Below are 57,671 nucleotides of genomic sequence, written 5' to 3' on the forward strand. Positions count from 1 at the left end.
TAATGAATGCTCTTTTACCAAAAGGCGAAATTAATAGCGAATGGACCGGTGGTTTCTGGGAAGAAAGATGGAATTTTTGTCGGGACAAAATGGTCCCGCATATGTGGAGCATTCTGGACAACAGGGAAGTCAGCCACTGCTGGGAAAACTTCCAGCTGGCGGTGGGTGAATCAGACAATGAAGGCGGACACTCTGGCCCTCCTTTCTGGGATGGTGATCTGTTCAAATGGTTGGAAGCGGCGATCAGGGTCTATGCCAATTCAGACAATGAAGAATGGCTGAAGCGCCTCGACTACATTATCGATACCATCGCCAAAGTACAGCGCGACGATGGCTATATCTTTACCATGGAAGCCATTGAACGCGCCAGAACCGGGGAAACCAATCCGCTGGAAGATATCAATAACTTTGAAGTGTTTAACATGGGGCATTTAATGAGTGCCGGGGTTATACACTACAGAATGACCGGCCAGACTAAACTGCTGGACCTTGCCAAAAAGGCGGCTGGCTGGCTGAAGACCCAATTTGACAACCTTGAAGAAGCGACTCCGCGTACAGCGGTTTGTCCGTCTCATTACATGGGCCTTGCAGAGCTGTATCAGGCAACCGCCGACGAGCAGTATCTCAACCTGCTGGAAAAACTGATTTTGTTAAGAGATATGGTGCCTGACGGTACCGATGATAATCAGGACAGGCACCCGCTCAAAGAACATCGTGAAATCTTGGGTCATGGCGTGCGCGCCACGTATCTTTATGCCGGACTGACCGACCTGTATTTGGGCAAAGGCGACGAAGATTATCGCGCCGTTTTGGAGGCAGTGTGGCAGGACATGGTGTCCAAAAAAACCTATATCACCGGGGGTTGCGCACCACTATATGATGGTGTGTCGCCGTACGGCGGTGATGACTATGACGCTATCCAGCGCACCCATCAGTCTTTTGGTCGGGCGTATGAGCTGCCAAACATCAACGGTTACAACGAAACCTGTGCCAGCATAGGTAGTTATTTATGGGCCTATCGTATGGTGAATGCGTTTCAACACGGCAAATACGCAGATCAGATGGAACGGGCACTGTACAACAGTACCATTTCCGGAATTAATCTGGATGGCGACAAGTATTTCTATACCAATGCCCTGCGTTGTGTTCACGACCACGATTTGCCCTATGATCTGAAATGGAGCCGTCATCGCGAGGACTTCCTGTCGTCTTTTTGCTGTCCCCCGAACGTTGTGCGCACCATTGCGGAAACACAAGATAAGGCCGCGGTAGTGTGGGAAAATGGCATTGCATTTCTGATGTACGGTGACAGCAGAACGGCTGTGACCCTGGCTGATGGCGGCAAAGTTACAATGAAAGTCAGCAGCGATTACCCCTGGCATGGCGATATCGCATTTGAAATTGAATCCATTGACGCTGACGCTCCCTTTTCTGTGTACCTGCGTATCCCGGGCTGGGCAGAGTCCTATCAGGTGCAGATTAATGGGCAGCCTGCCACGCACCTGGAACAGGCTCACAATGGCTTTATCGAAATTAACCGACAATGGCAGGCGGGTGACAAAATAGCACTGTCTTTGCCAATGGAGGTGATACTCAACGAATGCCATAACCTGGTAGAAGAGAATCGCAACCACCTTGCGATAACGCGCGGACCACTTGTCTATTGTCTGGAAAGTGCCGACATTCCTGAAGGTTGCAGCGTTGCCGACCTGCATATTGATCCCAATTCAGCATTCAGTTTCGAAAAGTCCCGCATCAGCGGTGTCGATTTAGGGGTATTGAAAGGCACACTCTATACCCGCAACCCCAGAAACGACTCGCCAGAGGTGCTTTATAAAAAGTACCAGGCACCAACGTTTAAACAGGTAGATGTTACCCTTGTGCCCTATTTTGCGTGGGATAACAGAGACAAGGGCGAAATGACCGTGTGGCTGCCAATCTTGCCGGTGCAAAACTGAGCACCGGGCTGAACAAGTCAGAACAGCGTTGTTAGTACTATGACTAAATTACAGGTACCAAGATGAAAACTGAATGGGTAAATGGCTGGCGTGTTGTGTTAGCCGGATCAGTGGGCATGGGTACGGGTCTCGGCCTGTACTCGATGCTGAACAGTATTTTTATTATTCCACTGCAGGCGGAATTTGGCTGGGAGCGCGCCGACATGGCGCTGAGCAATATCATTGGTGTGCTTTCATTGTTCACCTTGCCAATACTCGGCATGATCGTTGACAAGTATGACAGTCGGCGGGTGGCCTGCATTGGTATGGGCTTCCTGGGGTTAAGTTATATTGCCTTGAGTCTGCAGCCCGGCTCAATATGGGTTTATTACGCCACGCTACTGGCAATGACCTTCCTGGGCCAGACCACCGGACCAATGATTTTTAGTAAAGTCGTAAACACCTGGTTTAACTCCTCCAGAGGATTGGCGCTGGGGGTAACTATGTCGGGTATCACCCTGTTTAGCATGGTGCTGTTCCCCCTGCTCAATTATGTTAACGAGACCTGGGGATGGCGTGTCGGCTTCATGTGTTTTGCCCTGGTTCCTTTGGTAATTGGTTTACCTATTGTGGCCTGGGCACTTAAACCGGCACCTGCTGGGTACCTGTCCAGCATCTCGCAAGACACCAGCGGCAATGATATTCAGACCGGCGGAATGGCCATGAAAGCCGCGTTGCGCAGTGCCAAATTCTGGCTATTGGCCGCCGCTTTAGTGACCTCAAATGTGGCAGTCGGCGGAATGATGCACCAATTGCAACCCCTGCTAATCGATCAGGGATTCACCTCCACTGAAGGCGCCAGTCTTGCGGTGTTCTTTTTTGTCGGCATTTTTGTTGGCCGACTGAGTTCCGGCTGGCTGCTGGATCGCTTCTGGCCGGCGGCAGTCGCGGCCCTGTTTCTGCTTACCCCTTTAGTGGGCATATTCATTTTCCTGTCTGATGCACCGGCAGTCTTTTGGTTAGGTGTGCCGGCAGTGTTTTGTTTCGGCCTGGCTCAGGGTGCAGAGGTAGACTTTATGGCTTATCTGGTACCCAAGTACTTTGGTCTGGTTAACTATGGAAAACTGTTCGGCATTTTGCTGTTCATTCTTGCAGCATCGCTGGCTTCCGGTAGTTATATCTACGGCTATATTTTTGATTACTTTGGCAATTATCACTTTGCGTTGTTGCTGGGGGCTGCCTGCTTTATCAGTAGTTCGGGGCTTTTCCTGATTGGTGGCATCATAGGTGAGGATTTTGATCACACTAAAGTTGCCACTGCCGCCTGACTGGCGTTTAATGTCTGCACAGTTGTTTCCGGCAAGCGGGAAACGGCTGATAACCCTTTAATGGCCCCTGCCCGTCATTGTTCTGATGGGTGGGGTTGGCACTAACAGGCTGACAGTAGCCACATCGAGATTGATATGAAACCGATATCCCTGAGTCTGGTGCTTTTCACGCTGCTGCTGAGCAGTTGTCAATCGCACTCACCCCGTTCATCCCTGCCCAAAGTCAGTGTCCAGCTGTGGTCTGTCAGAACACCACTGACAGAAGATTTTGACAACACCATAGCTCAGTTGGCAAAGCTGGGGTTTCAGGGGGTGGAACTGGCGGGGTACTTTGGACCTTATAAAGATGATCCGTCGGGTTTTTTGGCCTTACTGGCGAAACACAAGCTGGTTATCAGTTCGGCACACGTCAGCACCACCGATCTCAGTACACAAAACATAAACGCCACGATCGAAAAATATCGGCGCTTAGGTGTAGATACCCTCATTTTGCCATCTGACAAGCGTTCTGACGATGCAGAGAATATAACGCGCTTTATCGATGAACTTAACCGAATTCACGGTCAGCTAACAGATGCCGGTATGCGCTTTGGCTTTCACAATCACGACCGGGAATTTACCCAATATAAGCAACACACCTTTTGGGATGAGATCGCACAAAATACCGACCCCGCGTTTATCCTGCAACTGGATATCGGCTGGGTCAATCGCGCCGGATTGCAACCCTCAGAGATGATCAAAAAATATTCCGGGCGTATGCAACTGGCGCATTTTAAGGCAAAACTCAATGCCCCCTCAAGTGACAAGCGCCCCATTATCGGGGAAGACGATCTCAACTGGAATTCGATCCTGCGGGATAGTATTCGCTACGGCGGCATAGAATGGCTCGTTGTTGAGCAGGAAGAATATCCGGACAATTTAACGCCGCTGGCGAGTTTGGCCCTGTCAAAGCGCGGCGTGGATAACGCAATAGCGGCAATTCGCCAGAACGGGCACCATAGTAGAGATTAAGCGCCCGTGTCGGTGTTTTTTCTGGCTATTTTGCTGTGCAGGGATCGCCGTGAGGAATAAATTCAACCACTTCCAACCCGAATCCCGACAGCGCCATAAAACGCACCGGCGCACTGAGCAGGCGCAGCTTGTTAACCCCCAGATCCCGCAAAATTTGCGAACCGGTACCCACCAGTTTGTAGCCTGCTTCCTGATTTGGTCGGCGTTTTTGGCCACTCACTAACCGCTCTATTTCACCTTCCAGATCAGAGCTGGTTTGGGCATGATCTATGTAAACCAGTACACCCGAACCTTCTTCACTGATGCGGGCCAGGGCCGCCCGGCAATCCCAGGCCGTGCCATCGTCATCAACGCCTTGCAGGGCGAAAATATCCCGGGTTGCATTGCTGACATGCACCCGCACTAACGTCACGTCCTGTGCACTGATGTCACCTTTTACAAAGGCAAAATGGCGTTCATTGGTGGCGTTATTCAGGTAGGTTTTCAGTAAAAACTCCCCATACGCCGTCTGCACTGTTCGCTCGCGTACACATTCTATCGTGCGCTCCGTATGTATGCGGTGTTGAATAAGATCTGCGATGGTGCCGATTTTGATATCATGGGTTTTAGCGAACACTTCAAGGTCGGCGCGGCGGGCCATAGAGCCATCATCGTTCATCACTTCAACAATTACCGCTGCCGGTTCAAGGCCAGCAAGTTGTGCCAGGTCGCAACCCGCTTCCGTGTGACCAGCCCGGCTAAGTACGCCCCCTGCACGGGCCATAACAGGAAAGATATGCCCGGGTTGCACAAGGTCCTGCGCCGTTGCATCTGGTGCAATGGCGGCCTGAACAGTGCGGGCCCTATCCACGGCGGAAATCCCGGTATCAATGCCCTCTGCCGCCTCAATGCTGACGGTAAAATTTGTGCTGTGCTGACTTTTGTTATTTTGCACCATTAACGGCAATGCCAGATGGCGACAACGCGCTTCAGTCAAGGTTAAACAGATCAAGCCACGGCCATATTTTGCCATAAAATTAATCTGTTCGGCTGTGACAAAAGAAGCGGCGACTAATATATCGCCTTCGTTTTCACGGTCTTCATCGTCCATCAGTATGACCATCTTTCCCTGGCGAAAGTCATCAATGATTTCGGCATAACTATTGAGTTGCATAAGTATCCTGTTGAGAAATAATACCCGTTACCAGAAGCCCAAACGCAAAACGACTTCGGTGCACACACCGGAGTCGCTTCGATTCGCTTTGTTGCTGAGTCGATAAACTGTGGTTGCTATTAGTAAGAACGAAACAGAGCGTCTCTGGCAATATTGGTAGCAGTGACGGCGTCCTGGCGCTTTTGTGCGTCCTTCATGGCTTCGAAATCCAGGTTGTCGAGTGCCTGCTCGATGTGTTTTAAGAAGCTGATGGCACTGTTTGCAGTCGCAACCGGGTCTTCGCGAAACGGAAATTGATCCAATTGCCAGACACCTTCCCAATTGTTCTTTCTCAGGGTGTAGAAAAACTCAAACAATTCCATCGGATGCACAGAACCGGCAATCATATCATCGTCCCAGGCACGGAAATTATCGTTCACGTCCATACCAAACAGGCGACCGTGATCAATGGCCAACTGGGCTGCATCTGCAGGTGACTCACCACCGTATAAGGAATGACCGAAATCCAGCAAGATACCCACGTTCGGCAAGCCCATTTTCTCAATGCCCAACAATGTTCTGGCAACACTGTCATAGCTCATATGCGCGCGCGGTTCACGCGGCTTATACTCAATGACAAACTTGAGATCCGGGTTGTCACTGGCAACGGCAGCGATGCCCTCGACACTGAGCTGCCAAATTTCTTTGTGATCCACCTGAAAAGGATAATCCCAGCCGTCCTGTCCCGGCCAGAGTTTGACATAATCCGCACCAAAACGTCTGACCACATCCGCGGCCTCGTTAACCATGTCACTTGCAAGACGACGGATGCCTGCATCAGGGTTGGTAAAAGCCCCTTTGGCAAACTGGCGGGTGTATATTTCCGGGGTAATGCCCACCACTGATAAGTGATTTTTCTTTAAAGCCGCTTCAACCTTGTCTAAGGACAAAGACTTATCAACAAACGGGAAATTGATATCCACAACGGATAAATCATCCACCTGCCCCGCCAAATCAATCATTTCAAGCAGGCCCCGTGCCGGGCCATAGCCATCAGTTGCATAGCGGTCAACATAGGTTGCAAAGTGCCAGATACCGGCACCGAATTTTTGCTTCGTCTTCATTTTTGTATCCTTATACATATCAAGTTGTAACCGGGTCAGGATGCAATAATGACTTCCACCCCGATGTCTTCAATTTGTTGTTGCTGCTCCCGGGTAATGCCGCTGTCAGTTACCAGCATGTCGACCTGTTCCAGCCCCCCGAGTACGCAAAATGAACGCAAACCGATTTTGCTTGAATCCGCCACCAGACAAATGGATTCAGCGGATTTCATCATGGCCTGTTTCACCGCAATATCCGACAACGAGGGATACGACAGACCGTGTTTTATATCCAGCGCGGCCGTAGCCAAAAATAAACGCCTGGCATACAAGCCATTAAAATAATCAGCCGAGCGTTCACCACTTAACGACAAGGTAGGCGCTTTAAAATGCCCGCCTGTCATGTGCACATCAAAGTTGCGGTCGCCACCCAACATCAGAGCAATATTGAGTGCATTAGTGATCACCGTGATCTCTTTTCGTCCAAATAAATTAGCCGCAACTTCCGTTGTGGTTGAGCCGGAGTCCAGAATGATGGTTTCACCATCCTGCACTAACGCTGCGGCAGCCAGGCCAATTTTGTGTTTGGCTTCGCGGTTTTCCTGGTGTTCCAGGGTCATCGCCCGCACCTGTTCAGGAACTGATTTCAGGTAAGCGCCACCGTGTTCCCGCACCACGTGGTTTTCCGCTTCCAGCTTTTCCAGGTCCTGCCTGATGGTTACCTCTGAAACCCCGAAGGCTTTCGCCAGTACCTGCACCCGACCACTGCCCTCTTCCCGCAGCCATTCCAGCATTTTCTTGCGCCGGGTTTCGCCTAAACCCCTGCTCTTTGTTTTTTTATCTTTCATGAACGTCAGTTCCCATTTTTTACTCGCTCTTATTGCATCGCTTCCGAAGCATTCATCGCCGCTTCAGCAGAGCACAGCCCTGACAGCGCGTATTGATTTTGGTTTGGATAATCCTGCGAGCCTAAATGTAAACCTGTTTACGCGTCATGCCTACATCTAAACACCCATTTACGAAAAACGCAAGTATTCGAAAGTTATTTATTTACGATACATCTGGATCAAAGGTTATTTTCGGAATATATTGAATATAGAACAGTAACTGTAAATCAAAGTTTGAAAGGGTATTTTATGTACACAAACGAACAGCTAACCCTTAAGTCACTGCAGTATCGGCACAGTATTTTGCGCTGGATTAAAAGTGCGGGTGCCGGGCATACAGGGGGGAGTCTTTCCTGCATAGACATATTAAACGTCTTGTATAACCGCATTCTCAATGTGTCACCGGACACCTTCACATCACCGGATCGCGACCGATTTGTGCAAAGTAAAGGACATTCGGTTGAGGCACTATTTGTGGTACTTGCAGACCAGGGTTTTTACGATGAGAAAGAACTCGAAAGCTTGTGCGCCTATCAATCGCATTTTGTCGGTCATCCCACCAGAAAGGTACCAGGTGTGGAGCAAAACACCGGCGCCCTGGGTCATGGATTGCCCATTGCAACGGGAATGGCCATAGGAGCGCGCAAAGACAATCGTAACTTTCGGGTATTTACGCTATTGGGAGATGGCGAAATGGCGGAAGGCTCTAATTGGGAAGCCGCCATGGCAGCGTCTCACTATCAGCTTGATAATTTAACCGCCATTATTGACTGCAATAGTCTGCAGATCTCCGGTCGCACCTCTGAGGTGATGAACAACGAGCCACTGGCCGAAAAGTTTGCCGCCTTCGGATGGGCGGTCAGCACAGTCGATGGTCATAACTTAACGCAACTCAGTGCAGCATTGGCCGCACCACTGCAGGCCGGTAAGCCCAGCATGATTATTGCGAAGACAATCAAAGGAAAAGGTGTGAGCTTTATGGAAGACATTCCCAAGTGGCACCATGGCGTGCCATCGGACGAAGAACAAATCATGGCACTGAAAGAAATTGAAACCGCGATAGCAAAACTCACGGAGGGTTCTTTATGAGTGCACCAGCGCCGTCAATGTATTCCCCAAAAGCGAAACAAACCGCCGAAAATCTCGGCCTGTCGATGGGCAAAGCCAACCTGGAAATCTTTGCCGCCACACTACAGGATCTGGCTACACAGGACAGGCATATCCTGGCCGTCACCAGTGACTCCCGGGGCTCAGGTAAACTGGCTCCCTACGGGCAGGCACTGCCAGAACAAATTGTGGAAGTGGGCATTGCCGAGCAAAATCTGGTGGGTGTGTCTGCCGGTCTTGCATCAGTAGGCAAAAAAGTCTTTGCCGTCTCTCCTGCCTGCTTTTTAACCGCGCGCTCATTTGAACAGGTTAAAAATGATATTGCCTACTCGGATAATCCGGTTACTCTGGTGGGTATCAGTGCCGGCGTCAGCTATGGTGCGTTGGGCTCAACGCATCATTCGCTACACGACATTGCAGCATTGCGGGCAGTTAACAATATAACCATTATGTCGCCTGCAGATAACTATGAAATGCAGGAAGCCGTTAAAGCGGCGGCGCAACTGGCATCCCCGGTGTATATCCGGGCAGGAAAAGCACCGTTGTTTAATTTGCCCGGAAATGACCCCTTTGTGCCTGGTCGCTGTCGGGTGGTGAAAGACGGCCAGGACGCTGCATTTATCGCTACAGGAGAAACTGTCATTCACGCTTTACTGGCAGCTGAGCATTTACAACAAACCGCAGGCATATCATGCCGGGTGATCAGCGTACCGACGATAAAACCGCTGGACTCAGCCGGTATTCTGCGTTGTGCCCAGGAGTGTGGCGCGATACTCACTGTTGAAGAGCATATGGTCAATGGTGGATTGGGCGAAGCCTGCGCCGCAATCATTGCCCAGTCCAGCTATAAGCCACGCTTTAAAATCATGGGTATTCCGGATGAATACACGGTAACAGGAAGCCAGGCTGATATTTTTCGCCACTATGGCATGTCGATGGAAGGCCTTGCCGAATCCATGCTAAGACTCGTGAACAATTAACTATGTCGATGATAATTACACTGGACCAAAGCACCTCTGCCACCAAAGCACTGCTGTTTGACAGTTCAGGCGCGGTGTTAGATAAAGCGGTACGGGAGCACAAACAGCACTACCCGCAACCGGGTTGGGTTGAGCATGATGCCGAAGAAATTTGGTTAAACACCCTGGCCACCGTAAAACAGTTGCTGCAGCGCCATCACAACAGCCTCGACCAACTTGTTGGCGTGAGTATCACCAATCAACGTGAGACGGTGGTGATATTTGAGCGCAGCTCCGGCAAGCCACTATACCCAGCCATTGTTTGGCAATGCAGACGCAGTGAGCCGGTTTGTGAATCTCTTAGCGCTGCCGGGCATGACGAGCTGATCCACGAGCGCAGTGGCCTGAAGCTGGATCCTTACTTTTCCGGCTCGAAACTCTTGTGGATGATGGACAATCATCCGCAGCTCAGGTCCAGACTTGAGAGCGGTGAAGCCTTAATTGGCACCATTGATAGTTACCTGATTTACCGGCTTACGCAGGGTCAGGTGTTTGCCACAGATCCAACCAATGCCAGCAGAACGCTGCTGTACAACATTCATGATCTTCAGTGGGATGAAGCACTTTGCTCGCTTTGGCAGGTACCCATGAACGCCCTGCCGGAAGTCAGAGAGAGCAGCGCCTTTTTCGGCGAAACTGATTTTGCCGGCATCATCGACAAACCACTGCCTGTGGCGGGTGTTATGGGTGATTCTCAGGCTGCGCTGTTCGCACAACAGTGTTTTGCTCCCGGTGATGCAAAAGCAACATTGGGTACGGGCTCGTCAGTATTGCTGAATATCGGCAACAAACCACGTTTTTCAGACCAGGGCGTGCTCACTGCTTTGGCCTGGGTCCAGGATAATGAACCTGTGTACGCGTTTGAAGGCATCATTATCAATTCAGCGTCAACCCTGAGCTGGCTACAGACACAACTGGGATTGGCGCAAGACGTTGCGGAAATTGCAGAGCTTGCTGCGCAGGTGTCAGATAGCGGCGGTGTATATCTGGTCCCGGCATTTTCGGGGCTGGGACTGCCCCACTGGGAGCCCGGTGCGCGGGCCGCTATTGTCGGCTTGTCCAGTCACTCAGATCGGCGCCATGTCTCAAAAGCCGCACTTGATTCTATCGCTTATCAGCTGCGGGACGTACTTGATGTAATGCAGGCCGAAAGTGGCATTGCCATGCAGACCCTAAAAGTGGATGGCGGCCCAACGGCCAACCACCAACTCATGCAATTTACTACAGATATGATTGGCACAGACCTGCAGGTATCAGCCACTCCCGAATGCTCTGCGTTGGGAGCGACCATGATGGGATTGCTGGCACTGAAAATATACCCCTCAGTAACGGCGTTTTCAGATACCGGGTTTAACAAGCCCGTGCTTCAACCCCGCATGTCTGAAACCGACGTCAACCGCATGCTGGCCGGCTGGCGCGCGGCTGTTGCTCAGGTGTTAACCGGTAAAAAATCAGTTTAACTGCCTACCGCTGCCATTCACTATCACTTGGCAGTGGTACCCACTCTGGCCGGTCAGGCCTCAACTCCCTGCCCGGTTCAGCGCCCCGGTTAACAGAATGAGCAGATATCGGCAGCAGTTAAATGGCTTTTCGCTCAAATTTAATCATATGACCACACCTTGACTGAATATGAGTTGATTTTTCCGCTTTTTCACAGGGTTATTTATCGGCTTAACCTCAGCACATTGTGTTTTAGCCTGCCTGTTTATCATGCAATACACCACCAGCCAGATTGCTTTTCCTTCTTGTTAAAAAAAGTCGCGGCGATACGGAGATCAGTTGCCAGACCGGAAAATCAGTGCAATACCCCTGTAGTTTTGCGCTACATCCTGTTTCGATAGACGCAATCCCTGAATCACAGCCAGTGAAATTGTAAAATATTTGGGAATGTAATGTAAATTTTTGCCACCTTTATGATTGAATATGATTGACAAAGACCGATTTGGATGTATATTGAGTCACAAATGAACTGTAGTTCTCACAATTTTCCAGTTCCAATTATTTAACATCACAGGGTGCTCATACATGCCTTATCAGCCAGATGAATACAAACACGTAAAATACCTATGGGAAGACGAGGTAGCAGATCAACTCAGCCCCGTTGAAAACCTGGTATATCGCTCCAACAAGCTGGGGGAAGATCAGCGAATTACGAATACCGGCGGAGGCAATACGTCTGCAAAGTTAACAGAAGTTGATCCACTGACCGGAAAAGAAGTGGAAGTACTTTGGGTAAAAGGCTCGGGCGGCGATTTGCGCACCTCAGAAAAAGAGAATTTCTCTTCTTTATATCAGGACAAACTGAATGCGCTGGATGATGTTTATCAAAATTACCCGGATAAAGGTTATAAATCAGCGGGTGAAGACCGCATGGTGGGCATGTTTAAGCACTGCAATTTTTGCTTAAACCCAAGGGCATCTTCAATCGATACACCGCTTCACTCCATGATCGATGAAAAACATGTTGATCACCTGCATCCCAACGCGGTGATTTCAGTTGCATCATGCAAGGCACAAAAAGAACTCACAGAAGTCATCTGGGGAGGCAAACTGGCTTATGTTCCCTGGATGCGTCCAGGCTGGGAAGCGGCCAAACTCTGTGAAGACACTTATGCTGCCAATCCTGACATCTGGGGGATCCTGTTGGGCCAGCATGGTCACACCAACTGGTCTTCTGAAAGTAAAAGCTGTTATGAAACGTCACTTTGGGTAATTGAAACAGCCGCCCGATTCATCGATGAACAGGACAAAGGTGAACTGACATTTGGCGGTCAAAAATATCAGTCACTGGACGAAAACGCGCGCACCGCACTACTTACAGAATTCCTGCCGGTTGCGCGGGGCCTAATCTCTAACAAAGTAAAATTTATTGGCACGGTGCAAACCGATGATGCGACACTTCGCTTTGTAAACAGCGCAGACGCGCCGCGCCTGGCTGAGCTTGGAACCTCGTGTCCCGACCACTTTTTGCGCACAAAAATCAAACCTTTGCTGGTTGACTTTGATCCCCAGCAAGATGACGTTGCAGCGCTGATTTCAAAATTCAAAACGGGACTGAAAAAATACCGCGAAGACTACACGGCTTATTACGAAGCCTGCAAGCGCCCGGATTCTCCGCCTATGCGGGACCCCAGCCCCACAGTAGTACTCATACCTGGTATCGGAATGATTGCATGGGGTAAAAACAAGAGTGAATCACGTGTTACCGCAGAATTTTACAATTGTGCAATTGAAGTTATGCGGGGTGCCGAAGCCATATCTGAGTATACCGCTTTACCTCCCCAGGAGGCGTTCGACATTGAGTATTGGGCGCTGGAGGAAGCAAAATTGCAACGTATGCCACCGGAAAAACCATTAGCCAGAGATGTGGTGGTTATTATCGGCGCAGGCGATGGCATTGGTAAAGCAACGGCGCATCGCGTAGCAAAAGAAGGGGCTCATGTCGTGTGTGCTGACCTGAACATGGAAAATGCACAACGCACCGCGAAAGAACTGACTGATATCTATGGGCAGGGCATTGGTGTTGCAGGGAGCGGAATTTCAGCTTGCGGTCCGGCAATCGCGTTAGAAATTGATATAACTAAACGAGAAACCGTCGAGCAGATGTTTACTCAGGTGTTATTGGCCTATGGTGGAATAGACAAGCTGATTGTCACAGCGGGTGTATTTATTGCTGAGGGGCCGGATCTGGCGAAAAACGATGAAATATTCGACTTGAGCTTCAGCGTTAACGTTAAGGGTGGCTATGTCGTAGGTTCTACAGCACAGAAAATATGGGAAGCACAAGGGCTAAAAGGCTCAATGGTATTGACCACAAGTGTCAATGGTGCCGTATCCAAAAAAGGCTCACTGGCTTACGATACCAGTAAAGCAGCAGCCAACCACCTGGTACGTGAGCTGGCGGTAACGCTGTCACCACTGGTCAATGTCAATGCGCTGGCGCCGGCAACCGTTGTTCAGGGTAGTAACATGTTCCCCCGGGACCGGGTGATTTCATCGCTAAGGAAGTACAATATCAGTCATAATACCGATGAGAGTACTGAAGCCTTGCGAAATAAATTAGCTGAATTCTATGCTCAGCGTACCTTGACCAAACAACCTATTACACCAGATGATCAAGCCGAAGCGGCGTTCCTTTTGGTCTCCGGTCAGCTGAGCAAAACAACCGGGCAAGTGCTGAGTGTAGACGGTGGTCTGCATGAAGCATTCCTGAGATAAGGGGTAAGTTATGTTACGAAGAATTGATGCAGTCATAATCAGCGATGACAATAACAAGCAGAAAGCGGCACTGGATGCAGATTATGCCGCACTGGGGGATAAGCTTGCCCGGAACAATATCGATATTGATGCGATTACTGCGTTGGCAGGCAAATTTCAGGTTGCAGTGCCCTCCTGGGGCACCGGCACAGGTGGTACCCGCTTCGCCCGTTTTCCGGGTGAAGGTGAGCCGCGAAATATCTGGGAAAAGCTGGAAGACTGCGCGGTGATCAATGAGTTGTCGGGCTGTACCGATAGTGTCTCACCACATTTTCCCTGGGATACCGTTGAGGATTTCTCAGCGCTTAAACAAAAAGCGGATGAATACGGCATAAAATGGGTGTCGGTAAATTCAAATACCTTTCAGGACCAGCCAGGACAGGCAGTGTCGTACAAGTACGGCAGCCTGAGCAATACCCAACAAGCGGCCCGTGAACTTGCCATTCAGCACAACCTGGATTGTATTGAATACGGGAAACAGCTTGGTGCTAAAAGCCTGACAGTGTGGGTGGGTGATGGCTCAAATCACCCTGGTCAGCAACATTTCCAACGGGCCTTTGAACGCTACCTCGCCAGCATGGAGGAGATATACAAAGGCCTGCCGGATGACTGGGAAATGCACATCGAGCACAAAATGTTCGAGCCGGCTTTTTATTCCACGATTATTCAGGACTGGGGCTCTAACATTTTGGCCGCGATGCACCTGGGACCTAAATGTAAATCCCTGGTGGATCTGGGTCACCATGCGCCCAATACCAACATTGAAATGATCGTGTCGCGATTAATTCAGTTTAAAAAACTGGGCGGATTTCATTTTAACGACAGTAAATACGGCGATGACGATTTGGATAGTGGCTCATTGCACCCGTACCAGCAATTTTTGATTTTCAATGAACTGGTGGATGCCGAGCACCGTCAGCAAGCTGAGTTCAATCCCGCTTACATGCTGGACCAGTCACACAATGTCACCGACCCGGCCGAAAGCTTGATAAATTCAGCGATTGAAGTGCAACGTTCCTATGTCAAAGCTTTACTGGTAAACCGCGAAGCACTGTACGGTTATCAGCAAGAAAACGATGCCTTGATGGCCTCATTGGAGCTAAAAAATGCGTTTAACCTGGACGTATCACCGATACTGGCAATGGCCCGCTACCAAAAAGGGGCCGCGATCAATCCATTAGGTGTGTATCGCAGCGCCGGGTATCGCGCGGCCATGGCGGAGTTGCGACCCCGTGACCCGAATGCCACCGGCTCTGGTATTGTGTAATCTGAAATTGTTTATGACAGGCGGTATGTACCGCTGGTTTCCTTACAGGCAGCTTCCTTTTGGCGGTTGCCTGGTGAAACACAAAAACGGAAAACAACCATGCGATTAAGCCAGTGTTATAACTTCCATGATTTTCGCAATCTGGCACGTAAACGCTTGCCCGGCCCGATTTTCAACTATATTGATGGCGGGGCGGATGATGAAACCACACTACGCCGCAATACAGACGCATTTCAAAGCTGTGATCTCATTCCCCGGGTACTCACTGGTGTCAAAGATATCGATTTGGGTGTGAACGTCATGGGGCAGGAATTAAAACTGCCGGTATATCTGTCACCAACCGCCCTGCAACGCTTGTTCCATCATCAGGGTGAGCGCGCTGTAGCCGCTGTCGCAGAACAGTTTGGCACCCTGTTTGGCGTGTCATCGCTGGGCACCGTCAGCATGGAAGAAATAGCCAGACAATACGCCACACCACAGGTATATCAGTTCTATTTTCACAAAGATCGCGGCCTCAACAAGGCCATGATGGAGCGCGCCAAAGAGTCAGGCATTCAGGTTATGATGCTGACCGTAGACTCCATTACCGGCGGTAATCGGGAACGGGATTTACGCACCGGATTTTCCATTCCGTTTCGACTTAACCTGGCCGGATTGTGGCAATTTGCCAGTAAGCCTGCGTGGGGAATAAACTACCTGACTCATGAGAAATTCGCCCTGCCTCAGTTGGATGCGCACATTAAAATGAAAGGCGCCACCAGCTCAATAGGGGATTATTTTACCAACATGCTGGACCCGTCAATGAACTGGCAGGACGTGGCCGAGATGGTGAAATTCTGGGATGGTCAGTTTTGCTTAAAAGGCATTATGAGCGCCGACGATGCCCGGCGCGCTGTGGATATTGGCTGTACCGGCATTGTGATCTCCAACCACGGTGGACGTCAACTGGATGGCTCCCGCAGTTCTTTTGATCATTTAGCGGAAATAGTTGATGCCGTGGGTGATCAAATTGACGTGCTGTTCGACAGTGGCGTTCAGCGCGGCACTCATGTTTTAAAAGCACTGGCCCTGGGCGCAAAAGCCGTGGGTTTGGGCCGCTATTACCTCTATGCCCTGGCAGCCGCCGGTCAAAAAGGCGTGGAGCGTGCCATGAGCCAGATGGTGGCAGAAATTGAAAGAGACATGCGCTTAATGGGTTGCAGTAAAATTAGTGACTTAAATCGCGACCATGTGCGCTTTCGCTAATTCGCGTTAATCATTTCCCGCCAAAACTTATTGTAAAACAGTGGCCCACTGCTGGGTAAGATGCTGAAAGCGGGATTGCAAACGGGGCGTTATAAAATCAATAAAACTGCGCTGTTTTAAGGGTAAAACCGGTTGCTGAATATAGAGTAAACTCACCGGCCATACTGACGGGGCGTAAGTTTGCAGAACCAATTTTAGCTCCCCGCTAAGTAACCAGGGCAACGCCTGATATGACAACACCCGGGCAATGCCCAACCCCTCACGGGCAGCCTGCAAAGACACATCAATAGAATTGGCCCTGACTCTTGAGGACACGGGAACCAGAACTTCCTTTGCCCCGACATTGAAGCGCCACTGATTGGCCAGATCTAATCCTTCAAATGAGATACATTGGTGTGATGACAATGCTTCAGGGGAAGCAGGCGTGCCATGAGCAGCCAAATATTCGGGGCTGGCACACAGTATTTTCTGCACACTCCCCAGAGATCTTGCGACCAATTCACTGTCGGGTAACTCACCAACCCGAAATGCAATATCCACCACATCCTCATACATGTGCAGGTTTTGATCAGTGAGTATGAGTTTAACACTGACGTCAGCATAGAGTTTCAGGTATTCCGTAATCAACGGAAAAATATGCATTCGCCCCAGAATATTGGGCGCGGTTACTGTCAGACACCCTTTGGGGTCCTGATACTCCCCCTTCGCATCCCGTTCAATATCCGACACCATGGACAACACGTCACGACAGGATTGTAAATAAGTTCGCCCGGCGTCGGTGAGCACTAAATTTCGGGTTGAACGACGCACCAACTGGACACCGAGATAGTCTTCCAACTCTTTGACTTGTCTGCTTACTGTGGTTTGCGGTTTGCCCAGTTTTCTGGCTGCCGCGGAAAAGCTGCCGCATTCCATCACCGTCACGAACAAGTCCATTGCATTAAGCCTGTCCATCAATTCCCCCAAAAAATGACTAGGTGCTAAACGTTTTTGACCACTACACGAAGGTATCTGTCGAGCATACAGTTTAGCGGCGTGAAAAACACTTACTGAGGAAAAATTTATGTCACGACTCATTACCCCGGCAACAATAGAATCTGCCCCGGAACAATCTCAGCCATTACTTAAAGCCGTAGAACAACAACTTGGCGTTGTTCCTAACCTGTTTAAATTGGTCGCCGTCAACCCGGCAGCACTGGAAGGTTATCTCGGCTTGTCAGGCGCATTGAACAAGGGCTTGCTGTCAGTTGCGTTGAAAGAAGGTATTGCACTTGTCATAGCTGAAGCGAATGGCTGTGAGTATTGCCTGTCGGCTCATACCTATTTAGGCAAAGGGCTGGCAAACCTGGAAGAGGCAGAAATTATCGCTAACCGCAAAGCACTGTCGAAAGACGTTAAAACCCAACAGGCCCTGGCATTTGCCATAGAGGTGTTGCAGCAGCGGGGGCAGGTTTCAGATGAATCGGTGCAACAGGTAAAAGCAGCCGGATTTAGTGACGCTGAGATTATCGAAATCATCCTTCATGTAGCGTTAAATGTTTGGACGAATAGCATTAACAATGTGGCGAAAACTGAGGTTGATTTCCCATTAGTACAACCCTTTTAACTGCCCACATTAACGCCTTACACAAGGAAATTAACCATGCATGCTATCGAAGAATACCGGCCTCCGGTGCCACCTTTCACCCGCGAAAGCGCAGAAAAGAAAGTCCGTCTCGCTGAAGATGGGTGGAACTCCAGAAACCCGGATGTTGTAGCACAGGCTTACAGCGTTGGCACCCGATGGAGAAACCGCAGCGAGTTTATTCAGGGGCGTGAACAAGCCCGTCAGTTCCTGCAAAGAAAATGGCACAAGGAGCTGGAATACCGACTTATCAAAGAATTGTGGGCGTACACAGACAACCGCATTGCCGTGCGATACGCCTACGAATGGCGGGACGACTCGGGCAACTGGTTTCGTTCCTACGGTAACGAAAATTGGGAGTTTGATGAGCAGGGTTTAATGATAAATCGCTTTGCCTGCCTCAATGACTTACCCATACAGGAAGCGGAACGTCTGTTTAGGTGGCCGCAGGGACGTCGCCCTGATGACCATCCATCGCTGTCCGACCTGGGACTCTAACGCAACCGCACCTTGACTGCCGCAGGCAGAAAAGGTGCCGGCTTTCTCTCTCATGCTTTTTCTTATATGACTGAACTAAAGGTGACAACATGGTAAATATCAACAATATCTTACGGCGAATTTCCATCAAAGCTGAAGTGTTTTTCAGTGGAAAATTGTGCGGAATTCAAACCTTTGATTCTAAGGATAAAGGCCACCTGCACCTGCTGCGCGAAGGTACATTAACCATTCTGATGAGCAATGGCCAAAAAGTTGTGGCCAGTGAGCCTACGCTAATATTCATCCCAACCCCAAGTGAGCACAGAATTTTGGCGGATCAATCTTCCACCGCACAACTGGTGTGCGCCACTGTCACGATTGACACCATTCACCGGGGTTTACTGCTTGAAGCGCTGCCCAACATCTTTTGTCTGCCACTGGGGAAATTGCCTGATTTTAGTCGAACTGCACAATGGTTGTTTGAAGAAGCCTTTAGTCATTCCATTGCCCGTCAGGTGATCATCGACAAACTCAGTGAGATTTTTTTACTCCAGTTGCTCAGGTATTCTCTGGAGCGAAATTTGGTCAAAAGCGGTACCCTCGCCGCATTGACTCATCCCATGCTGGCCAAAGTCATCAGTGCCATGCATGAACAACCCGAAGTTAACTGGACTGTTGAAAGCCTCGCTGATGTAGCGGCAATGTCACGCTCCCGGTTTGCTGCTACCTTTAAAAGTGTGATTGGTATCACCCCCAATGACTACCTCACTGACATTCGAATTTCTCTGGCTCAGGATTTACTGCTTCAGGAAAAACCAATAAACCTCATTGCCAATTTAGTGGGCTACGAACACGGTTCTGCACTTGCCCGAATATTCCGAAAAAAGCTTGGCCAGGCCCCCAGGGACTGGCTCAAATCCAGTAAGAATAAAGAATCGCTATTTGATGCAAAGAACCATGCCTTGAGCTTGCCGGAAAACGAAAGGTTGTAAACAAAAGACATATGGGTTCATTACCGGTATGTCAAAAAGCTACATTGATTGCATCGCTATTGAATAGTTAAACCCCAAAAAACTGCTACTGAGGTATAGATCAAATGAAATGTTTAATTAGCACTACGCTCAAATCCCTGGAATCGATGTCATCGCTACTAACACCGGTGCAACCCGTTTTGTCCTTGTTTGCCCGATTTTATGTGGCCTGGGTATTCTTCGCATCCGGCTTAACTAAAATTGATGACTGGGAGTCAACCCTGTTTTTGTTTGAATACGAATACCAGGTTCCCCTGCTGAATTTTGTTCTGGCCGCATACCTGGCAACAATTGCTGAACTGATAGCACCGGTTTTATTATCATTGGGGCTCGCCAGTCGCTTTAACGCAATCGTTTTGAGTGTGGTGAATGTGGTCGCCGTGCTCAGTCTTGAAGACATGGCTCCGGCGGCCTTCAACGGTCATGTAATCTGGGGACTGCTATTATTGCAGGTTGTCTTCTGGGGTGCAGGCAAGTTGTCGGTTGACCATATAGTTCGCTCGAAAATGTCCCGTTCTTCGTCTTCTTGCGCATTGGCTTAAGCGCTATCAGTTGTCATGATTAATGCAATGAATGATGGTGAATCCCCAATCCCACATGCTCCCCTTGTTCCACTGGGACAAGGGGATTATTGTATTCCACAGCATTATTTGCGCTACACCCACTCCAAATCCTCCATTGAAAAAATCGTCGCGGAATGTAGTTTTGACAAAAATTACCTATTCTTCGTGGGCGAAGATGAAACTACGGGTCTTTACCTACAGGTGGGGATCGTAGGTTACGATACCTACAAACGCGGCAATAAAAAGATCGTATATGGCCGTAAATGGCGCGTCGATTCGCAAACCCCCACATCGGAAATTATTCAGACCCTGTTTTTAGCTGTCAAAAAAGCGCGCGAACACGAAATCCGGGAACTATTAAAACTGCAGGTAAACGGCAAGTGGAGCGCGCCGTTTAGTACCCATCAGGATCTCCCCCTGATAGCAAAACACGCAGCCCAGTTAAGCCTCCGTGATGAAGACTGTTCGTTTTCAGCCTTCAAACAGCATTTAACAATACTGACAAAAAATCTGACCTTTGATGGCAAGCCAATCCAAATGGTGAATATTGAAAAACGGCGCAACACGCAAATCCTGTTAGACCTGCGGCTCCCGGAGCAAGAGGATATCCACCTGTCACTACACACGTCACAAATTCTGACACTTATCCTGCCATCAGCCTGCCCTAATGTGTTTTTACACTTACTTATGGATGCATTGATCGCAGCAAGCGACGCGTATGTTGCTGAGCATTTTCGCTTTCAAAAGGTCAATCGATTTAGTACCGGGATATCAATATTAGCCCTTGCATCACTTTCGCTTCGCACCCGCGCCGCACAAGGCAATCCGGAGTTAGCACAAAGTTTGGCGCAACTAAATGCCCAGGTTGATCAGTCTCGCGTTCCCACCGTTTCCGGTAGTCAGGCCCGTAAGGTTCAGACAAAACTATATGAATTTGGCACACTGGATGGATTCTATCCGACGTTATTAACGGATTGACCGCTGTGGATTGATATACATCAACAGCGGCCCTGATTAACGTGACGATGTGGCGTGAGTACCGTAAAGAAAAACCAGAAAGGGCACACAATATCCCAAAATGGCTTTTACCGGTTGGATGCTTGCCTGCCCCAATAAAACTTCATATTGATTAATACACAACAAAACCGTACCCACCACCAGTGCAGTTTTAATACCCTGCCACATTCTCGAGGACAACATTTTTCTCATTTCCTTCTGATTACTGCTGTGCGGGAGGTGAAAGTGCGTCTTCTATTCCCGCAGGATAGCGATGGCTGCGATACATGATTTCACCGCTATCAGAAACAATGACAAAAACAGGGGTACCGAACACATGAAACTGCTGACTTATTTCGCTGTCCTTATCAAACATCACCGGAAAGTCCATTTGATATGAATGCACATATTCTGCCATTCGCTCCGGCGAATCATTGATCCCAACGTTAATAGCCAGGACATCAATGGCCTGTGAAAAGTGCTGATGTAATGCCACAACTTTTGGTGTTGCTTTTCGGCAATAGGGACACCATGTCGCCCAAAAATACACCAGAGTTGGTTTCTTCTGAGTCTGCAGGCGATCATAAAAGTTAAACACTTCGCCTGATCCTGACTGAAACACAAAATCCGGTGCCAAAAAAGATTGCTCAACGTCAGACTGTGCGGTTGCAGTATCCACAGTCAACAAGAAAGAAAAGATAAAACCCTTGAGTAATAGGGCATAAAAAGGTCGTACTCGCATAGGCATTGTTCTCACTATTCAATGTAATAGCAGTAATGATAGTGAGTTGATACCGCAGAAAAGCGCAGATACTCTTTTTTATTGAACCGAAACCTTGAAATGTTCACACACTCAGCGTTTGTTTCAATGCTCTAAGGTCGAAGTGCGTATACCCCGCAGAGAGCCTCGTTATAAAGTGGAATAGTTATAGGGAAATGGGATGTGAGATGAAATGATTGTTGATGCGGATGCTTCGAACACTTAACAGAAACGCAACAGCCAGTGTTTTTCAATAGCGATTGAAAGCCACTTTACAAAGTCAACGCCGGGGTAAGTATCAAGTAACGCCGAAACACTTAAACCTGCTGTGATTCCCCTCAACCACTGAAACTCCGCAGCATCCAGACTGTGGATGTCAGGCCGGACAGGTGTTTGAACTACAACACAATAATTGTTTTGCCTCCCCATCTCAGCAATGGCAGCGAGAGCACTCCCCGGTAACTCCTGTCCTTTGGCCAGATTTTGATGAGCCTGCCACATGGGTAAGACGGGATATTCACTTTCCAGCAATGACAGTGAGGGAGAAAGCTGCATAAATACCTGACTTAAATCTGGCTGCTCCAACTGCGACAGTGATTCAGCCACAAACGGGGTCGCCGGACTGCGGGACGCCTGGCTCACCAGCCATTCCAGTCGCGCAATGTCTTGCAAATAGGGGTATTCACTCCATAACTCGCTCTGCTCCAGTAAGCTATGCAATTGACTTCCCCAGTCTGCCCAATCCCCGGAATCCGGTAGCTCAGTCTTTAACAACCGTCGGCTTAACACCAAAAGCGCGTCGCTACCTATCATTTTATCCAGTACCGGATACGTGAGTGATAAACTTCGGGCAGCCGTCAACAACACATTGTCCTGATAGATTTGCAGCGCACGTGGCTCTATTGATGCCGTATTCTCGACGCCAAAGATATCCTGCAGCAACTGTGTCTGATAGTCGCTGACCGAAGACGTCAGATTCGTCATATTGCCTCGACTTCCACCAGGTTATCGATAATCCGGCGCGCTTTATTGGCTTCACCCAATAACACGCCCCACTGTGGAATATCATTGTCCCATTCCACCAGCACTGCCGCTTGTGGAAAACGATTATTGGCATACTGAAAGAGTTCCCAGCACTGCGCAGAAACCGGCTGACTGTGATCATCTATCAATATGTTTCCCTGCAACACCGGGCTGGCGCCAGCCAGATGAATTTCTCCCACGCTATTTTGCGGAATGATATCTAACCAGTTTCTGGCTTTTTCAGCCAAATTTCCCGAATCATGATTGTGCAAATTAATTAAAATATTGTTGAGATCCAGTAGTAATCCACAACCCGACTGCTCAGCGACCTGAGTAAGAAACTCGGCTTCACTGTATTCCTGATGTTTAAAACGATGATAAGACACAATATTTTCAATCAGAATTTGTCTGCCCAGTATTTGCTGTACCCGATCAATATTCGACACCAAAGTTTGCAGCGTGCTTTTGTCAAAGCGCAAGGGCAGTAAATCCCCGGCATGAACCAGAGAATTATTGATACGCCCCCAGGTAAAACAGGCGTGCTCAGAGACATAAATTGGATTCACTTTGTTAACAAGGTTGGCAAACTTCTTCAGATACTGACCGTCAACCCCGGCGGCAGAACCCAGCCCCATTGATGTACCATGAATACTCAAAGGCGTTTTGGCGATAACCTGCTCTAAAAACTCAGTTATCGCCGGACTTTCTGCAAAAAAATTTTCTGCATGAATTTCTAAGAAATCCACAGAGAGCGATGCTTGCTGCAAAACATCCTGGTAATGCTCAAACCGCAACCCTACACCCACAGCCGGTTGCCCGGCGACAGGTGGTTTTGCCAGATTTTCTACAAACATCGACGTTCTCCTGGTCATATTAATCAGCTTTTTCCAGCTTTACTTTCGTTGTAGCGTTTTTTAGCCTCAGCTTTGAGCATGCCACCCATGGTTTCACAGGTGCCTTTAGCGACTAATTTCCATTCACCAGGGTCCTTGTCTACCGTTGACTGACCGGCACAAGAATGCGTGCCAGCCAGATTACCACAGTCATTTTGTCCTGCTGCGGCAATGCCGTAACATTTTTCTTTGCCACCAGCCTGTGCCGGTGCAGCAAGTGTGGTTAATGCAACCGCCAGAGCAGCAGCTGCAATTGCATGTTTGCGATTCATAAATATTTCCTCAATTAAATAGCGGGGGTTAGGTTGGATTCCAACCATTGACTGATTTCCAGATAACTGGATAACCCCACCTGTGTGCCCAGCGTTTGGTCGTGACTGAGCAAAACTAAGGTGGGGATGGCTCGCACACCAAATCGCTGGGATAGTGCCTGTTCTCTGTCAGCATCCACTTTCACCACCCTTACAGCGCCTGCAAACGTTTGTGAAAGCATACTGATGACGGGCTCCAGCTGTCTGCAGGGGCCACACCACTCAGCACTAAACCACAACATTAATAATGGCTCCGGGTAACCGTGGCCATTACTTAGCAACTCCAGAGCATTGGTTTGCATCAACCATTACTCCTCAGCATTGGCTTCGGCAACGGTCAACCCTTCAATTCCGTCCCATACCCGATAGGCGGTTTTCAGGTTTCCAGGTACATCTTCCATCCACTTTTTCTGAACGGTTTTGTTCAGATTCAAATACAACTTGTCGTTTTTGATATAAAAAGCGTCCGGGTCAACGTCCAACTTCTTGTTTAACGCCACGCCCATCGCACAATAGCCGCCAAATTGGGGCGCATATTTATCAGCATTTGCCTTGAACAGATCGCGGTTCTTAGCGCTGGAAAAGCGGTAAATGGCACCATCATGGGTCGCAGTGTATTTTGCATTGCCTTCAACCGCTTTGTGCTGAGTGAAATATGAAACCGGATCATAACCATGAATGGCCACATCGTTTTCACCCAGATTGATTGAAGACGCGAAACTCAGACTGCTCATCAATAAAGACGCAGCGACACCTGCAAATTTTAACGTTTTTGAGATTTTCATAATTTTTCCTAAGAGGGTTATTCAAGTTAATTTAAAACCGTTGGGAAGTTGTACTCTCAAACTTCCTGTCACTTAAGGTATGAAATTTCAGGGAGCGCCAGGCAACAGATGCGACACATATTGATGCCATTCGTCCAGGCAAGCTGATTGCGGGTAACTGGCTATTATTCCTGACCGGTTATTACCTGCTTTGCCAATCAATAGCGGCGAATTCACTGGTTTAATAACAATTCGTGACGCTACCAGGCACCAGCACCTGAATAAAAGGATGAGGTTCTATTCAGTGTTTCACCGGATTGCAAATCTACTACAGTAAAGGCAATAGTCTGCTTAGTACTTTGCGGCGTTCCCTGGTAAGAAACGGGTAAAGCGGTAAGCTGATACTCACCAGGTTTGACACTAAAAACCTGGCTGCTCCTGATGCTGAAGTTCGGGTTGTTATCTACAGACACCTTGTAGTTGCGCACTTGCTGACTCTTATTCAGCGTTTTCAGCAGATAGGTGTTTTCGACTTTTCCGGCGGTATTGATGCGATACAGAGCCTGACGGTCTCGCAGTAAATTAACCTCAAACGTATTGCGGCTTATGCCCCAATACACCATTGCTGACAAGGTCAACAATATGGTAAGCGCGTAGCCGAGGTTTAGTCTGTTGGCTTTGACAGGCGTGGCCTGCCTGGCGTATCTGATTAAGCCTTTGGGGTAGTTAAAACGGGCCATAGTGGCATCACAGGCGTCTACGCATAAACCACAATTGATGCAGTCGTATTGCAAACCATCGCGAATATCAATGCCCACCGGACAAACCTGAACACACAACTTACAATCCACGCAGTCACCCAGCCCTGTGGCTTTCGGGGCATTGCGCTTTCTCGGCCCACGACTCTCACCACGAATGGCATCATAGGCAACCAGTTTGGTTGAAGCATCGAACAGCGCTGCCTGAAAACGGGAATAAGGACAAGCGTGTGTACACATTTTCTCTCGCAGAAAACCGGCATTGAGATAAGTACACAAGGTAAAAAAGGCAACCCAGCCCGTGATCAATGGAGACAATTCGAACCCAACAACCCCCTGATATAAGGCGTCGGCTGGCACAAAATAAGCCATAAAGGCCAGTGCTGTAAGTAAAGAAAGCATTGCCCACAGCAGATGCTTTAAGAGTTTTCGGGTGACTTTTTGGTGGCTCCAGGTTTGTCTGTCCAACGCCTGGCTTTGATGATGAGTTCCCTCAACCCGTCTTTCTATCCAGTTAAACATCAGTGTCCAGATGGTTTGCGGACAGGTATAACCGCACCACACCCGGCCATATCTTTTTGACACAAAAAACAATACGAAGGCCGCCAACATAAATAGCAATGCCAGGATCAGTAAATCCTGAGGAAACAGCGACAAGCCAAAAATGTCCATGCGCTGGCGGGCGACATCAATCAATATTGCCTGCTGGCCCTGATAACGCAGTAACGGCAATAACACGAAAGCGGCCAGGAGCAGGCTATTCAGTCGACGCCGCAGTCTCTGAAACTGACCAAACTGTTCGCGTATATAAATCTTGCCAGCTGCAACCTTGCTATCGGAAACAGCTGTCCGAAAGATAACATTCTGCTCTGCCACCCAGGAATTCTTCACCACACTCTCCACACTTAAGACATGGTGTAACAGTGTATGCAGCCACTCTGTCATTAGTAGATACAGTTTATTAACTTAAATCAGGTACAGTTTGTTATACTGAACGGTATGAGCGAATTTAAATACCAGCAGCTTGCCAGACTATTGAGCAAGCGCATCGAACAACACATCTTGCAGGCAGGCGACAAGTTGCCTTCCATTCGGCAGCTCAGCCAGGAATTCAGCCTGGCCAAAGTCTCTGTGCAACATGCCCTGCACTACCTGGAGGCACAAGGTCTGGTGGAAGCACGACCACGCTCAGGTTATTACGTCAAAGCAGCCGGAAAAGAACAGCAAATCGTACCGGGAATGGCATATGAAAGCCCTCCTGAGTTAGTAGATGTGCCTCATATTTTTCAACAAATAATGGCACGCGGTGCAGCATTTGATGTGTTTCCATCGGCACCTCTGCACGATCATCCGCCCCACATTGAAATATTACATCGCGACATCAGCCGGGCACAGCGACACCGGGCTCAGGAAAACGCCTTGTATTACGGTCCGCCTGAAGGTGACAGATCCTTACGGGCTCAAATTCAAAAACAATATAAGGCCCGCAACTGTGCCCTGGATGTAGACGAAATCTGTATTACCTCTGGCTGCCAGAACAGCTTGTTTATCGCGTTAACAGCCTGTTGTCAGCCTGGTGACACCATAGCAATTGAAAGTCCGGCGTTTTATGGGGTGTTACAAATCGCCCAACAACTGGGCTTAAAAGTACTCGAGATCCCTTGTTCCAGCAGTTCCGGGATGAGTGTCGAGGCACTGTGTAAAGTGATCACCCGTTGGCCTGTGAAAGCCTGTGTCGTTACCCCCAGTTACAGCACACCTACCGGTGCCTGCATGCCTTACCATGAAAAACAAAAACTGGTGGCGTTGGCACAACAACACCAGTTTTTCCTCATAGAAGACGATATTTATGGAGAACTGGGGTTTAGCCTGCAGCCAGAGCCACTGAAACATTTTGATCAACAGGGGCAGGTGATTTTATGCAGTTCTTTCTCCAAATCACTGTCACGGGATTTGCGTATCGGTTGGTTTAGTGGTGGCAAATTGCATGAAAAAATGACTTACCTGAAACTGGTTAATCAACTGTCTGGCAGTCAGACGGTACAATCCGGAGTCGCTAAGTTTCTGGCTGAAGGCCATTACCGACGCCATCTGAACCGATATCGCCAACGCCTGAAACAGCGGCGTGACAACCTGATTACTGCCCTGAACAACAACTGGTGTAACCATCAGGGTTTTAGCGTACCCGACGGAGGTCTGACAGTATGGGTAAAGTTGCCAGACCATATTGATACGCACAAAATGTACCAGCCTCTGTTGCAGCAAGGTATTACAATTACGCCCGGTGTACTGTTTTCCAGTCAGACAGGGTTCCGTAATTATCTGCGATTGAGTTTTGCTCATACCCTGGATAAACCACGAATGAAAGCACTGCGCACCGTGGGACAATTTATCCAAAATTGCTAACAGTCCATGCCACCGAATTGCCAAAATAAGCCGCTGCCTGATGCTTGTTTTTTAAATAATATTATGAAATAACAGTCACCTGCATCAAACAAAGGAATGTGCCATTGAGCAAACCTGTCTATATCATCGGTACCGGTCTCTCTCACAATGGCTCCTGCGTGCTATTAAAAGATGGCTATGTACACACCGCCATTGAAAAAGAGCGCTTAAGTCGAAAAAAACACGATGGTGGCAATGACACCTTAGCCATCCAATATTGTTTAAATACGGCAGGTATAACACTCAAAGATATTGATTTGGTGGTGCAAAGCGAAAATTTTGTCTATCCGGATCGAAACAATTTTGGTGGCCCCAGGTTATTCGCACAGTATCAGGCGCTTCCGGTTATCAATATTTCTCATCATTTGGCACATGCCTACAGTGCAGCCGGAACCTGCCCGTTTGAGGAGTCCCACATTCTGGTCGTAGACGGATGTGGCAGTCCTTTTGAGCAGGTTATCGACAAACCTGAAAATGCCATTATTACGCCGAATATCAATGATCTGGCACGTTCAAACCTGGTCTGTGAAAAAGACAGTTTTTATTACTTTGATGGCAGCAAAGTCACTCCTCTTTGTAAGGATTTTAGTGCAACAGGCCTTGCCGCCCCAATGCCGACAACACAGCATTCAATCGGGGGGTTTTATGCCGCGGTCAGTCACCACGTCTTTGGCGATATGAGTGATGTTGGGAAATTAATGGGGTTAGCGCCATTTGGCGACCCCACCCAAATTACCCAAACCGCATTCCTGTTCGAAGGTGACCGACTGCTGATGCATCCGCAATGGTCAAGACCTTTGGTCAGACCCGCCAGCGACCACCATGACATGCGACAGCACTTTGAGTACTACGCCAATATCGCCGCATGGGCCCAGGCAAATGTTACAGACGCGGTACTAACATTAGTGAAAAAGCGCATGAGAGGGCGCAAAAATAAAACGCTCTGTTACAGCGGTGGAGTCGCCCTGAATATTGTGGCGAACAGCAAGCTGCTAACCAATCGCGTGGTAGACTCGCTGTATGTGGAACCCGCTGCCGGTGACAACGGTCTGGCACTGGGCTGTGCGTTTTATGGCTGGTTAGAATACTTTAACAAACCCGCCATACCGCATAACAAGGGCACCTGTTTTGGTCGGAAATACCAGCAAACAGACATTGTCGCGGCGCTCACCAATCCGGCAGTGGCAGACGCAATTAAATACACCTTAAAAAGTGAACCTGAAATGCTCAGCGAATGTGCCGACATGCTCAGTGAGGGACAGGTGGTGGGCTGGTTTCAGGGTGGTTCCGAATTTGGTCCCAGAGCGCTTGGTCACAGAAGTATTCTGGCCCATCCGGGCATTCCGTCGTTACACCGCCATATTAATAATAATATTAAAAAACGAGAAGACTTTCGTCCATTTGCACCGTCGCTATTAGAAAGTGATGTAAGCACTTACTTTGAAAATGGCTCCGTTAATCCTTACATGTTGTCAGTTGATTTCACCAGACCTCAGTACAAAGATAAACTGCATAATGTTACCCACAGGGATAACTCTGCGCGCATTCAAACGGTCAACCACCAGCAGGATCCCAAATTTGCACAGCTGCTGCAGGCATTTAAAAACATCACCGGTTTTAGCGTGTTACTCAATACCAGTTTAAACCAACGAGGCCAACCTATTGTAGAAACGCCCGAAGAAGCTATTGGATTATTACTGAACAGTGCACTTGACGCACTGGTGATGGAGAACTATATCATCAGGAAACAATCAACAGGCCAGAACTAAGCTCGCCTCCCTGCCCGCCCAAATTGACAATAACTCTCTTAAATCGTCACGATAAATTCTATTTGTTGTACTCAAAAAACATCACAGCTCATACTCCGCAAGTAACCAATTTCGGTTTGATTTAAGGTGATCTAACATGCAACTAGAACAAGGTTTCGTCGTAGCAGAACCCTTTAGGGATCAAGTTAACTTTCCGTACGGCTTTGGTAAAAGTGGTGACTTTTCGATTAACGAAGCGCGTTTACTGGCTAGTTTAGGTTCCCGCCTGTCTAAACTGGAACAAGGCATTGTAGAGCCACAGAATCAGGTAGAAGAAGCCTTTGTTGAAATGTGCTTATCCTTCCGTGAGCCAACAACGAATGTTGAACGCTTATGGCGAAAATATCTGAGACTCACCACCACCCGTCGTTTTCACACGCTACACGGTTGTAGCCGCATTCATGGAAAAGATGTCGGCCCGGTAGAATTGGGCGACGAACTGTAATAATCAGACTGGGCAGGCCGGGCCTGCTAGTCCGGCCAATGCTGTCCTGACTCAAAGCAGATTATCAAAGTCCATCTGAGTGCGTTCTTTGAACTCTTCAAAGATACGAGACTTGTGGGGGCTTTCGTGGGTTTTCACGTAAATTTCAGGCTTTCTTCGGGTGTGAAACAAATCCCGTCTTAAATCTTCCAGGGCCTCAAAACCGGCCACACTGTACAACTCTCCCCAACTGGTTTGATAGGCGGTTCTGACGGTCTGAACTTCTGCAATATTTGGCCAACTTTCAAAATTGATCACCGTTAAGCACTTGATAATACGCGCCGGTGCCAGCAATTTATTTCTGGGAATATCGGAAATGCGAATAGGCGGAAACATTTCCTGCAATTGGGTAACAAACTGCAATAATGACTCGGCCGTGATAGGTTCACAATTTCGGGTAACCAGAATATTAGTGCGGGCATCTATGATGCGATTGAATACACACCACAACACCAGATCCATTGGGTCATTACTCTCTTTTAAAAAGCAAGATTCAATGTCTTTGTCATCCCAGTGATGTATTTCCCCACGGTACACAGTCCAGCGCTTTTTACCGGGGGAACTTAAATCCAGTTCGGAACGAATGGTGATATCAGACAGCAGTAAGCCTTCATCAAAGGCGCGTTTCAGATAAACGATCTTACCTTCTTTTTTGGTGTAGAAGGAATCCAGCTTTCGGCCAATGACGGTGGAATCTTCAATCTTAACCAACTGTTCCTGCTGTTGGATCTTGGCTGACAGGCGTCGATAGCAACCAATGAGAAAGTTGTGAATCTGCTGCCCCAGCGATGAAACTTCAGAAAAGTCCCAGTGTTTTAAATTGTCCAGATGTTGCAAACGGGGACTATTCCAATTCCAGCGAGTCACATACCCTTCGATGATTTGTCGTTTAAAATTGACTTCCCGGGCTAATGTTGGCTCGGATAGTTTGCACTCACTTTTAATATAAAGACACTTCTTAAGCAGCTCGACCACATCTTCTCGCCCGGCTTTGGAATAGTATTCGATCAACTGATCAAACATCATGGCGTAGGGATCCACCAGCCGCGGATCGTCACTAAAGCGTTCGAAGAAGTGCACCCGCTTTTTCAAAATATTGCACAGTGGCCGTTCCTGCTCAATATTTTCCAGAAATACTTCTAACTTGGCCATTTTCAGTACGGACTTAAAGGGCGAATCCATCGCTTTACTGATTTGCCAGATGGCAGCGCCAAAAATTTCCGCTTTAACCAGTCGCTCCACATTGCCCAAATCCATGAACCATTTGGGATCAGGTTCCGAACCTGCCTGCAAAATGCCCCACAATTTGCCATATTGCACATCTGTGGTTGACTCAGGTACCAGCCACCAAAAAGGTACTTTGCCGGCAATCATAATATTAGTGGCGTAAAACTCCGACTTTAAAAACACCGCCTGAGCCGAGCCTGCGCTCTCACCACTGGCCTCACCAAAATCGTTGTTTTTCACCATTTCGATTTCAGACAAAAAGAAGTGCACTTCAATATCGTGTACTTCATCTGCCCACTGTTCAACCAGGATGAGTTTTTGCTGCAGCAGCTTTTTTTCACGGGCACTAAACCGGGCACCATCAATACAGACCCAGTAATCAAAATCAGACTTTGCCGATTGTCCAATCGAGCCAATACTGCCCATTAACAAAATCGAATCGATAGCCCGTTTTTTAGGCCAGATGTCGCGTACCTGTTCAATCACTTCCCGGCTTTCCGGGAACAGTGTCAGCAACGCCTCCTTTAACTTATCTTTAAAGTTAAAGTTGGTCAGCCCGTAAGGCACATTTTCGGTTTCAATAAAGCCGGGAAAGTTTTTGTGATTAATGTGTAACAGAAAGGGGAGAACGTGAAACAACGGCTGCTTGCTCTCGGGTAACAGGGCTATCGCTCTGTCGGTGCGAAGCTTGTTGTACTTTAAAACTGACTTAAGTCGAATTTTAAGATTTTGTTGTACATTCACCATTGCTCAGGGACTCAGTCACTTTCTCTGTCATCAGGCAAAATGCCCGAGATAATTTAATTACATGCAGTGTGTTAAACGTAAAGCAGGCATTGTATTGAGTGCAGCTTTGAATGCCAATAAAATTAACGTTTAGTGTTTTAAATCGCTATGGATGTTGTGATTCCGTTACCTGTTTATATAGCTGTAGCGCCTGGTCCTTATCATTTACCGCTTCTTTTACCCTGGCCAACAACTGAATATCGTGGGCATTATTGTTGAGCCTGATGACCTTTTGCAGAACCTTCTCAGCCAGCGGAATATCTCCACAATTGTAGGATAATTCCCCTAATGTCGAAAGCAAATCCACATTATTTTCATCTTGCTTTAACCAAAACTCCAGTTTCTTTTTACTCTCTATCGGCTGTTTTAACTTTAATTTTCTGAAATAGGGCAATAATTCTGGCACCGGCGCTTTAGGTTGAAATCTGACCAGATAAGTTTCAGCTTTTTGATGGTAATTTTGTGCAATCAATTGCGCAATTAAGGCACTTTGTAAACTGCTGTCTTTTTTCGCTCTTCCCGGTTGTTGCTCCCAATAATCAAGCAGTGCTTCTGCACCTTCTTTACTGGCAACCTCACTAAAAATGCCTATCGCAAGTTTGCGTTTCCAGTCATTGAAATCCTGTTTGCTCAACTGCCGTTTGCTGGCTTCCAGTAACGTCATGGCTTCGCGCCATTTACCACCACCAGACAAGGCATTGAGTTTAATGTGCAGCGCCATTTTATGAGAAGAGTCAGTTAACAGCGCAGCGGCTTCGTCGGGATTGTTATGAGACTGGTAAAAATCCGCCAATTGCAAGGTTGCGGATTGCTGCGTTTTTTCAAACTTTTGCGCCTGCAACAAGGCCTTTTTCTGCCCGTCAAAATCAGCCTTGCTGGCGGCAATTTTTGCCTGCATCAACAACACCAGGCCATCCTGGTAACTGATATTTACTTTGTTCAGGTGTTTTTCTGCTGTATCAAAGTCCTCGGCAATCCAGGCCAACAGCGCTTTGTCGTAATTGGCCTTTTGCCGGTTACTGCCAAAATCAGTAAACCAATGCCAGGAGTAAGCTCCCATAGACGTAAAGGTGCGAATCATTTTTAGGCCTATCCAGCTAACCAGCGCCGTACCCAGGAGCAGGATCAAGGCCGATACCACGGTCATTTCAATTTTATAGGTGCCCATGCTGATCAAAACATAGCCGGTGTCTTCGGCAATCGCTGAACTGTAAAACAAGCCCAGCGCTATCAAAGCAATCAAACACAATATCAGAATAATGGTTTTGCTCATTATCTTTCCCCGACCAGGTGTTCATTCACGTACCTTACCGACATAAATGACATAGTAACCACCTTAGGGAACGGTTGCCTGGCCAGTTCTGCCAGATCCTGTTGCAGGGTATTAAACACCTGTCCCTGATGGTCAAACTCCATCAGGGTTGATTGTGCCTGTTGCAGGGCCTGTTGATACAGGGCCTCATCGCGTTGCAGCACCGCATGGCGCATGGTTAACATCTGATAATTTAACGAAGCTCTGGTAAGCGCCTGTTGTTGTACGGACAGATAGGGCGTAAGCGGCTGTTCCAGTTTTTCTATCGTTAAAAAGTCATCCACCAGATTTTGCCACAGTATTTTAAGATTGCTCCACCATTGCGCGGTATCATCAGAAGGCTGCAGTGGTTCCGCTGAAAAGTGCGCTTCCGGCGTGGGGAAAGTCAGCTCTGGCACCCGTTGCAACATCGCCCCAATGACAAAGGCCATGGTTTCAGGTTTGTCCTGTTCCAGTTCCCTCAAAGCGCGGATATCTGCTGCCAGCATTTCCCGCAACGGCAGCAGATTTTGATCGGCCTTGCGCAATAGTACGGCTTCCACTTCCCGCAACAACGCCAGTGCTGAAGCAATATCCTTCTCGACATTCGCCTTGCGGGCCGCCATGCGGATCAGATAACTGATTTCAGACAAATCCAGATCCTGTTCCGCGCCTGCCAGTTGTTCTGCGACATCGGCTTTTAACGTAGTGACAGTATTGCTGACCTGTTGTTCCAGTGCCGACAGGGCTTGGCGGGTTTGGGCCAGTTCAGCCTCCGTTGCCTGTTGAACAGAGCGTGTCTTGTCGCTGAACTCGGTTTCTAATTGTTGCCTGAAAACACTGCGCTGCTGTGCCTGTTCGTCTTGCACAGATTGTAGCTGCTGCCACTGAGTCCACCCCCACCAGGCACCACCGGATAACGCGGCAATCAACAAGGTATTGAGCAACACTAAAAACCAGATAGCAGGATTAGTGCGCCGCGCAGGCCTGGCGACTTCGGTTTTTTGAGGGCGGGTAATTTTGCGTTGTGATTTGCGACTATTGGCAGGACTGGGCTTATATTGACTGGTTTGTTCTGCCGTTGCCGGGCTCGCTGAGGGGGTTTGTGCCGTCTCAGCACTTTGTTCCTTGTTGTCCGGTTGAACAGACGTTGCGCCATTGGTGTTTTTTTCTGAATTCGTCATGCACCTTTCCTGTCCCGCAGCACCTCAAGCCAGGCTTTTGGTGTCGCGCCATTAGCAATTAATGTGTTATTACAACCCTGTCGCTTAGCCGCCAGGGCGACCCGTTCACTGGGCACTATCAGCGTCATTTGCGTTAATTTTTTCGGCCAATTTGCATAGGCCGCCTGAAATAAATCTTCACTACCGATGATAGCAGTATTCACAGCACAATCATCAATAGCTTGTGCAATTTCTTGTGAGTTAATGGCGTTTACCTGTCGGCGATACAGATTCAGGTAACGCACTTCGGCACCTGCTGCTGATAAATGAGAAGACAGATAATCCCGCCCTCCTACGCCTTTCACAATGGTGACCCGTTTTCCTGCTGCGATCATGGGCTTTATGGCCTGCCACAGCCCTTCACTGGATTCTACCCCGGGAGATGCCACTGTGCCGGTATACCGGGATAACCTGTCGGCTGTTTTGCGCCCTACTGCCCACACTGCGCCGCGGTGGTGCAACTGCCCCTGATAAAAATGCAATTGTTTTACCGCATTTTTGCTCAGGCAAATAATAAGGTCACTGTCGCGAAACCGGTTGGCAATCAATTGCGGACTCACCGCCAGCGCAGATATTTTAAGCACCGGCGCCAGCAGTGTGCCATAACCTGAAGACGCCAGCTGCGCATTGAGTTCGGCGGAGCCCTCCCGGGTTTTAACAATGAGCAGAGTTTCGGTCATAAACTAGTTATACAACGCCGTTAATAGTTCGGCGGCACCCCTGGATAATAACTGTTCAGCCACCTTTATGCCTAGTGCCTGGGCATCGGTTCCGGACGCTTCTGCCTGTAGCAAAGTGCCACCGTCCGGGCTGCCCACTAAACCGCGCAGATAAATCCCCTCTTCCGTCAGTTGAGCGAACCCTGCAATCGGTACCTGACAGCCCCCCTCCAGACGCTTATTCATTGCTCTTTCAGCATGAACTCTGCGGGCCGTATCTGCGTCATTCAATGGCGCTAACAGAGCAATCAGTTGTGCATCATCGGTGCGGCATTCAATGCCCACTGCGCCTTGTCCAACCGCCGGTAAACTCAGTTTATAGGGCAACGTTTGTCTGATGCGTTCTTCCATGCCCAACCTGATCAAGCCGGCGCTGGCTAAAATAATGGCGTCGTAATGACCATCATCTAACTTTTGCAAACGGGTATTCACATTGCCCCTGAGGTCTTTAATTACCAGGTCCGGGCGATAGTGTTTAATCTGACATTGTCTGCGCAGGCTGGAAGTCCCTAATACGGCACCCTCAGGCAATGCTTCAAGCGAAGTGTAATTATTGCTGACAAAAGCGTCTCCCGGGTTTTCCCGTTCGCAAATCGCAAAAATGTCGAACCCCTGGGGAAACTCCATGGGCACATCTTTCATTGAGTGCACCGCAATATCCGCCCGCCCTTCCATCATGGCGATTTCAAGTTCTTTGATAAACAGCCCTTTCCCGCCGACTTTAGACAAGGGGGAATCCAGGATCTGATCGCCTTTGGTCACCATAGGGACCAGTTCTACCTTTATACCCGGATGGGCTTGCTCCAACCTGGCTTTGACATCTTCTGCCTGCCAAAGCGCCAGGGCACTTTTGCGGGTCGCTATTTTTATTACTCTTTCTACCGTCATGATTACTTACTGGTTAACCCCGATTTGGCTAGTCTATCACTCCTGGTTTTATCAGTCGCCTGTTTGAGTTTTCCGGTACTCACACCCTCCGGAAATAATACACAATCCCATGCGCGCGGGGTGTCTCTCTGATATACTGCGCCCCGGTATTTTTTACTTCGAGAGGCTTGGCCGTGTACGCAACTAGCAAAACATTTTACATCGCTAAGCCCACTGACTTGAAAACTGGTTTTTAAACAACTCCTTATTAGAGCAACAGGACAACTATGATGAAGATACTGGTAATTGGCGGTGGCGGAAGAGAACACGCTTTAGCCTATAAAGTGGCACAATCTCCCGATGTGGAAACGGTATTCGTTGCACCGGGCAATGCCGGCACTGCTGAAGAACACAAATGTCAAAACATCGATATCGCGGCGGAAGATATTCAGGGATTACTGACATTTGCCCAATCTAATCAGGTTGAACTAACCATTGTTGGCCCTGAAGCGCCTTTAGTATTAGGGATTACAGATCTGTTTGAACAACATGGGTTAAAGATATTTGGTCCAGGTAAAGCGGCAGCCCAGTTGGAAGGTTCAAAATCGTTCAGCAAAGACTTTCTGGCCAGGCATCAAATCCCTACCGCAGCGTACGCGGTATTTGACGCAATTGAACCGGCCATTGCTTATGTCAAAGCCCAGGGAGCACCTATTGTTGTTAAAGCCGACGGACTGGCGGCAGGTAAAGGCGTAATAGTGGCGGAAACCGAACAACAAGCGATCAACGCAATTCAGGACATGCTGGCAGACAACAAGTTTGGTGATGCCGGTTCCAGAGTGGTAATCGAGGAATTTCTGGAAGGTGAAGAGGCCAGTTTTATTGTGATGGCCGATGGCAAAACCGCACTGCCTTTTGCCACGAGCCAGGATCACAAACGCGTTGGCGAAGGTGATTCAGGCCTCAATACCGGCGGCATGGGCGCCTATTCACCAGCCCCCGTGGTAACACCTGAGATCCACCAGCGCATTATGGATGAAGTGATCAACCCTACCATTAACGGCATGATTCAGGACGGCATGCCCTATACCGGCTTTTTGTATGCGGGTTTAATGATCACGAAAGAGGGTGCCCCGAAAGTAATCGAATTTAACTGTCGGTTTGGCGATCCGGAGACGCAGCCAATCATGATGCGCCTGGAATCTGATCTGGTGGAATTAGTATTGGCCGCGTTAGATAAATCACTGCACACCACCAGCATTTCCTTTTCAGAGCAGGCAGCGGTTGGCGTCGTTTTAGCGGCAGGTGGCTATCCTGAAGCCTATGCAAAGGGACAAAAAATCAACGGATTAGACGCAGCAAAACAACATCCGGGTAAAGTTTTTCATGCCGGCACCAAAACCGAAGGTGAGTTTGTACTTACTAACGGTGGTCGCGTATTATGTGCAACAGCACTGGGAAATTCCGTTACTGAAGCACAAAAATCAGCCTATGAGCTGGTGCAGTATATAAATTGGGAAGAAATGTACTTCAGAAACGATATCGCGTGGCGTGCCATTGCCCGTGAAGCTTAACTAAACAGCATTTTGCAAACCTGTTCGATTAATTTAGCTGCTTAATCAGAAATTTTAGCTGCATTTTATCCGATCGTTTGTTGCTATATTAAAAATCCAGGCAAATGCCTGGATTTTTTGTATTTGGCTCATTGGTTTTCCCTAACTGTATGAAAAATAGCGACTTTATAGTACAAAAACAGCGAAATAAGCTACGTTGAAGCCCACATCAGTCTGTTTTTACCGGGTGCAAAAAATCCAGGAAATATTTGTGAGTACTCACCAACCTAAAAAATCACTCATTTTTCACTCATCTCCTACAAATATGACAGAGCAATTGCTTATCAGCTTCTGATGAGCGCTGCAATAAATCAGAGTTTCAGGTGGTTGGTAGCGATTTCAGGGTAAAACCTGACTTTATAACAAAATCACATTAACCGAACGACGTCCTGAAAAGACCAACCAACACTTTGTCAGCACTTTCGACACTTTTAACACCACATAGACGACAAATTGGTACCTTAAAATTTTTCAGAAAACCACATGACTTTTTCTTCCTTTACATTTATCTAACCGTTTAAGGCATGCGGGAAAACACTAAAAAACCCCACCCAGCAAGCACTCACTTTCAATATAACCACTTATATTTATACATTTATTCGATTCTAAACTGGCTAAAAGGCTGTGAAAACAAAAAAGCTCCTTTTCAGGAGCTTCATTTTTGGCTAAAAAACACCACCGGCCTGTCAGACGCCGATGTCTTCGTTCCAAAGTTCCGGCCTGGCAGAGATAAAATCCTGCATCATGTTAACGCAGCGTTCGTCATCTACGACGACGACGTCAACACCCCGGCTCTTAAGCAAGGCTTCTTCTCCCATGAAAGTGCGGTTCTCACCTACAATAACCTTGGGTATACCATAGAGTAAGATGGCACCGGAACACATAGAGCAGGGCGACAAGGTGGTATACAAAACGCTATTCTGGTAAACGCTGGCAGGTTGTCGCCCGGCATTTTCCAGGGCGTCCATTTCACCGTGCAAAGTGCAACTACCCTTTTGTACCCGCTGATTGTGGCCGCGGCCAATCACTTTTCCATCATGCACAATAACAGAACCGATGGGGATGCCCCCTTTTTCTAACCCTGCTTTTGCTTCAAGAATGGCTTCATCTAAAAACCTGTCCATTTATTCTCCTCTCATCTCAAGAATGTCTGCAATGTCTAAACGCTTGTCATTTAGTAACGTCTGCAGCAGCACTAATATATTCTTCACATCAAACAAGGCATTGTGTTTGTGCCCCGATAATGGTTTACCCACAAATGCGGCCAACTCACCGCTAATACAATCTTTAAAATCCAGATTTAATGTCAACAACTGACTTTTCAGATCAACAAAATGCGGCTTTTGATGGTCCCAGGTCAAATGATTAATTCTGAAATTTTCCATCAGCACCTGCTGATCTGGTCCCCAGGAAAAGCAAGGCAAACTGGCATTTTCGGTAAATTCATAAAACAGTTCGGCACAGGAAACAAAATCGACACCATGATCATCCAGCACACTTTGTTGGATCCCCGTTAACTGCTGAATATAGTCACTCAGCTGTGGATTTTGTAGTGGCTTTACCAGCACGTTGAGGGAGGCCACTGTCTTCAGTTGTTGGTTATCGATGGTCACTTTGATGGCAGCCAACTGGATAATCTCACGCGCCTCCCCCTCACCTGACCATTGCCGCTGTTTTGAACCGGGCCATGCTGTGAATTCAGTATCGTAAATGATTAACGCTGCCATGTGCTGAGCCTGTTATCTTTGATCCAGGCTCTATTAATAGCAAATCTTTACCCCGGAAGCAGGCATAATTATTTACAGCGCTGCTTGACCTTAGATCCACAAATGCCTATAACAGTGTTTCGCAATCAGATACGAGCCTATTGCTCATTTCCTGAACAGAGTAAATATAGATTACCAAAACACACTGGATCAGGCCGGTGGCAACGCCACCCGTAATTTACATGTTTCGCCCAACAGGCCCATGTAACTCATTCATCTAAGCAAAGGTCGATATACGCAAATTAATTATGTCAGTTAAACACCCAATTATTGCCATTACCGGTTCATCCGGCGCCGGCACCACGACCACCACCAATGCCGTGAGACACATCTTTCGGAATCTGAATATAAATGCGGCAATGGTATCTGGCGACAGCTACCACCGTTTTACACGCCCGGAAATGGAAGTGGAAATCAGAAAGACCCAGGAACAAGGTCGTCATATCAGCTATTTTGGTCCCAGAGCCAACGACTTTGAAATGTTAGAAAAAACGTTCAAAGAATACGGTGAAACGGGCCAGGGCAAAAGTCGCCAGTATCTGCATACCTTTGACGAAGCGGTTCCTTTCAATCAGATGCCGGGTACCTTTACCCCCTGGCAGGATTTGCCAGAAAACACAGATTGTCTGTTTTATGAAGGATTGCATGGCGGTGTCGTAACCGAAGAGATCAATGTTGCCCGTCAGGTGGACTTATTGGTTGGCATGGTCCCCATAGTCAACCTGGAGTGGATCCAGAAGATTGTACGTGACACCTCAGAACGAGGCCACAGCCGCGAAGCTGTGATGGGCAGTATCGTGCGCAGCATGGAAGATTACTTTCGCTTTATCACCCCGCAATTTAGTCAGACTCACATAAATTTTCAACGGGTGCCCACAGTCGATACCTCCAACCCCTTTAGCCACAGAACGATTCCTTCTTCCGACGAGAGCTTTGTGGTGGTGCGTTTCCGACGGGAAATGAAGAATGTAGACTTTCCATTCTTGTTACAAATGATTGATGGCGCTTTTATGTCCCGTATCAATACCCTGGTGGTGCCCGGTGGTAAAATGGGTTTAGCCATGGAATTAATTCTCACGCCGCTTATCGAAGAAATTATGGACAAAAAGCGTCGCTCCAGTTTTCAGATGGACTGGGTTGCCGACAATTAGCGCAATTAACGTACACCGGGTCTGTTACAATTTAAATGACCACAGGTCATTAAGGCCCTGTTGTAACAATTAGAAACACTTTCAGCCCTCTGCTTACAATCCCAACGGTTTATTTTTAGCCCAGTTCACCTATATTGTTGATAAGTGCAAACAACAATTGGAAGCATCATGGGACAAGAAACCCCGAAAATTTTGGTGGTAGATGATGACATGCGGTTACGCAGTCTTTTAGAGCGCTACCTGGTGGAGCAAGGCTATCAGGTAAGAAGTGCAGCTAATTCTGAGCAAATGGATCGTTTTCTGGAAAGAGAGAATTTCCACCTGATGGTGCTGGATCTGATGCTACCTGGCGAAGATGGTCTGTCGATTTGTCGTCGACTTCGTCAAAAAGAGAACAAACTGCCAATCGTCATGCTCACCGCGAAAGGCGATGAAGTAGACCGCATTATCGGGCTGGAAATGGGCGCCGATGATTATCTACCCAAGCCCTTTAACCCCAGAGAGTTACTGGCCCGCATTAAAGCCGTGCTAAGACGCAATGCCAGTGAGGCACCCGGAGCGCCTTCCAGAGAAGAACAGGTGGTATCGTTTGGTCAATACAGTCTGAACTTAGGCACGCGGGAAATGCTGGCAAATGGCGAAGCCATCACGCTGACCAGTGGTGAGTTTGCGGTATTAAAAGCGCTGGTAACACACCCCCGCGAACCACTTTCTCGCGACAAGTTAATGAATCTAGCCCGTGGCCGTGACTACAGTGCTCTGGAGCGTAGTATCGACGTGCAGGTATCCAGACTAAGACGCATGCTTGAGGAAGACCCGGCCAATCCACGTTATATTCAAACGGTTTGGGGATTGGGTTATGTATTTGTGCCCGATGGTGACAGTGCTCCGGCGGCTGCGAATCAATAAGTTAACCGGGTTCTGCTGAACCCGGTCCGCAAAGAAGTTCTCATGCGCATAAAACCACAAAGTGCTTTTGGTCAAACAGTGTTGCTCATAGGCGTACTGCTGTTGATCAACCAGGTCGTGTCTTATTTATCAGTCACTTATTACTTTATCGGTCCCAGTTTTAAGCAAATCAACAGTCTGCTGGCCACTCAGATCAAAGTGTTATTTATTGATGGCATGGACCATCGCGATCCCATTTTTCATCAGCGCTTTTTTGAAGCCACCGGCATTCGTATATACAGTGAAGAGCGCGCACTGGAAAACGGCCTGAACGACGCCACTTACTATCAGTTCTTTACCCGTGAAATGTCTCAGGAGTTGGGCGGACCAGCCGAAGTGCGGGTCAGAGTTACTGAGGAAGGACAAAACATTTTTTGGATCCAGCCGCCACAGGCACCCAATTTCTGGATAACCGTGCCCCTGAGCAGTGTTAATGATCCCAACATTTCACCACTGACCTTCTTTTTAATGGTTATTGGGGTACTGAGTGTGGCCGGGGGTTGGCTGTTTGTGCGGCGTCTGAACCGGCCCTTACTGGCATTACAAAAAGCCGCGATAAAAGTGGGTAAAGGCGACATCCCTCCACCGTTAGCGGAGGAAGGATCAACGGAAATCATCGCCGTTACCCAGGCGTTTAACCAGATGGCCAAGGGCATTAAACAACTGGAAGACGACAGAGCACTGCTAACCGCTGGTATCTCCCACGACCTGCGTACCCCGCTCACCCGCATTCGCATCGCCACAGAGATGTTGCCACAGGATCAGGACTGGATATCAGAGGGCATCATCCATGATATTGAAGACATGAACGATATTATTGATCAGTTTATTGATTACGTGCGCCAGGACAAATCGGAAAAACGCGAACCGACCGATATCAACGAATTGATTAATGATGCGGTGCTGGCCAGAAATATTGAAGAACATCACAATATTGAGCTAAAGCTATCTGAACTACCGCTAATTTTGGTGCGTAAAGTGGCCATCAAGCGGGTACTGGATAACCTGATTGAAAACGCCTTTCGCTATGGCAGCGATAATATTTTGATCAGTTCAGAGTTCAGTAAAAAAACGCAAACCGTCACGTTTTGCGTCAGAGACTTTGGTAAAGGTATCCCCGATGCCGACATTGAGGATCTGTTCCAACCTTTCAAGCAAGGTGACAAAGCCCGGGGCTCTCTGGGTTCGGGGTTGGGACTGGCCATTATCAAGCGCATCGTGGATATGCATGGCGGCAAGGTGCGCCTGGAAAATCATCCACAGGGTGGCTTGCAGGCCATTGTAACCCTGTCCACAAAAAAATAAGCCCGGTAGATACCGGGCCTTGTCCGTTGTACAGTCTGTTATAGTTTTGGACCGGCATTTCTGATGGCGTCTGACACCTCATACTTGTCAAAGTTTGCAGTGAATTCAGCAATCAGTTTTTCCAGATACTTTTGATACTCAGCCTGATCCTGCCAGGTTTGCTGCGGATCCAGCAACTTGCTGTCAACACCGGGCACCGCGACAGGAATGTCCAGACCCAGTTGCGACAGACGACGGGTTTCAACACCGTCTAACTGACCTTCGACAATTGCCGTAATAATGGCCCGTGTGGTGGGAATATCGAAACGTTGACCTACGCCATATGGACCACCTGTCCAACCGGTATTGACCAGGTACACCTTACTGTTAAATTCCCGTACCCGCTTCATCAACAGCTCAGCATACACGCTTGCCGGACGGGGGAAGAACGGCGCACCAAAACAGGTGGAAAATGTGGATTCGATGGCTGCCGTTGAGCCGATTTCGGTGGAACCGACTTTGGCGGTATAGCCACTCAAAAAGTGATAAGCCGCTGCTTCATCAGAAAGCACAGAAACAGGCGGTAACACACCACTGACATCACAAGTTAAAAACACCACAGAGCGCGGTTCACCGGCACGATTTTCCGGCTTGCGCTTTTCGATGTGTTGTAACGGATAGGCAGCACGGGAGTTTTGGGTTAACTCAGTGTTGGCATAATCAGGTACGCGGTTTTTATCCAGGTGGACATTTTCTAAAATGGTGCCGAACTTAATGGCATTCCAGATCACCGGCTCTTTTTCTTTAGACAAATCAATACACTTGGCATAACAACCCCCTTCAAGGTTGAATACACTGCCTTTCGCCCAACCGTGTTCATCATCACCGATGAGGAATCTGGCCGGATCTGCGGAAAGGGTTGTTTTACCCGTTCCTGACAAACCAAAGAACAAGGTTACACTGTCATCCGTTCCGACGTTTGCAGAACAGTGCATGGGTAAAATATCGTGCTCCGGCAGCAGGTAGTTTTGCACCGAGAACATGGCTTTTTTCATTTCACCGGCATAGCGCATCCCCGCCAACAACACTTTTTGTTGTTTGAAATTGATCATTACCGCACCGTCACTATTGGTGCCATCAACAGCCGGATCACACTTAAGGCCGGGAACATTGATGATTTGCCACGGTGTTTTCGCGTGTATATTCCACTGCTCTGGCACTATAAATAAATTGCGGGCGAATAGCTGTTGCCAGGCGGTTTCAGTGCGCACTACTACCGGTAAACTAAATTGTTGGTCTGCACCAACTTCCAGATGCGAAGCATAATAGTGCTTCTGTTGTAATAAATACTGCTCTGCCTTGTCCCATAAGGCATCAAAAACGGACTCATCTACCGGTTTATTGACTTTACCCCAATCAATGTTTTGCTCAGTGCTGGACTCTTTTACCAAAAAGCGATCGTTAGGAGAGCGACCAGTGCGTTCCCCGGTTTTTACGACAAAGGCGCCGTTTGCTGCAAACTGACCTTCGCCCGCCAGCATGGCGCGCTCCAGAAGTTCAGATGGAGTTAAGTCGATAAGTTGATTTTTCGGGGATGCCGTCATTTTTTGTTTGCCTCTGAGTAAACTTTCAGGATGAACTACACTTTAAAAACCGGCGCAATTCTACTCAATTCAGGCGCTTAAACAAGTCGCCAGCCCATAGAAGTACCACAGAGCTGACTAAACTTTCATATTTACTGTATTTATATTTCAAATAAGCCTACAAAATAAACCAACCGGAAAACCATAGATTATTGTTTTAAAAGGAGTTAGCGGAGTTGTAACCTGAGCTGAAAGTCTGAATGGCAAATTTCAGAAAAATGGAATGAATAAGTATTTTTTTTAAGGATGTTTGAAAAATTGCGAGATGTTGGGGCGGGTTATGTCAACTTTATGCTACAAACCGCCCAAAACCCGGCGTACTTGATGAATATAGGAACTTACTGAATGGCCTGCGACTGTTCAAAAGTGCCGGCGTGAATAGCCTCCACATCCATCGCATCATAAAGATACTCGGAGTGACAAAACTGGCAATTCATCTTTATCTGGCCCTGCTCTTCAATCAGGCTCAGTAGTTCTTGCTTATCCACGCTTTTCAGGGCAAGTGCACTTTTCAACTTACTACAGGTACATTTGAATTGTACCGGTTGAGGCTCAAACAGGCGTACCGCTTCTTCGTGGAACAAGCGATGCAATACCTGCTCAAAAGGTAACCCGGTCAGTTCTTCTGTTTTCAGGGTTTCCGCCAGTTTAGTCAGATGTTCAAACTCTGCGTTATCTTTATTCACTGAGCTTTCCGCCGAGTCAGGGATCACCTGTAAAAATAAACCAGCAGCTTGTCGGCTGTTGCTATCTACCCTGAGTTCAATATGGGTGGGCAGCTGTTCCGACTGCACAAAATACGCCTCCAGGCATTGCGCTAATGTGGGTTTATCAATGGCCACTATTCCCTGATAACGCTGACCATTTTCCGGCGTTATAGTGATGGTAAAAATACCCCCTTTGAAAATATCCACAAAACCAGGTTGCAGGGGTTCTTCCTGCCAGCGCGCAATGCCGCGCATTTCCTGCCGGTCATTGGCGGTTACCAGCGCATATTTTACGGCGCCATTACCCTGCACCTGCAAACTCACTTCACCTTTGATTTTCAGGGTCGCCACCAACATGGAAGCTGCCACCGCCATTTCTCCTAACACAACCTGCACCGATTCCGGGTACGGTTGTGCGGACAATAAGGCGTCAAAGGTGTCAGATAATCTGACTATCTCACCGCGCACATTGATGTTGTCAAATAAAAATCGTTGTATTTGGTCCATGAAGGGCTCCAATAGCAAACACGTTAGGGCTTTAGTTTAGCTGTGTTTCAGTTTAATAATGTCGCGCCGCTGCTTTTTGTCAGGGCGATGATCCGGTCGCGGACTATGGAACGCGTTGAGTTTTCTGGCTGCAGCATTTTGTGCACGCTTTTCAGCACTCAGTTGGGTTTCCTCGTAAAGTCGTTGCGCCAGTGGTGCCGATAGCCGTTGTTCTGAGACGCGTAAAACAGTAATGATCTTTTCGTCGTAGCCCTGTGGTACTTTAATCAAAGCCCCGGGCTCCACGATTTTGCCCGGCTTCGCTTTGGCCCCGTTATAATGAACCTTCCCGGCATTAATATTGTCTCTGGCAATGCTTCGGGTCTTAAAGAAACGGGCTGCCCATAACCATTTATCCAACCTGACGGCGGCTTCCTGATTGTCCTGATGCTGGGTTTTGTTACTGTTTTTTTGCATAGCTTCCTAATTTAGGGCCTGAGGGTATGAATTCAAGTAAAATATAGGGGTTTATTCAGTCTGTATTTAGACAAGTTGCATAAACTGCTAAAAACACATCATTTTCGGATGACCCGGGTATTAATTTTTTTGTAATTAATCGCAATTAGAGTTGTACGGCTTTAAGCGACTGACTATGATGGTCCCCCGAAATAAAAGCTCAATAAGAATTAAACGCCCTATAAAGAGCCTAAAGCAACGAAATTTTTAAATGGCAACAGCACAGATAACGACAGACCAGCTATGGTCAATTTGGCAAAAGCATCAAAAAACCATTAATTTATTGGTAGTGATCCTGCTCAGTATTTATTTGCTTGCCTATGCGGCTGAGCTTTTCTGGCGTCTTTTTCCTGAACCAGAATCAGATCATTCTCAGGTTGCCGTCACACAGCTCAATAGCAGCAACAGCAAAAAACAACAAACCAACATTGATGCCATTAAACGTCTTAAATTGTTTGGAGACCCAGGCGCAGTAAAAGAAGAAGTTAAACAGGTGGTACAGGATGCCCCTGAAACACAGCTGAATCTGACCCTGACTGGCCTGGTAGCCAGCACTGAAGAACAAGACGGTGCAGCCATTATTGAAAATCGCGGTGAACAAAACACCTATGGTATCGGTGAGAAAGTCGATGGCACCCGGGCGGTAGTCAAAGAAGTGATGCCGGATCGCATCATCATAGACAACGGTGGTCGCATGGAGACCCTGATGCTGGATGGCCATGATTTTAAACAGGCCTCTGCCACAGCAATATCCGCCAGCCAGACACGTCAGGGGCCGGTGAACGCGCCACAAGACAGACTGAGAAAGCCAGCAATACAAACCTTCGACAAAAGTACCGCTGATGCGGCAAGAGCCTTGCGCGAATCTCCCACTAAATTTACTGATTTCATTGCTATCCAGCCTCACCGGGAAGAAGGCAAAATTGCCGGATATAAGGTGAACCCAGGAAAAGATCCGGCGTTGTTTGAAGCTGCCGGTTTACAAGCAAATGATATCCTGACTGAAATTAATGGCCTGGACCTCACCGACATACAACAGTCGATGGAAGCAATGAAAATGCTGCGTTCTGCCGAGTTTTTACAAATTAAGCTGTCCAGAGACGGGGCAGTCACCACACTTGATCTTGAACTACCCGCCTCTGCCGGAAACTAAAAAAGGAAAGACTTATGAGGAAATTTCGTCCGCTGATAAAAGGCCTGCTGGCTGCTTCTATCGCGTCTATGATAGCCCTCAATTCTCCGGCGTTTGCCGCAGAATATTCGCCAAACTTTAAAGGTACAGAAATTACCGAGTTCATTAATATTGTCGGTAAAAACCTGCAAAAGACCATCATAGTCGATCCTAACGTGCGGGGTAAAATCACCGTTCGCAGTTACGATTTGTTAAGCGAAGATCAGTATTATCAGTTTTTCCTGAACGTGCTACAGGTCTACGGTTTTGCGGTGGTGGAAATGCCCAGCGGCGTACTAAAAGTAGTACGGGATAAAGATGCCAAGTCCTCTAACATTCCGGTTGTTGATGGTCAGCTGTTCGACGGCGACGAAATGATCACCCGGGTTGTGCCGGTTTACAGCGTACCGGTAAGAGAATTAGCGCCCATTTTACGACAACTCAACGACCAGGCAGGTGGCGGTAACGTCATCAGTCACGATCCATCAAACGTGATGATGATCACCGGTCGTGCGGCGGTGGTGAATCGCCTCACTGAGATTATTGAACGGGTAGACAAAGCCGGTGACCGGGAAGTTGAAATCGTTAAATTGCGCTTCGCCTCCGCCAGTGAAATGGTGCGCATTTTAGAAAGCATCAACAATTCCCAGGGCAAAGGCACAACGCCGGATAACCTGGAGCCGAAAGTAGTTGCCGATGACCGCACCAACAGCGTTATCGTCAGCGGTGACATTAAAGCCAGAAAGCGCATTATCACCCTGATTAACCGACTGGATAAAGAGCTGGAATCCAACGGTAATACCCGCGTTATTTTCCTCAAGTATGCCAAAGCGGAAGACCTGGTTAACGTATTACAGGGTGTCAGTGCCAGTATTGCTCAGGAAGAACAGGGCACACAAAACAATCGCAACGCCCGTCGCAACTCCTCAAGAGACGTCAGCATCGATGCTCACATGGATTCGAACTCACTGGTTATCACTGCTGAACCAGACATGATGTCATCACTGGAAGAAGTGATTCGCCAGTTGGATGTGCGTCGTGCTCAGGTACAGGTAGAAGCCATTATCGTAGAAGTCTTTGAAGGCGACGGCACAACTCTGGGTATTCAGTGGGCCACAGAAGCCGGCGGCGGTCAGCAATTTACCAATGGGGTTGTCCCCATCGGTTCGTTGGCTGTGGGTTACGATCAGGCTCAGGATAGAACGGTAACAACAACAACGACCAACACTAATACATCAGACCCTCTGAATCCGACTGTAGTTAACAGCACCTCAACTGAGCAGGGCGACCCTTCGTTGTTAGCGAATCTGTTAGGCACAGTAAACGGCTTTTTAGTGGGGGCAGTAGAAGACGACTGGGGCGCAGTACTTCAGGCTGTCAGCACTGATACCAACTCAAACATTCTGGCCACGCCACACCTGACCACGATGGACAATGAAGAAGCCTTCTTTATCGTGGGTCAGGAAGTGCCCATCATTACCGGTTCTTCCACCGGTTCTAATAATGCCAACCCATTCCAGACAGTAGAACGAAAAGAAGTGGGTATTAAACTCAAGGTGACACCGCAAATTAACGAAGGTAACGCCGTGCAGTTAGTCATTGAACAGGAAGTATCCAGCGTCAGTGGTGCCACGTCGGTAGATATCTCTATCAACAAACGTGAGATTAAGACCACCGTGATGGCCGATGATGGCGGCACGATTGTTCTGGGTGGCCTGATTGACGAAGACGTGCAGGAGAGTATTTCGAAAGTGCCACTGCTGGGTGATATCCCTTATCTGGGTAATATTTTTAAATCCACCACCACCAGCAAGCGCAAGCGCAACCTGATGGTGTTTATTCGTCCCACCATCATTCGCGATGGTATTACCATGAATAAGATCAGTCACAAGAAATACAACTTCATTCGCGCAGAACAAATCAAGCGCGAAGAAGAAGGCGTTGCTTTGATGCCATTTACCGATACGCCAACGCTACCGGAATGGAATGACGAACTGGCTCTGCCACCTTCTTTTGAAGAATATTTAAAAGAAAAGAACAAGAAAGATTAATCCATGAGTGAAGAGCTTATTGCGGAACAATTAGAAGCGGAAGAGCAGGCTCTTTCGCCGGAGGAACAGGCGCAACTTCCTTCGCAACTGAGTTTTGGCTTTTCCAAGCGACATCGGGTACTGCTGGACAGCATTGCTGTACCCGCTCAGCTGTACCACACCGCTGACACTGCACTGAGTGCATTTCAGGAAGTACGTCGCTTTTTAGGTGCCCCCTTCGAATTGCAGGAAGTGGATAACGATCGCTTTGAAAAACTGCTTACCGATGCATTCCAGCGCGACACTTCCGCAGCCAAACAACTGATGGAAGACATCGGCAATGAAAGCGACCTGTTTTCGTTAGCCGAAGAGCTACCTGAAACCGAAGATTTGCTGGAAAGCGAAGATGATGCGCCCATTATCAAACTGATTAATGCCATGCTGGGGGAAGCTATCAAAGAAGGCGCGTCCGATATTCACGTCGAAACCTTTGAAACTCAGTTAACGGTGCGCTTTCGGGTGGATGGCGTATTGCGGGAGATCCTCAAACCCAACCGCAAACTGGCTTCTATGCTGGTGTCCCGTATAAAGGTTATGGCCAAGCTGGATATCGCCGAAAAACGGGTACCGCAAGACGGTCGTATTACCTTGCGCATTGCCGGGCGTGCCGTGGATGTGCGGGTCAGTACTATGCCCACCGGACACGGTGAACGCGTGGTACTGCGTTTGTTAGACAAGAACAACGCCCGCCTGAATCTGGAAGATCTGGGTATGACCCAGGCCAACCGGGATAAGTTTTCCGATCTTATTCGCAAACCTCACGGCATCATCCTGGTTACAGGCCCAACAGGTTCCGGTAAGAGTACCACCTTGTATGCCGGTCTTAGCGAAATTAACTCCAAAGATCGCAACATACTGACGGTAGAAGACCCCATCGAATTTGATTTACCCGGGATCGGTCAGACCCAGGTAAACAGCAAAGTAGACATGACCTTCGCCCGTGGCCTGAGAGCGATTTTGCGCCAGGACCCTGATGTGGTGATGGTAGGTGAGATACGTGATCTGGAAACCGCACAAATTGGTGTACAGGCCAGTTTAACCGGCCACCTGGTGATGTCGACCTTGCACACCAATACAGCCGCAGGTGCCATTACTCGTCTGGAAGATATGGGCATAGAGCCGTTTCTGTTGTCTTCCAGTTTATTGGCGGTACTGTCGCAACGCCTGGTGAGAACCTTGTGTGAAGATTGCCGGGTACCACACCATCCTACCAGTCAGGAATTGCACATTTTGGGCATTTCTGAAGAACAGTTAGAACAACATAATGTTTATGCCGCTGGCGGCTGTGTGGCCTGTAATCATACCGGTTACAAAGGAAGAACAGGTATTCATGAATTGTTGCTGGTAGACGAAAACATCCGTGAACTGGTACACAATGGTCACGGTGAACAGGCCATCGAAAAATACATTCGCAAATCCACCCCCAGCATCAGAGAAGATGGTTGCCGCAAAGTATTACAGGGCGCAACGACACTGGAAGAAGTGTTACGCGTAACAAGGGAAGAATAAATGGCGGCCTATTCCTACAAAGCCATTGATGCCAACGGGCGCAATAAAAGCGGTATTCTGGAAGGTGACAACGCCCGCCAGATTCGCTCACAATTGCGGGAAAAAGGGTTAATTCCACTGGAAGTGGAACAAGCCGCAGAAAAGGAACAGAAGCTGTCCAAAGGACTGCAACTGTTTCAGCCCAAAATATCCCCCAGCGATCTCGCTTTGCTAACCCGCCAGTTGGCCACCCTGGTTGAATCGGCGTTACCCCTGGAAGAAGCGTTACTGGCGGTAGCGGAACAATGCGAAAAGCCGCGTCAGAAAAACATGATGATGGCGGTGCGCAGCAAAGTGGTAGAAGGTCACTCACTGGCAGACGCCATGGCTGAATTTCCCTATGTATTCGACCAACTTTTTCGGGCTATGGTGGCAGCAGGGGAAAAATCCGGCCACCTGGATACCGTCCTGAATCGTCTGGCTGACTATACCGAGAAAAAACAACATACCCGCAGCATCATTATTCAGGCCATGGTTTATCCCACTATCATGGTGGTGGTGGCACTGGTGATCGTCACCCTGTTGCTGACCTACGTAGTACCGAAAATTGTCGGTCAGTTTGACACCATGGGTCAGGATCTTCCCGGTGTAACCCAGTTTTTGATCAACCTGAGTGACTGGGTTAAAGCCTATATATTCCACACCATAGGGCTTATTCTGGTGAGCATTATGCTGTTTAAGCACCTGATGAAAAAAGACACCTTCAGGCTGCAGGTTCACCGACGCATGTTGTCTTTTCCGGTGTTTGGCAAGGTGATCAAAGGACTGAATACCAGCCGCTTTGCCAGTACCCTAAGTATTTTAACTGCCAGTGCTGTGCCCATTCTGGAGGGCATGCGTATTTCCGGTCAGGTACTGCTCAACGATTATATTAAAAAGCTGATTTTAGAAGCCGCGGAAATGGTGCAGGAAGGTTCCAGCCTGAAAGTGGCTCTGGGCAAAACCAAAGTATTCCCCCCTATGATGATGCACATGATTGCATCAGGCGAAAAAAGTGGTGAATTACAACAAATGCTTGGCAGAGCCGCCAACAATCAGGACAGGGAGTTTGAAATGCAGGTGAGTGTCGCCCTCAGTATTTTAAGTCCCATGTTGATACTGGTGATGGCGGGCATTGTATTTTTTATCGTAATTGCAATTTTGCTACCTATAGTGTCGCTAAATTCGATTGTGTAACAGGAGTAAGAACATTGAAAAACAAAGGTTTTAGTTTAATCGAAGTCATGGTGGTCATTCTGATCATCGGTATTATGACTGCCATTATTGCCCCGAATATTCTGGGTAATACTGAAGAGGCCAAACTGAAAAAGGCCGCCATTGATATCCAGCAACTGGAAAGTGCACTGGAGATGTATAAATTACGCAATAATGTTTTCCCATCTACAGAGCAAGGGCTGGAAGCTCTGGTCACGGCCTCAAACATTGAGCCGGTACCGCGCAACTTCCCCACTGATGGTTTTATCAAACGTTTACCGCAGGACCCCTGGGGCAATGATTACCAGTTACTGAATCCCGGTGAAATGGGCACCATTGATATTTTCAGCAATGGTCCTGACGGCCAACCAGGCAGCGACGACGATATCGGCAACTGGAACATCAACGATTTCCTGAACTAAGCAACTTATGCAGGCTGCAATCACCTCAATGCGAAAAAACACTAACGGCTTTAGCCTGATTGAGGTGATGGTGGTGCTGTTTATGATTGGCCTGTCAGTCGCTGTTGTGGTGTTGAATTATTCCGGCAGCGACTTCGACAAAGAGCTACAAAAGAAAGCCAGGCGCTTTCAAATAGTGTTCGATATGGCCTCTGATTACGCGGTGCTCAATCAGGTGCAACTGGGTTTGCGAATAGAGCCGGAAAAGAATCAGTATTTTTTCATGTTCCTCAATGACGAAGATAAGTGGCGTCCGATTCAGGGAGAAGACCTCTTCGCAGTGCAGGAATTTGAGCAGGAATATTCGCTGGAGCTGGAACTGGACGACCTCCCCTGGGTACAGGAAGACAGTCTGTTCGATGCCGATATTTTTGATGAAGAATTATCAGTCTCAGAAGAAAGTACTGAAATTGGCAAAGAAGAAGAGCAGGAACCTGAGCCACCTCAGGTATTTATTTTCTCCAGCGGTGACTTTACGCCCTTTAGCCTGATATTTAAATTTGAACCACAGTTTGGCGATGCCTTTCCGGTGTATTTCCGGGTAAACGGTGAAGAGTACACGCCACTGATTGTTGAAGGCCCGTTGGACTCACTATGAACAACAAAGGCTTAACACTGCTGGAAGTGATGGTGGCACTGTTTATTTTTGCCCTAACCGCGACTTCAATCATGAAAGCGGCCAGTGAACACATTCGCGGCATCAGTACCCTGGAAGATATGACCATGGCCACCTGGGTTGCCAATAACGAACTCAACAAGTTAGTCACCGAACGTCGCTGGCCGCCAGAGAACAACCTCAAAGGCAACACCGAACTGGCTGGCAGAACCTGGTATTATCAATACCTGGTGTCCGAAACCCAGGATAAAGAGTTTCGTCAGGTAGAAGTCGTGGTGGCCCAGGACCAGCAAATGGAATCGGTGATCACCTCAGTTATTACCTATATTGCCAACCCCTCACCGGCACCTGTGGGGTAGCCCGGTGCGTAATCACTCTGGTTTTACCTTACTGGAAATCCTCATCGCCTTGTTTGTATTTACACTCATTGGGCTGGCCTCCCACAGCGTGTTGAACACCGTGCTGGACACAGACCAGTTATCCGGCGAGCGGTTTGATAAATTGCGGGATTTGCAGCGGGCAATGACCATTATTGAACGCGATCTGCAACAAGCGGTTGAGCGGAAAATCAGAATTGAAGGTGAATCCAGCGATATCGTTATAAGTGGTGGACTCAATGCCTTTGAAAGTGATGCTGACGGCCTGGCATTTGTCAGAGCCGGTTGGGCAAACCCAAAGCTGGTGCTACCAAGAAGCACGCTGCAAACCGTCGGGTATCGCCTGCAGGGTGACGAATTACAGCGGGTGTACAGCAACTATGTGGATAATGTCATAGGTGCAGAGCCCAAAGTACGGGTACTACTGCAAGACATAGAAGATCTGCAGTTCCAGTTTCGGATATCCAGAGAAAAAGCCAGTGACGATAACAATAATCAATGGCAGGACACCTATACCGGCTCACAACTCCCCTACGCCATCACGATCGAAATTGTCAGCACCGAGTTTGGTTTAATCCGCCGGGAATTTTCACTGGCCACCGGACTGGGGGTCCCTTAATGAATCGGCAAAAAGGCGTCGCTTTAATCGTGGTTTTACTGGTGGTAGCCCTGGTTTCTATCAGCGCCGCTGATATGGGCTCACGCCTGCAGTTACAGGTTAAGCGCAGCATCAGCCTGAAGGACAATAACCAGGCCTTTTGGTACGCCGTCGCAGCAGAGCAGTTTGCACAAAAAACTCTGGCTCAACTGATTCTGGAAGGCAATGATACTATTCATATTAACGAACCGTGGGCACAACAGGATATTCAGTTCCCTGTAGAAGGTGGCATGATTGAAGCCACACTGGAAGATCTGCAATCCTGCTTTAACCTCAACGCGCTGCAGGACCAGTCCGGTAACAGCTCAGGTAATAACAATCAAACAGAAATTCGCAATGCCTTTTTAAACCTGCTCAATACCCAGGCGTTTAATATCCCGTCGCTGAACCAGGAAACCCTGCGGGACTCTCTGGTGGACTGGCTGGACGATGACAGTATATTGAGCGGTAATTACGGCGCAGAGGATTCAGATTACGAATCTTTGCTGCATCCCTATCTGGCAGCCAATAGCCTGATGGCCTCCAAGTCTGAACTGCGCCTGGTAAAAGGGGTGGAAATGGCCTGGTTACACAAAATTATGCCGCTGGTGTGCGTGATCCCGGGAGAGACCGCCCTGAAGCTTAATGTCAATACGCTGACGGCTGAAAAAGCACCACTGTTGGCCGCTATGACCGGTTTAGATGTGTCCACTGCAGAAAGCGTTATTAGCGGTATCCCTTTTGCCGACAAAAACGCTTTTTTAGCGGATCCGGCAGTGAATAACATGAACCTGACGGACCAACAAAAAGAGCTGTTTGACGTGACAACGCGATTTTTTATACTGCACGTTAAAACTACGTATAATAACGCCACATTTAAAATGTCATCAGTTTTCAAAGTGGCATCAGATAACAGTGTACACCTAGTCAGACGCGAGTTTGGAGGAAAACTTTAATGGAAAAACTGGTCATTCGCCTGCCGGGCATGCCAGACAGTCAGATCAACTGGTTAGTCTGGTCTGCCGACGAACAAGAGATCATCGCCTCGGGTGTGCTGGATAACCTGGAGCAGATTTCCTCTTTGCCAGAGCGCACCGGTAAAGATGAAGCCATTCTGATTGTGCCAGGTAGTGAGATCACCCTGAAAACCGTTACTTTACCGGGTAAAGCCAGCCGCAAATTACTCAGCGCAGTTCCCTTTATGCTGGAAGATGAGTTGTCACAGGACGTTGAAAAGCTGTTTTTCGCCTGGCATAAACAAACCGAAAAAGCCCAACAGGTGGCCATAGTCAGCAAAGCCAAAATGCAATACTGGCTGGATACTTTGCAAGATGCCGGATTACACTGCGACAAAATCGTACCGGATACCCTGTGCCTGCCAGTTCCCGAAGAAAACTGGCATGCCTTATCGCTGGGAGATGAGGTGATCATTCGTCAGGCCGAGTGGCAAGGTATCACAGGAGAAGCTCACTGGTTGTCAGCAGCCATTGAACTATTTGCCAAAAAACAAGAACAGAAAGTCTCAATAGAATTCAGTAGTGACCCCACCCTACACAACCTGGCTAATATCGAGATAACCTATCAGGCGGGTCCGTTGCCTATGCAAACCTTGGCACAGCAGGCGGTTGCCAGCTCGTTCAATTTACGGCAGGAACAGTACAAAGCCAAAAAACGCGGCAAAAAAACCACCAGCCAATGGCGCCTGGCGGCCGTTTTGGCCGGCGTTGCCATACTAACCACCTTTGTAGACAAAGGCATTCAGGCCACCCAACTGAGCAATCAAAATGACGCCCTGAAGGAGCAAATAGAGGCCGAATTTAAGCGCGCATTTCCAGAAACCCGTCGCATTGTGAATGTCAGAAGCCAGATGAAACAAAAAATGGACGCGTTGGATCAAAATAGCAGCGGAGTTTCCATGTTGGCGATGATGTCGGTGCTGGAGCAGGCCTTTGCCAGTAGTCAAATCAAGCCACAAACAATGCGCTTTGATCGCAGTCGCTCTGAGATCCGCATGCAGGCTGTCGCCGACGGTTACGAATCATTAGAAACCTTCAAACGTCTGGCCGAACAGCAGGGATTTACCGTGGAACAAGGTGCCATAAACAACCGTGATGATCAGGTTGTTGGTTCTTTGGCCATCAGAAGTTAACGGGCCAGAATATATGAAATATCTCAATGAACTCAAACAGCGCTTTCAGCAACTGACTGAACGCGAGCAAAAAATGGTACTAATCTCAGCGGTTGTGGTATTGGTGGGTGGCATCTACTTTTTTATCTATGCCCCCATGCAGGCCAGTATTGAGAAGAACAGCGCTTCGCTGAACGCCCAAAAAGAACTGCTGACCTGGGTAAGTCAAAATGCCAATCGCGCCATTCAGCTCAGACAATCCGGGGGAGAAGGCGAGCAGTTCAATGGCTCCTTGCCTCAGGCCGTTAATCAGACGGCGAATAACAGCAACATCAGTATTTCCAGGATGCAACCGCAGGGCGACGATATTCAGGTATGGATCGACAATGCTCGCTTTGAGGATGTACTCAATTGGCTACAATCACTGGAACACATGGGTGTCCAAATCATTGAGGCGGATATTGCAGAAGGCGACAGTGTCGGCAATGTCAAAATACGCCGCCTCAGACTCAGCAAAGTATAATCGTAAAGGGCTATGAAAAAACAACTCAGTATTACGCTCGCCGCTATTGGTCTTTTTCTCATTTTTTTAGTGGCTAATCTGCCCGCCAGTCAGGTGATAGCCAGGGTGACACTCCCCAAAGAAGTCAGTGTCATTGGGGTCAGTGGCACCTTGTGGGCAGGCCATGCCGATCAGGTGATAGTGCAAGGGCTGGCCCTGTCCAACGTAAACTGGGATTTGGCCTTTTTGCCATTGCTGCTGGGTAAAGCAACAGTACACATAGATGCAGGCAGTGCCCGTGACAGTGATCAAATTTCGCTGCAGGGTGATATCACACTCACGCCTTCAGGAATAAGCGCTCAGAACACCACATTATTTGCCCCGACACCTCTGTTAATGGCTCAGGTACAGTTACCCATCGCCGTCGATGCGGCCGGTCGGGCGCGGGTGCAAGTTGAAACCTTCAGCTACCACAAGGAAACCGGTTGCC

Annotated in this window: 55 protein-coding genes (1 of these 55 only partly in view); 33 read left to right on the forward strand and 22 right to left on the reverse strand. The window is 48.3% G+C overall.

The annotated features are described in order from the left end of the window. Positions 1 to 2 precede the first annotated feature (2 nt). From AC0J20_RS05020 to AC0J20_RS05030, 3 genes are all read left to right on the forward strand, one after another. A complete protein-coding gene (locus tag AC0J20_RS05020) occupies positions 3 to 1,958 on the forward strand; it encodes a glycoside hydrolase family 127 protein (protein ID WP_473020868.1) in 1,956 nt (651 codons plus the stop codon). Between the two features lie 62 nt (positions 1,959 to 2,020). Continuing rightward, positions 2,021 to 3,265: an MFS transporter gene (locus tag AC0J20_RS05025; protein ID WP_229529785.1), complete on the forward strand. Its 1,245-nt coding sequence runs from the start codon at positions 2,021 to 2,023 to the stop codon at positions 3,263 to 3,265. A 135-nt stretch (positions 3,266 to 3,400) separates the two neighbouring features. After that, positions 3,401 to 4,276, forward strand: coding sequence for a sugar phosphate isomerase/epimerase family protein (locus AC0J20_RS05030; protein WP_473020869.1), 876 nt, complete (start codon positions 3,401 to 3,403; stop codon positions 4,274 to 4,276). Between the two features lie 25 nt (positions 4,277 to 4,301). Here AC0J20_RS05030 and ribBA read toward each other — a convergent pair whose 3' ends face one another. The 3 genes from ribBA to AC0J20_RS05045 form a co-directional block, all read right to left on the reverse strand. Then, the gene (gene ribBA / locus AC0J20_RS05035) at positions 4,302 to 5,429 is read right to left on the reverse strand and encodes a bifunctional 3,4-dihydroxy-2-butanone-4-phosphate synthase/GTP cyclohydrolase II (RefSeq protein ID WP_473020870.1); all 1,128 of its coding nucleotides are present in this window, start codon (positions 5,427 to 5,429) and stop codon (positions 4,302 to 4,304) included. A 119-nt stretch (positions 5,430 to 5,548) separates the two neighbouring features. Beyond that, entirely contained in the window at positions 5,549 to 6,532 is a 984-nt protein-coding gene (locus AC0J20_RS05040; RefSeq protein WP_473020871.1) for a TIM barrel protein, read from the reverse strand. Positions 6,533 to 6,567: 35 nt separating this feature from the next. Continuing rightward, positions 6,568 to 7,359, reverse strand: a complete 792-nt coding sequence (locus AC0J20_RS05045; RefSeq protein ID WP_229529781.1) for a DeoR/GlpR family DNA-binding transcription regulator — start codon at positions 7,357 to 7,359, stop codon at positions 6,568 to 6,570. Positions 7,360 to 7,647: 288 nt separating this feature from the next. Between AC0J20_RS05045 and AC0J20_RS05050 the strand changes: the two genes are divergently transcribed. The 6 genes from AC0J20_RS05050 to AC0J20_RS05075 all read left to right on the forward strand — a co-directional run bounded on the left by AC0J20_RS05050 (position 7,648) and on the right by AC0J20_RS05075 (position 16,293). Then, the gene (locus AC0J20_RS05050; RefSeq protein WP_473020872.1) at positions 7,648 to 8,487 is read left to right on the forward strand and encodes a transketolase; all 840 of its coding nucleotides are present in this window, start codon (positions 7,648 to 7,650) and stop codon (positions 8,485 to 8,487) included. After that, on the forward strand, positions 8,484 to 9,485 hold the full coding sequence (locus tag AC0J20_RS05055) for a transketolase family protein (RefSeq protein WP_473020873.1): 1,002 nt from the start codon (positions 8,484 to 8,486) through the stop codon (positions 9,483 to 9,485). Before AC0J20_RS05050 ends, AC0J20_RS05055 begins: the two co-directional genes overlap by 4 nt. A gap of 2 nt (positions 9,486 to 9,487) precedes the next feature. Beyond that, a complete protein-coding gene (locus AC0J20_RS05060; protein WP_473020874.1) occupies positions 9,488 to 10,984 on the forward strand; it encodes an FGGY family carbohydrate kinase in 1,497 nt (498 codons plus the stop codon). Positions 10,985 to 11,549: 565 nt separating this feature from the next. Continuing rightward, the gene (locus AC0J20_RS05065; RefSeq protein WP_473020875.1) at positions 11,550 to 13,742 is read left to right on the forward strand and encodes a bifunctional rhamnulose-1-phosphate aldolase/short-chain dehydrogenase; all 2,193 of its coding nucleotides are present in this window, start codon (positions 11,550 to 11,552) and stop codon (positions 13,740 to 13,742) included. A gap of 10 nt (positions 13,743 to 13,752) precedes the next feature. Further along, a complete protein-coding gene (gene rhaI / locus AC0J20_RS05070) occupies positions 13,753 to 15,048 on the forward strand; it encodes an L-rhamnose catabolism isomerase (protein ID WP_473020876.1) in 1,296 nt (431 codons plus the stop codon). Between the two features lie 99 nt (positions 15,049 to 15,147). Continuing rightward, the gene (locus AC0J20_RS05075) at positions 15,148 to 16,293 is read left to right on the forward strand and encodes an alpha-hydroxy acid oxidase (RefSeq protein ID WP_229529775.1); all 1,146 of its coding nucleotides are present in this window, start codon (positions 15,148 to 15,150) and stop codon (positions 16,291 to 16,293) included. Between the two features lie 27 nt (positions 16,294 to 16,320). Here the strand turns inward: AC0J20_RS05075 and AC0J20_RS05080 are convergent, their stop codons facing one another. Next, on the reverse strand, positions 16,321 to 17,247 hold the full coding sequence (locus AC0J20_RS05080) for a LysR family transcriptional regulator (protein WP_473020877.1): 927 nt from the start codon (positions 17,245 to 17,247) through the stop codon (positions 16,321 to 16,323). Between the two features lie 109 nt (positions 17,248 to 17,356). On the opposite strand from AC0J20_RS05080, the gene AC0J20_RS05085 reads away from it, so the two are divergent. The 5 genes from AC0J20_RS05085 (at position 17,357) to AC0J20_RS05105 (ending at position 20,966) form a co-directional block, all read left to right on the forward strand. Then, positions 17,357 to 17,899, forward strand: coding sequence for a carboxymuconolactone decarboxylase family protein (locus AC0J20_RS05085; RefSeq protein ID WP_473020878.1), 543 nt, complete (start codon positions 17,357 to 17,359; stop codon positions 17,897 to 17,899). A gap of 36 nt (positions 17,900 to 17,935) precedes the next feature. After that, complete coding sequence (locus tag AC0J20_RS05090) at positions 17,936 to 18,415, forward strand: nuclear transport factor 2 family protein (protein ID WP_473020879.1); 480 nt, start codon at positions 17,936 to 17,938, stop codon at positions 18,413 to 18,415. Positions 18,416 to 18,504: 89 nt separating this feature from the next. Beyond that, positions 18,505 to 19,386, forward strand: a complete 882-nt coding sequence (locus tag AC0J20_RS05095; protein WP_229529771.1) for an AraC family transcriptional regulator — start codon at positions 18,505 to 18,507, stop codon at positions 19,384 to 19,386. Positions 19,387 to 19,490: 104 nt separating this feature from the next. Beyond that, the gene (locus tag AC0J20_RS05100; RefSeq protein WP_473020880.1) at positions 19,491 to 19,967 is read left to right on the forward strand and encodes a DoxX family protein; all 477 of its coding nucleotides are present in this window, start codon (positions 19,491 to 19,493) and stop codon (positions 19,965 to 19,967) included. Positions 19,968 to 19,982: 15 nt separating this feature from the next. Beyond that, positions 19,983 to 20,966 (forward strand): hypothetical protein, encoded by a 984-nt coding sequence (locus tag AC0J20_RS05105; RefSeq protein WP_473020881.1) that lies wholly within the window; start codon positions 19,983 to 19,985, stop codon positions 20,964 to 20,966. 36 nt (positions 20,967 to 21,002) lie between these two features. Here the strand turns inward: AC0J20_RS05105 and nrtS are convergent, their stop codons facing one another. The 8 genes from nrtS to ccoG all read right to left on the reverse strand — a co-directional run bounded on the left by nrtS (position 21,003) and on the right by ccoG (position 26,384). Beyond that, positions 21,003 to 21,188, reverse strand: coding sequence for a nitrate/nitrite transporter NrtS (gene nrtS / locus AC0J20_RS05110; protein ID WP_229529768.1), 186 nt, complete (start codon positions 21,186 to 21,188; stop codon positions 21,003 to 21,005). A 19-nt stretch (positions 21,189 to 21,207) separates the two neighbouring features. After that, positions 21,208 to 21,726: a TlpA family protein disulfide reductase gene (locus AC0J20_RS05115; RefSeq protein ID WP_473020882.1), complete on the reverse strand. Its 519-nt coding sequence runs from the start codon at positions 21,724 to 21,726 to the stop codon at positions 21,208 to 21,210. Between the two features lie 240 nt (positions 21,727 to 21,966). Beyond that, positions 21,967 to 22,728, reverse strand: coding sequence for an HvfC/BufC family peptide modification chaperone (locus AC0J20_RS05120; protein WP_473020883.1), 762 nt, complete (start codon positions 22,726 to 22,728; stop codon positions 21,967 to 21,969). After that, entirely contained in the window at positions 22,725 to 23,621 is an 897-nt protein-coding gene (locus tag AC0J20_RS05125; protein WP_473020884.1) for an MbnB/TglH/ChrH family RiPP precursor modification enzyme, read from the reverse strand. Before AC0J20_RS05125 ends, AC0J20_RS05120 begins: the two co-directional genes overlap by 4 nt. Positions 23,622 to 23,644: 23 nt before the next feature. Next, entirely contained in the window at positions 23,645 to 23,932 is a 288-nt protein-coding gene (locus AC0J20_RS05130; RefSeq protein ID WP_229529764.1) for a BufA1 family periplasmic bufferin-type metallophore, read from the reverse strand. Between the two features lie 14 nt (positions 23,933 to 23,946). Continuing rightward, positions 23,947 to 24,273 (reverse strand): thioredoxin family protein, encoded by a 327-nt coding sequence (locus tag AC0J20_RS05135; protein ID WP_229529763.1) that lies wholly within the window; start codon positions 24,271 to 24,273, stop codon positions 23,947 to 23,949. A 6-nt stretch (positions 24,274 to 24,279) separates the two neighbouring features. Then, positions 24,280 to 24,756: a YHS domain-containing (seleno)protein gene (locus AC0J20_RS05140; protein ID WP_229529762.1), complete on the reverse strand. Its 477-nt coding sequence runs from the start codon at positions 24,754 to 24,756 to the stop codon at positions 24,280 to 24,282. A gap of 239 nt (positions 24,757 to 24,995) precedes the next feature. After that, a complete protein-coding gene (ccoG, locus tag AC0J20_RS05145; RefSeq protein ID WP_473020885.1) occupies positions 24,996 to 26,384 on the reverse strand; it encodes a cytochrome c oxidase accessory protein CcoG in 1,389 nt (462 codons plus the stop codon). 108 nt (positions 26,385 to 26,492) lie between these two features. Between ccoG and AC0J20_RS05150 the strand changes: the two genes are divergently transcribed. The 3 genes from AC0J20_RS05150 to AC0J20_RS05160 all read left to right on the forward strand — a co-directional run bounded on the left by AC0J20_RS05150 (position 26,493) and on the right by AC0J20_RS05160 (position 30,191). Beyond that, positions 26,493 to 27,899 carry an aminotransferase-like domain-containing protein gene (locus AC0J20_RS05150; protein WP_473020886.1) on the forward strand — a complete coding sequence of 469 codons (1,407 nt, stop codon included), beginning with the start codon at positions 26,493 to 26,495 and terminating at the stop codon, positions 27,897 to 27,899. A gap of 104 nt (positions 27,900 to 28,003) precedes the next feature. Next, complete coding sequence (locus AC0J20_RS05155; protein WP_473020887.1) at positions 28,004 to 29,707, forward strand: carbamoyltransferase family protein; 1,704 nt, start codon at positions 28,004 to 28,006, stop codon at positions 29,705 to 29,707. 136 nt (positions 29,708 to 29,843) lie between these two features. Then, positions 29,844 to 30,191 carry a MaoP family protein gene (locus AC0J20_RS05160; RefSeq protein WP_229529759.1) on the forward strand — a complete coding sequence of 116 codons (348 nt, stop codon included), beginning with the start codon at positions 29,844 to 29,846 and terminating at the stop codon, positions 30,189 to 30,191. A 51-nt stretch (positions 30,192 to 30,242) separates the two neighbouring features. Here the strand turns inward: AC0J20_RS05160 and AC0J20_RS05165 are convergent, their stop codons facing one another. From AC0J20_RS05165 to hemC, 5 genes are all read right to left on the reverse strand, one after another. Next, on the reverse strand, positions 30,243 to 32,204 hold the full coding sequence (locus AC0J20_RS05165) for a class I adenylate cyclase (protein WP_267498293.1): 1,962 nt from the start codon (positions 32,202 to 32,204) through the stop codon (positions 30,243 to 30,245). Positions 32,205 to 32,349: 145 nt separating this feature from the next. Then, positions 32,350 to 33,516, reverse strand: a complete 1,167-nt coding sequence (locus AC0J20_RS05170) for a heme biosynthesis HemY N-terminal domain-containing protein (RefSeq protein WP_473020888.1) — start codon at positions 33,514 to 33,516, stop codon at positions 32,350 to 32,352. Then, the gene (locus tag AC0J20_RS05175) at positions 33,516 to 34,718 is read right to left on the reverse strand and encodes a uroporphyrinogen-III C-methyltransferase (RefSeq protein ID WP_473020889.1); all 1,203 of its coding nucleotides are present in this window, start codon (positions 34,716 to 34,718) and stop codon (positions 33,516 to 33,518) included. Before AC0J20_RS05175 ends, AC0J20_RS05170 begins: the two co-directional genes overlap by 1 nt. After that, a complete protein-coding gene (locus tag AC0J20_RS05180) occupies positions 34,715 to 35,437 on the reverse strand; it encodes a uroporphyrinogen-III synthase (protein WP_229529755.1) in 723 nt (240 codons plus the stop codon). The genes AC0J20_RS05175 and AC0J20_RS05180 overlap by 4 nt, the downstream gene beginning before the upstream one ends. A gap of 3 nt (positions 35,438 to 35,440) precedes the next feature. Further along, a complete protein-coding gene (gene hemC / locus AC0J20_RS05185; protein WP_473020890.1) occupies positions 35,441 to 36,364 on the reverse strand; it encodes a hydroxymethylbilane synthase in 924 nt (307 codons plus the stop codon). 269 nt (positions 36,365 to 36,633) lie between these two features. Here hemC and purD point away from each other — a divergent pair, with 269 nt between their 5' ends. Next, complete coding sequence (gene purD / locus AC0J20_RS05190) at positions 36,634 to 37,917, forward strand: phosphoribosylamine--glycine ligase (RefSeq protein WP_473020951.1); 1,284 nt, start codon at positions 36,634 to 36,636, stop codon at positions 37,915 to 37,917. Positions 37,918 to 38,642: 725 nt separating this feature from the next. Here purD and AC0J20_RS05195 read toward each other — a convergent pair. Continuing rightward, on the reverse strand, positions 38,643 to 39,080 hold the full coding sequence (locus AC0J20_RS05195; RefSeq protein WP_229529752.1) for a nucleoside deaminase: 438 nt from the start codon (positions 39,078 to 39,080) through the stop codon (positions 38,643 to 38,645). Next, positions 39,081 to 39,683 carry an exonuclease domain-containing protein gene (locus AC0J20_RS05200; protein WP_473020891.1) on the reverse strand — a complete coding sequence of 201 codons (603 nt, stop codon included), beginning with the start codon at positions 39,681 to 39,683 and terminating at the stop codon, positions 39,081 to 39,083. It lies immediately after the preceding gene. A 287-nt stretch (positions 39,684 to 39,970) separates the two neighbouring features. Here AC0J20_RS05200 and AC0J20_RS05205 point away from each other — a divergent pair, with 287 nt between their 5' ends. The 3 genes from AC0J20_RS05205 (at position 39,971) to envZ (ending at position 43,126) form a co-directional block, all read left to right on the forward strand. Continuing rightward, positions 39,971 to 40,873 (forward strand): phosphoribulokinase, encoded by a 903-nt coding sequence (locus AC0J20_RS05205; protein WP_473020892.1) that lies wholly within the window; start codon positions 39,971 to 39,973, stop codon positions 40,871 to 40,873. A 168-nt stretch (positions 40,874 to 41,041) separates the two neighbouring features. Beyond that, on the forward strand, positions 41,042 to 41,782 hold the full coding sequence (ompR, locus tag AC0J20_RS05210) for an osmolarity response regulator transcription factor OmpR (protein ID WP_229529749.1): 741 nt from the start codon (positions 41,042 to 41,044) through the stop codon (positions 41,780 to 41,782). Positions 41,783 to 41,824: 42 nt separating this feature from the next. Beyond that, positions 41,825 to 43,126 carry a two-component system sensor histidine kinase EnvZ gene (gene envZ / locus AC0J20_RS05215; RefSeq protein ID WP_473020893.1) on the forward strand — a complete coding sequence of 434 codons (1,302 nt, stop codon included), beginning with the start codon at positions 41,825 to 41,827 and terminating at the stop codon, positions 43,124 to 43,126. A 38-nt stretch (positions 43,127 to 43,164) separates the two neighbouring features. On the opposite strand, the gene AC0J20_RS05220 is transcribed toward envZ, so the two are convergent. From AC0J20_RS05220 to hslR, 3 genes are all read right to left on the reverse strand, one after another. Beyond that, positions 43,165 to 44,709, reverse strand: a complete 1,545-nt coding sequence (locus tag AC0J20_RS05220; RefSeq protein WP_473020894.1) for a phosphoenolpyruvate carboxykinase — start codon at positions 44,707 to 44,709, stop codon at positions 43,165 to 43,167. 377 nt (positions 44,710 to 45,086) lie between these two features. Continuing rightward, positions 45,087 to 45,962, reverse strand: coding sequence for an Hsp33 family molecular chaperone HslO (hslO, locus tag AC0J20_RS05225; protein WP_473020895.1), 876 nt, complete (start codon positions 45,960 to 45,962; stop codon positions 45,087 to 45,089). A gap of 36 nt (positions 45,963 to 45,998) precedes the next feature. Beyond that, entirely contained in the window at positions 45,999 to 46,418 is a 420-nt protein-coding gene (hslR, locus tag AC0J20_RS05230) for a ribosome-associated heat shock protein Hsp15 (RefSeq protein WP_229529745.1), read from the reverse strand. 250 nt (positions 46,419 to 46,668) lie between these two features. Between hslR and gspC the strand changes: the two genes are divergently transcribed. The 12 genes from gspC to AC0J20_RS05290 all read left to right on the forward strand — a co-directional run. Beyond that, entirely contained in the window at positions 46,669 to 47,610 is a 942-nt protein-coding gene (gene gspC / locus AC0J20_RS05235; RefSeq protein WP_473020896.1) for a type II secretion system protein GspC, read from the forward strand. Between the two features lie 68 nt (positions 47,611 to 47,678). Continuing rightward, the gene (gspD, locus tag AC0J20_RS05240; protein ID WP_473020952.1) at positions 47,679 to 49,679 is read left to right on the forward strand and encodes a type II secretion system secretin GspD; all 2,001 of its coding nucleotides are present in this window, start codon (positions 47,679 to 47,681) and stop codon (positions 49,677 to 49,679) included. Positions 49,680 to 49,682: 3 nt separating this feature from the next. Beyond that, the gene (gene gspE / locus AC0J20_RS05245) at positions 49,683 to 51,227 is read left to right on the forward strand and encodes a type II secretion system ATPase GspE (protein ID WP_229529743.1); all 1,545 of its coding nucleotides are present in this window, start codon (positions 49,683 to 49,685) and stop codon (positions 51,225 to 51,227) included. Beyond that, entirely contained in the window at positions 51,228 to 52,442 is a 1,215-nt protein-coding gene (gene gspF, locus AC0J20_RS05250; RefSeq protein WP_473020897.1) for a type II secretion system inner membrane protein GspF, read from the forward strand. It begins immediately after the preceding gene. A gap of 14 nt (positions 52,443 to 52,456) precedes the next feature. Continuing rightward, the gene (gene gspG / locus AC0J20_RS05255) at positions 52,457 to 52,882 is read left to right on the forward strand and encodes a type II secretion system major pseudopilin GspG (RefSeq protein WP_267498292.1); all 426 of its coding nucleotides are present in this window, start codon (positions 52,457 to 52,459) and stop codon (positions 52,880 to 52,882) included. 28 nt (positions 52,883 to 52,910) lie between these two features. Beyond that, positions 52,911 to 53,519, forward strand: coding sequence for a type II secretion system minor pseudopilin GspH (gspH, locus tag AC0J20_RS05260; RefSeq protein ID WP_473020898.1), 609 nt, complete (start codon positions 52,911 to 52,913; stop codon positions 53,517 to 53,519). Next, complete coding sequence (gene gspI, locus AC0J20_RS05265; RefSeq protein WP_473020899.1) at positions 53,516 to 53,896, forward strand: type II secretion system minor pseudopilin GspI; 381 nt, start codon at positions 53,516 to 53,518, stop codon at positions 53,894 to 53,896. Before gspH ends, gspI begins: the two co-directional genes overlap by 4 nt. Before the next feature lie 4 nt (positions 53,897 to 53,900). After that, positions 53,901 to 54,533 (forward strand): type II secretion system minor pseudopilin GspJ, encoded by a 633-nt coding sequence (gene gspJ / locus AC0J20_RS05270; protein WP_473020900.1) that lies wholly within the window; start codon positions 53,901 to 53,903, stop codon positions 54,531 to 54,533. Then, positions 54,533 to 55,507, forward strand: a complete 975-nt coding sequence (gspK, locus tag AC0J20_RS05275; RefSeq protein WP_473020901.1) for a type II secretion system minor pseudopilin GspK — start codon at positions 54,533 to 54,535, stop codon at positions 55,505 to 55,507. Before gspJ ends, gspK begins: the two co-directional genes overlap by 1 nt. Beyond that, on the forward strand, positions 55,507 to 56,700 hold the full coding sequence (gspL, locus tag AC0J20_RS05280) for a type II secretion system protein GspL (RefSeq protein ID WP_473020902.1): 1,194 nt from the start codon (positions 55,507 to 55,509) through the stop codon (positions 56,698 to 56,700). Before gspK ends, gspL begins: the two co-directional genes overlap by 1 nt. Before the next feature lie 13 nt (positions 56,701 to 56,713). Continuing rightward, positions 56,714 to 57,202: a type II secretion system protein GspM gene (gene gspM / locus AC0J20_RS05285; RefSeq protein WP_473020903.1), complete on the forward strand. Its 489-nt coding sequence runs from the start codon at positions 56,714 to 56,716 to the stop codon at positions 57,200 to 57,202. Between the two features lie 12 nt (positions 57,203 to 57,214). After that, positions 57,215 to 57,671, forward strand: partial view of a type II secretion system protein N gene (locus tag AC0J20_RS05290; RefSeq protein WP_473020904.1) — the 5' portion only. It continues 293 nt past the right edge of the window; the window shows 457 of its 750 coding nt (coding positions 1–457); it begins with the start codon at positions 57,215 to 57,217; its stop codon lies beyond the right edge, outside the window.

It is taken from the genome of Planctobacterium sp. R6, from assembly GCF_055755215.1.

What these genes read in the sequence shown, in the direction of transcription:
- rhaI (WP_473020876.1), top strand. Translation starts at nt 13,753, where the DNA reads ATGTTACGAAGAATTGATGCAGTCATAATCAGCGATGACAATAACAAG.
- gspL (WP_473020902.1), top strand. Translation starts at nt 55,507, where the DNA reads ATGGAAAAACTGGTCATTCGCCTGCCGGGCATGCCAGACAGTCAGATC.
- AC0J20_RS05205 (WP_473020892.1), top strand. Translation starts at nt 39,971, where the DNA reads ATGTCAGTTAAACACCCAATTATTGCCATTACCGGTTCATCCGGCGCC.
- hslR (WP_229529745.1), bottom strand. Translation starts at nt 46,418, where the DNA reads ATGCAAAAAAACAGTAACAAAACCCAGCATCAGGACAATCAGGAAGCC.
- AC0J20_RS05175 (WP_473020889.1), bottom strand. Translation starts at nt 34,718, where the DNA reads ATGACGAATTCAGAAAAAAACACCAATGGCGCAACGTCTGTTCAACCG.
- ribBA (WP_473020870.1), bottom strand. Translation starts at nt 5,429, where the DNA reads ATGCAACTCAATAGTTATGCCGAAATCATTGATGACTTTCGCCAGGGA.
- AC0J20_RS05020 (WP_473020868.1), top strand. Translation starts at nt 3, where the DNA reads ATGAATGCTCTTTTACCAAAAGGCGAAATTAATAGCGAATGGACCGGT.
- nrtS (WP_229529768.1), bottom strand. Translation starts at nt 21,188, where the DNA reads ATGTTGTCCTCGAGAATGTGGCAGGGTATTAAAACTGCACTGGTGGTG.
- gspI (WP_473020899.1), top strand. Translation starts at nt 53,516, where the DNA reads ATGAACAACAAAGGCTTAACACTGCTGGAAGTGATGGTGGCACTGTTT.
- AC0J20_RS05125 (WP_473020884.1), bottom strand. Translation starts at nt 23,621, where the DNA reads ATGTTTGTAGAAAATCTGGCAAAACCACCTGTCGCCGGGCAACCGGCT.
- AC0J20_RS05065 (WP_473020875.1), top strand. Translation starts at nt 11,550, where the DNA reads ATGCCTTATCAGCCAGATGAATACAAACACGTAAAATACCTATGGGAA.
- AC0J20_RS05130 (WP_229529764.1), bottom strand. Translation starts at nt 23,932, where the DNA reads ATGAATCGCAAACATGCAATTGCAGCTGCTGCTCTGGCGGTTGCATTA.
- gspH (WP_473020898.1), top strand. Translation starts at nt 52,911, where the DNA reads ATGCGAAAAAACACTAACGGCTTTAGCCTGATTGAGGTGATGGTGGTG.
- gspK (WP_473020901.1), top strand. Translation starts at nt 54,533, where the DNA reads ATGAATCGGCAAAAAGGCGTCGCTTTAATCGTGGTTTTACTGGTGGTA.
- AC0J20_RS05180 (WP_229529755.1), bottom strand. Translation starts at nt 35,437, where the DNA reads ATGACCGAAACTCTGCTCATTGTTAAAACCCGGGAGGGCTCCGCCGAA.
- ompR (WP_229529749.1), top strand. Translation starts at nt 41,042, where the DNA reads ATGGGACAAGAAACCCCGAAAATTTTGGTGGTAGATGATGACATGCGG.
- AC0J20_RS05050 (WP_473020872.1), top strand. Translation starts at nt 7,648, where the DNA reads ATGTACACAAACGAACAGCTAACCCTTAAGTCACTGCAGTATCGGCAC.
- purD (WP_473020951.1), top strand. Translation starts at nt 36,634, where the DNA reads ATGAAGATACTGGTAATTGGCGGTGGCGGAAGAGAACACGCTTTAGCC.
- AC0J20_RS05025 (WP_229529785.1), top strand. Translation starts at nt 2,021, where the DNA reads ATGAAAACTGAATGGGTAAATGGCTGGCGTGTTGTGTTAGCCGGATCA.
- AC0J20_RS05170 (WP_473020888.1), bottom strand. Translation starts at nt 33,516, where the DNA reads ATGAGCAAAACCATTATTCTGATATTGTGTTTGATTGCTTTGATAGCG.
- AC0J20_RS05090 (WP_473020879.1), top strand. Translation starts at nt 17,936, where the DNA reads ATGCATGCTATCGAAGAATACCGGCCTCCGGTGCCACCTTTCACCCGC.
- AC0J20_RS05135 (WP_229529763.1), bottom strand. Translation starts at nt 24,273, where the DNA reads ATGCAAACCAATGCTCTGGAGTTGCTAAGTAATGGCCACGGTTACCCG.
- AC0J20_RS05120 (WP_473020883.1), bottom strand. Translation starts at nt 22,728, where the DNA reads ATGACGAATCTGACGTCTTCGGTCAGCGACTATCAGACACAGTTGCTG.
- hemC (WP_473020890.1), bottom strand. Translation starts at nt 36,364, where the DNA reads ATGACGGTAGAAAGAGTAATAAAAATAGCGACCCGCAAAAGTGCCCTG.
- AC0J20_RS05105 (WP_473020881.1), top strand. Translation starts at nt 19,983, where the DNA reads ATGATTAATGCAATGAATGATGGTGAATCCCCAATCCCACATGCTCCC.
- AC0J20_RS05195 (WP_229529752.1), bottom strand. Translation starts at nt 39,080, where the DNA reads ATGGACAGGTTTTTAGATGAAGCCATTCTTGAAGCAAAAGCAGGGTTA.
- AC0J20_RS05045 (WP_229529781.1), bottom strand. Translation starts at nt 7,359, where the DNA reads ATGAAAGATAAAAAAACAAAGAGCAGGGGTTTAGGCGAAACCCGGCGC.
- AC0J20_RS05080 (WP_473020877.1), bottom strand. Translation starts at nt 17,247, where the DNA reads ATGGACAGGCTTAATGCAATGGACTTGTTCGTGACGGTGATGGAATGC.
- envZ (WP_473020893.1), top strand. Translation starts at nt 41,825, where the DNA reads ATGCGCATAAAACCACAAAGTGCTTTTGGTCAAACAGTGTTGCTCATA.
- AC0J20_RS05030 (WP_473020869.1), top strand. Translation starts at nt 3,401, where the DNA reads ATGAAACCGATATCCCTGAGTCTGGTGCTTTTCACGCTGCTGCTGAGC.
- AC0J20_RS05165 (WP_267498293.1), bottom strand. Translation starts at nt 32,204, where the DNA reads ATGGTGAATGTACAACAAAATCTTAAAATTCGACTTAAGTCAGTTTTA.
- gspC (WP_473020896.1), top strand. Translation starts at nt 46,669, where the DNA reads ATGGCAACAGCACAGATAACGACAGACCAGCTATGGTCAATTTGGCAA.
- AC0J20_RS05085 (WP_473020878.1), top strand. Translation starts at nt 17,357, where the DNA reads ATGTCACGACTCATTACCCCGGCAACAATAGAATCTGCCCCGGAACAA.
- AC0J20_RS05115 (WP_473020882.1), bottom strand. Translation starts at nt 21,726, where the DNA reads ATGCGAGTACGACCTTTTTATGCCCTATTACTCAAGGGTTTTATCTTT.
- gspE (WP_229529743.1), top strand. Translation starts at nt 49,683, where the DNA reads ATGAGTGAAGAGCTTATTGCGGAACAATTAGAAGCGGAAGAGCAGGCT.
- AC0J20_RS05095 (WP_229529771.1), top strand. Translation starts at nt 18,505, where the DNA reads ATGGTAAATATCAACAATATCTTACGGCGAATTTCCATCAAAGCTGAA.
- hslO (WP_473020895.1), bottom strand. Translation starts at nt 45,962, where the DNA reads ATGGACCAAATACAACGATTTTTATTTGACAACATCAATGTGCGCGGT.
- AC0J20_RS05055 (WP_473020873.1), top strand. Translation starts at nt 8,484, where the DNA reads ATGAGTGCACCAGCGCCGTCAATGTATTCCCCAAAAGCGAAACAAACC.
- gspF (WP_473020897.1), top strand. Translation starts at nt 51,228, where the DNA reads ATGGCGGCCTATTCCTACAAAGCCATTGATGCCAACGGGCGCAATAAA.
- AC0J20_RS05040 (WP_473020871.1), bottom strand. Translation starts at nt 6,532, where the DNA reads ATGAAGACGAAGCAAAAATTCGGTGCCGGTATCTGGCACTTTGCAACC.
- AC0J20_RS05220 (WP_473020894.1), bottom strand. Translation starts at nt 44,709, where the DNA reads ATGACGGCATCCCCGAAAAATCAACTTATCGACTTAACTCCATCTGAA.
- gspM (WP_473020903.1), top strand. Translation starts at nt 56,714, where the DNA reads ATGAAATATCTCAATGAACTCAAACAGCGCTTTCAGCAACTGACTGAA.
- gspD (WP_473020952.1), top strand. Translation starts at nt 47,679, where the DNA reads ATGATAGCCCTCAATTCTCCGGCGTTTGCCGCAGAATATTCGCCAAAC.
- AC0J20_RS05160 (WP_229529759.1), top strand. Translation starts at nt 29,844, where the DNA reads ATGCAACTAGAACAAGGTTTCGTCGTAGCAGAACCCTTTAGGGATCAA.
- AC0J20_RS05200 (WP_473020891.1), bottom strand. Translation starts at nt 39,683, where the DNA reads ATGGCAGCGTTAATCATTTACGATACTGAATTCACAGCATGGCCCGGT.
- AC0J20_RS05075 (WP_229529775.1), top strand. Translation starts at nt 15,148, where the DNA reads ATGCGATTAAGCCAGTGTTATAACTTCCATGATTTTCGCAATCTGGCA.
- AC0J20_RS05140 (WP_229529762.1), bottom strand. Translation starts at nt 24,756, where the DNA reads ATGAAAATCTCAAAAACGTTAAAATTTGCAGGTGTCGCTGCGTCTTTA.
- AC0J20_RS05100 (WP_473020880.1), top strand. Translation starts at nt 19,491, where the DNA reads ATGAAATGTTTAATTAGCACTACGCTCAAATCCCTGGAATCGATGTCA.
- AC0J20_RS05150 (WP_473020886.1), top strand. Translation starts at nt 26,493, where the DNA reads ATGAGCGAATTTAAATACCAGCAGCTTGCCAGACTATTGAGCAAGCGC.
- AC0J20_RS05060 (WP_473020874.1), top strand. Translation starts at nt 9,488, where the DNA reads ATGTCGATGATAATTACACTGGACCAAAGCACCTCTGCCACCAAAGCA.